This window comes from Streptomyces sp. NPDC001020, from assembly GCF_053599115.1.
Genome location: NZ_JBSFLQ010000016.1, coordinates 1 through 56,501 on the forward strand (window position 1 = coordinate 1; position 56,501 = coordinate 56,501).

The 56,501-nt window shown below is 70.7% G+C and carries 51 protein-coding genes and 1 pseudogene (1 of these 52 running past the window's edge); 28 read left to right on the top strand and 24 right to left on the bottom strand.

Annotation, left to right across the window (positions count from 1 at the left end):
* Positions 1-196 precede the first annotated feature (196 nt).
* Positions 197-694: a hypothetical protein gene (locus tag ACWDEX_RS17050; protein ID WP_450464246.1), complete on the top strand. Its 498-nt coding sequence runs from the start codon at positions 197-199 to the stop codon at positions 692-694.
* Between the two features lie 120 nt (positions 695-814).
* Here ACWDEX_RS17050 and ACWDEX_RS17055 read toward each other — a convergent pair whose 3' ends face one another.
* Both ACWDEX_RS17055 and ACWDEX_RS17060 read right to left on the bottom strand, forming a co-directional pair.
* Positions 815-2,791 (bottom strand): N-acetylmuramoyl-L-alanine amidase, encoded by a 1,977-nt coding sequence (locus tag ACWDEX_RS17055; RefSeq protein WP_450464247.1) that lies wholly within the window; start codon positions 2,789-2,791, stop codon positions 815-817.
* A 325-nt stretch (positions 2,792-3,116) separates the two neighbouring features.
* Positions 3,117-4,256 carry an aminoglycoside phosphotransferase family protein gene (locus tag ACWDEX_RS17060; RefSeq protein ID WP_450464248.1) on the bottom strand — a complete coding sequence of 380 codons (1,140 nt, stop codon included), beginning with the start codon at positions 4,254-4,256 and terminating at the stop codon, positions 3,117-3,119.
* A 233-nt stretch (positions 4,257-4,489) separates the two neighbouring features.
* Here ACWDEX_RS17060 and ACWDEX_RS17065 point away from each other — a divergent pair, with 233 nt between their 5' ends.
* A complete protein-coding gene (locus ACWDEX_RS17065; RefSeq protein WP_450464249.1) occupies positions 4,490-5,989 on the top strand; it encodes a DNA-binding protein NsdB in 1,500 nt (499 codons plus the stop codon).
* A gap of 56 nt (positions 5,990-6,045) precedes the next feature.
* Here the strand turns inward: ACWDEX_RS17065 and ACWDEX_RS17070 are convergent, their stop codons facing one another.
* The 3 genes from ACWDEX_RS17070 to ACWDEX_RS17080 all read right to left on the bottom strand — a co-directional run bounded on the left by ACWDEX_RS17070 (position 6,046) and on the right by ACWDEX_RS17080 (position 9,956).
* Positions 6,046-7,464 carry a PP2C family protein-serine/threonine phosphatase gene (locus tag ACWDEX_RS17070; protein ID WP_450464250.1) on the bottom strand — a complete coding sequence of 473 codons (1,419 nt, stop codon included), beginning with the start codon at positions 7,462-7,464 and terminating at the stop codon, positions 6,046-6,048.
* 251 nt (positions 7,465-7,715) lie between these two features.
* Entirely contained in the window at positions 7,716-8,780 is a 1,065-nt protein-coding gene (locus ACWDEX_RS17075; RefSeq protein WP_450464251.1) for a Gfo/Idh/MocA family protein, read from the bottom strand.
* A 78-nt stretch (positions 8,781-8,858) separates the two neighbouring features.
* Positions 8,859-9,956, bottom strand: a complete 1,098-nt coding sequence (locus ACWDEX_RS17080) for a baeRF3 domain-containing protein (protein WP_450464253.1) — start codon at positions 9,954-9,956, stop codon at positions 8,859-8,861.
* 293 nt (positions 9,957-10,249) lie between these two features.
* Here ACWDEX_RS17080 and ACWDEX_RS17085 point away from each other — a divergent pair, with 293 nt between their 5' ends.
* Complete coding sequence (locus tag ACWDEX_RS17085; RefSeq protein WP_450464254.1) at positions 10,250-11,506, top strand: arginine deiminase; 1,257 nt, start codon at positions 10,250-10,252, stop codon at positions 11,504-11,506.
* A 298-nt stretch (positions 11,507-11,804) separates the two neighbouring features.
* Positions 11,805-13,646 carry an asparagine synthase (glutamine-hydrolyzing) gene (asnB, locus tag ACWDEX_RS17090; protein WP_450464255.1) on the top strand — a complete coding sequence of 614 codons (1,842 nt, stop codon included), beginning with the start codon at positions 11,805-11,807 and terminating at the stop codon, positions 13,644-13,646.
* Between the two features lie 37 nt (positions 13,647-13,683).
* Here asnB and ACWDEX_RS17095 read toward each other — a convergent pair whose 3' ends face one another.
* Complete coding sequence (locus ACWDEX_RS17095) at positions 13,684-15,252, bottom strand: alpha/beta hydrolase (RefSeq protein ID WP_450464256.1); 1,569 nt, start codon at positions 15,250-15,252, stop codon at positions 13,684-13,686.
* Positions 15,253-15,546: 294 nt separating this feature from the next.
* Between ACWDEX_RS17095 and ACWDEX_RS17100 the strand changes: the two genes are divergently transcribed.
* Positions 15,547-16,239, top strand: a complete 693-nt coding sequence (locus tag ACWDEX_RS17100) for a chaplin (protein ID WP_450464257.1) — start codon at positions 15,547-15,549, stop codon at positions 16,237-16,239.
* Positions 16,240-16,300: 61 nt separating this feature from the next.
* Here ACWDEX_RS17100 and ACWDEX_RS17105 read toward each other — a convergent pair whose 3' ends face one another.
* Together ACWDEX_RS17105 and ACWDEX_RS17110 are read right to left on the bottom strand one after the other, a co-directional pair.
* On the bottom strand, positions 16,301-16,834 hold the full coding sequence (locus ACWDEX_RS17105) for a GNAT family N-acetyltransferase (RefSeq protein ID WP_450464258.1): 534 nt from the start codon (positions 16,832-16,834) through the stop codon (positions 16,301-16,303).
* A gap of 158 nt (positions 16,835-16,992) precedes the next feature.
* A pseudogene (locus ACWDEX_RS17110) lies at positions 16,993-17,277 on the bottom strand (nucleoside deaminase); the annotation flags it as partial.
* Between the two features lie 240 nt (positions 17,278-17,517).
* On the opposite strand from ACWDEX_RS17110, the gene ACWDEX_RS17115 reads away from it, so the two are divergent.
* Positions 17,518-18,963, top strand: a complete 1,446-nt coding sequence (locus tag ACWDEX_RS17115) for a hydrolase (RefSeq protein WP_450464259.1) — start codon at positions 17,518-17,520, stop codon at positions 18,961-18,963.
* Between the two features lie 113 nt (positions 18,964-19,076).
* Complete coding sequence (locus ACWDEX_RS17120; RefSeq protein WP_450464260.1) at positions 19,077-19,991, top strand: oxidoreductase; 915 nt, start codon at positions 19,077-19,079, stop codon at positions 19,989-19,991.
* 23 nt (positions 19,992-20,014) lie between these two features.
* On the opposite strand, the gene ACWDEX_RS17125 is transcribed toward ACWDEX_RS17120, so the two are convergent.
* A complete protein-coding gene (locus ACWDEX_RS17125) occupies positions 20,015-20,482 on the bottom strand; it encodes an N-acetyltransferase family protein (RefSeq protein ID WP_450464261.1) in 468 nt (155 codons plus the stop codon).
* A gap of 236 nt (positions 20,483-20,718) precedes the next feature.
* Between ACWDEX_RS17125 and ACWDEX_RS17130 the strand changes: the two genes are divergently transcribed.
* Positions 20,719-21,090 carry a BlaI/MecI/CopY family transcriptional regulator gene (locus ACWDEX_RS17130; RefSeq protein WP_450464262.1) on the top strand — a complete coding sequence of 124 codons (372 nt, stop codon included), beginning with the start codon at positions 20,719-20,721 and terminating at the stop codon, positions 21,088-21,090.
* Complete coding sequence (locus tag ACWDEX_RS17135) at positions 21,087-22,016, top strand: M48 family metalloprotease (protein WP_450464263.1); 930 nt, start codon at positions 21,087-21,089, stop codon at positions 22,014-22,016. The genes ACWDEX_RS17130 and ACWDEX_RS17135 overlap by 4 nt, the downstream gene beginning before the upstream one ends.
* A 90-nt stretch (positions 22,017-22,106) precedes the next feature.
* On the opposite strand, the gene ACWDEX_RS17140 is transcribed toward ACWDEX_RS17135, so the two are convergent.
* Complete coding sequence (locus ACWDEX_RS17140) at positions 22,107-22,613, bottom strand: GNAT family N-acetyltransferase (RefSeq protein ID WP_450464264.1); 507 nt, start codon at positions 22,611-22,613, stop codon at positions 22,107-22,109.
* Positions 22,614-22,706: 93 nt separating this feature from the next.
* Between ACWDEX_RS17140 and ACWDEX_RS17145 the strand changes: the two genes are divergently transcribed.
* Positions 22,707-23,099, top strand: coding sequence for a VOC family protein (locus tag ACWDEX_RS17145; RefSeq protein ID WP_450464265.1), 393 nt, complete (start codon positions 22,707-22,709; stop codon positions 23,097-23,099).
* 34 nt (positions 23,100-23,133) lie between these two features.
* On the top strand, positions 23,134-24,204 hold the full coding sequence (locus ACWDEX_RS17150) for an adenosine deaminase (RefSeq protein ID WP_450464266.1): 1,071 nt from the start codon (positions 23,134-23,136) through the stop codon (positions 24,202-24,204).
* On the opposite strand, the gene ACWDEX_RS17155 is transcribed toward ACWDEX_RS17150, so the two are convergent.
* Complete coding sequence (locus tag ACWDEX_RS17155) at positions 24,186-24,701, bottom strand: mycothiol transferase (protein ID WP_450464267.1); 516 nt, start codon at positions 24,699-24,701, stop codon at positions 24,186-24,188. The genes ACWDEX_RS17150 and ACWDEX_RS17155 overlap by 19 nt on opposite strands.
* A 157-nt stretch (positions 24,702-24,858) precedes the next feature.
* Between ACWDEX_RS17155 and ACWDEX_RS17160 the strand changes: the two genes are divergently transcribed.
* From ACWDEX_RS17160 to ACWDEX_RS17170, 3 genes are all read left to right on the top strand, one after another.
* Complete coding sequence (locus tag ACWDEX_RS17160; RefSeq protein WP_450464268.1) at positions 24,859-25,071, top strand: hypothetical protein; 213 nt, start codon at positions 24,859-24,861, stop codon at positions 25,069-25,071.
* 188 nt (positions 25,072-25,259) lie between these two features.
* Positions 25,260-26,252: an L-glyceraldehyde 3-phosphate reductase gene (gene mgrA / locus ACWDEX_RS17165; protein ID WP_450464269.1), complete on the top strand. Its 993-nt coding sequence runs from the start codon at positions 25,260-25,262 to the stop codon at positions 26,250-26,252.
* Positions 26,253-26,431: 179 nt separating this feature from the next.
* Complete coding sequence (locus tag ACWDEX_RS17170) at positions 26,432-29,035, top strand: ATP-dependent Clp protease ATP-binding subunit (protein WP_450464271.1); 2,604 nt, start codon at positions 26,432-26,434, stop codon at positions 29,033-29,035.
* A 25-nt stretch (positions 29,036-29,060) separates the two neighbouring features.
* Here ACWDEX_RS17170 and ACWDEX_RS17175 read toward each other — a convergent pair whose 3' ends face one another.
* Positions 29,061-29,447, bottom strand: a complete 387-nt coding sequence (locus ACWDEX_RS17175; RefSeq protein ID WP_450464272.1) for a nuclear transport factor 2 family protein — start codon at positions 29,445-29,447, stop codon at positions 29,061-29,063.
* A 352-nt stretch (positions 29,448-29,799) separates the two neighbouring features.
* Between ACWDEX_RS17175 and ACWDEX_RS17180 the strand changes: the two genes are divergently transcribed.
* Positions 29,800-30,210, top strand: a complete 411-nt coding sequence (locus ACWDEX_RS17180; protein ID WP_450464273.1) for a hypothetical protein — start codon at positions 29,800-29,802, stop codon at positions 30,208-30,210.
* Between the two features lie 19 nt (positions 30,211-30,229).
* On the opposite strand, the gene ACWDEX_RS17185 is transcribed toward ACWDEX_RS17180, so the two are convergent.
* Entirely contained in the window at positions 30,230-31,516 is a 1,287-nt protein-coding gene (locus tag ACWDEX_RS17185) for a streptophobe family protein (RefSeq protein WP_450464275.1), read from the bottom strand.
* Positions 31,517-31,744: 228 nt separating this feature from the next.
* Between ACWDEX_RS17185 and ACWDEX_RS17190 the strand changes: the two genes are divergently transcribed.
* Entirely contained in the window at positions 31,745-32,182 is a 438-nt protein-coding gene (locus ACWDEX_RS17190) for a helix-turn-helix domain-containing protein (RefSeq protein WP_450464276.1), read from the top strand.
* 57 nt (positions 32,183-32,239) lie between these two features.
* Here ACWDEX_RS17190 and ACWDEX_RS17195 read toward each other — a convergent pair whose 3' ends face one another.
* The 3 genes from ACWDEX_RS17195 to ACWDEX_RS17205 all read right to left on the bottom strand — a co-directional run bounded on the left by ACWDEX_RS17195 (position 32,240) and on the right by ACWDEX_RS17205 (position 34,789).
* Positions 32,240-32,842, bottom strand: coding sequence for a ClpP family protease (locus tag ACWDEX_RS17195; RefSeq protein ID WP_450464277.1), 603 nt, complete (start codon positions 32,840-32,842; stop codon positions 32,240-32,242).
* A 1-nt stretch (position 32,843) separates the two neighbouring features.
* Positions 32,844-33,482, bottom strand: coding sequence for an ATP-dependent Clp protease proteolytic subunit (locus ACWDEX_RS17200; protein ID WP_450464279.1), 639 nt, complete (start codon positions 33,480-33,482; stop codon positions 32,844-32,846).
* Positions 33,483-33,589: 107 nt separating this feature from the next.
* Complete coding sequence (locus tag ACWDEX_RS17205; RefSeq protein ID WP_450464280.1) at positions 33,590-34,789, bottom strand: epoxide hydrolase family protein; 1,200 nt, start codon at positions 34,787-34,789, stop codon at positions 33,590-33,592.
* 122 nt (positions 34,790-34,911) lie between these two features.
* Here ACWDEX_RS17205 and ACWDEX_RS17210 point away from each other — a divergent pair, with 122 nt between their 5' ends.
* The 3 genes from ACWDEX_RS17210 to ACWDEX_RS17220 all read left to right on the top strand — a co-directional run bounded on the left by ACWDEX_RS17210 (position 34,912) and on the right by ACWDEX_RS17220 (position 38,595).
* Positions 34,912-35,400, top strand: coding sequence for a VOC family protein (locus tag ACWDEX_RS17210; protein ID WP_450464281.1), 489 nt, complete (start codon positions 34,912-34,914; stop codon positions 35,398-35,400).
* Positions 35,401-35,584: 184 nt separating this feature from the next.
* A complete protein-coding gene (locus ACWDEX_RS17215; RefSeq protein WP_450464282.1) occupies positions 35,585-38,038 on the top strand; it encodes a SpoIIE family protein phosphatase in 2,454 nt (817 codons plus the stop codon).
* Between the two features lie 41 nt (positions 38,039-38,079).
* On the top strand, positions 38,080-38,595 hold the full coding sequence (locus ACWDEX_RS17220; RefSeq protein ID WP_450464283.1) for a metallophosphoesterase family protein: 516 nt from the start codon (positions 38,080-38,082) through the stop codon (positions 38,593-38,595).
* 5 nt (positions 38,596-38,600) lie between these two features.
* On the opposite strand, the gene ACWDEX_RS17225 is transcribed toward ACWDEX_RS17220, so the two are convergent.
* From ACWDEX_RS17225 to ACWDEX_RS17255, 7 genes are read right to left on the bottom strand one after another with little or no spacing between them, the layout of a single operon-like run.
* On the bottom strand, positions 38,601-39,227 hold the full coding sequence (locus ACWDEX_RS17225; RefSeq protein ID WP_450464284.1) for an SRPBCC family protein: 627 nt from the start codon (positions 39,225-39,227) through the stop codon (positions 38,601-38,603).
* A 9-nt stretch (positions 39,228-39,236) separates the two neighbouring features.
* Complete coding sequence (locus tag ACWDEX_RS17230; protein ID WP_450464285.1) at positions 39,237-40,349, bottom strand: XdhC family protein; 1,113 nt, start codon at positions 40,347-40,349, stop codon at positions 39,237-39,239.
* A 15-nt stretch (positions 40,350-40,364) separates the two neighbouring features.
* A complete protein-coding gene (locus ACWDEX_RS17235) occupies positions 40,365-41,480 on the bottom strand; it encodes a vWA domain-containing protein (protein ID WP_450464286.1) in 1,116 nt (371 codons plus the stop codon).
* Position 41,481: 1 nt separating this feature from the next.
* Entirely contained in the window at positions 41,482-42,357 is an 876-nt protein-coding gene (locus ACWDEX_RS17240) for an AAA family ATPase (protein ID WP_450464287.1), read from the bottom strand.
* Positions 42,358-42,361: 4 nt separating this feature from the next.
* Positions 42,362-43,219 carry an FAD binding domain-containing protein gene (locus ACWDEX_RS17245; protein WP_450464288.1) on the bottom strand — a complete coding sequence of 286 codons (858 nt, stop codon included), beginning with the start codon at positions 43,217-43,219 and terminating at the stop codon, positions 42,362-42,364.
* A complete protein-coding gene (locus ACWDEX_RS17250) occupies positions 43,216-45,576 on the bottom strand; it encodes a xanthine dehydrogenase family protein molybdopterin-binding subunit (protein WP_450464289.1) in 2,361 nt (786 codons plus the stop codon). The genes ACWDEX_RS17245 and ACWDEX_RS17250 overlap by 4 nt, the downstream gene beginning before the upstream one ends.
* Positions 45,573-46,043 carry a (2Fe-2S)-binding protein gene (locus tag ACWDEX_RS17255; RefSeq protein WP_450464290.1) on the bottom strand — a complete coding sequence of 157 codons (471 nt, stop codon included), beginning with the start codon at positions 46,041-46,043 and terminating at the stop codon, positions 45,573-45,575. The genes ACWDEX_RS17250 and ACWDEX_RS17255 overlap by 4 nt, the downstream gene beginning before the upstream one ends.
* A 243-nt stretch (positions 46,044-46,286) precedes the next feature.
* Between ACWDEX_RS17255 and ACWDEX_RS17260 the strand changes: the two genes are divergently transcribed.
* The 5 genes from ACWDEX_RS17260 (at position 46,287) to ACWDEX_RS17280 (ending at position 51,899) form a co-directional block, all read left to right on the top strand.
* Entirely contained in the window at positions 46,287-48,299 is a 2,013-nt protein-coding gene (locus tag ACWDEX_RS17260; RefSeq protein ID WP_450464291.1) for a GTP-binding protein, read from the top strand.
* 137 nt (positions 48,300-48,436) lie between these two features.
* Complete coding sequence (locus tag ACWDEX_RS17265) at positions 48,437-48,691, top strand: hypothetical protein (RefSeq protein ID WP_450464292.1); 255 nt, start codon at positions 48,437-48,439, stop codon at positions 48,689-48,691.
* Positions 48,692-49,165: 474 nt separating this feature from the next.
* Positions 49,166-50,254: an S-(hydroxymethyl)mycothiol dehydrogenase gene (locus ACWDEX_RS17270; RefSeq protein WP_450464293.1), complete on the top strand. Its 1,089-nt coding sequence runs from the start codon at positions 49,166-49,168 to the stop codon at positions 50,252-50,254.
* Positions 50,254-50,883 (top strand): MBL fold metallo-hydrolase, encoded by a 630-nt coding sequence (locus tag ACWDEX_RS17275; RefSeq protein WP_450464294.1) that lies wholly within the window; start codon positions 50,254-50,256, stop codon positions 50,881-50,883. The genes ACWDEX_RS17270 and ACWDEX_RS17275 overlap by 1 nt, the downstream gene beginning before the upstream one ends.
* Positions 50,884-50,984: 101 nt before the next feature.
* Complete coding sequence (locus ACWDEX_RS17280; protein WP_450464295.1) at positions 50,985-51,899, top strand: SDR family oxidoreductase; 915 nt, start codon at positions 50,985-50,987, stop codon at positions 51,897-51,899.
* A gap of 79 nt (positions 51,900-51,978) precedes the next feature.
* On the opposite strand, the gene ACWDEX_RS17285 is transcribed toward ACWDEX_RS17280, so the two are convergent.
* Entirely contained in the window at positions 51,979-52,578 is a 600-nt protein-coding gene (locus ACWDEX_RS17285; protein ID WP_450464296.1) for an RNA polymerase sigma factor, read from the bottom strand.
* Here ACWDEX_RS17285 and ACWDEX_RS17290 point away from each other — a divergent pair.
* The 4 genes from ACWDEX_RS17290 to ACWDEX_RS17305 form a co-directional block, all read left to right on the top strand.
* Complete coding sequence (locus tag ACWDEX_RS17290; protein WP_450464298.1) at positions 52,577-53,980, top strand: serine/threonine-protein kinase; 1,404 nt, start codon at positions 52,577-52,579, stop codon at positions 53,978-53,980. The genes ACWDEX_RS17285 and ACWDEX_RS17290 overlap by 2 nt on opposite strands.
* A gap of 129 nt (positions 53,981-54,109) precedes the next feature.
* Positions 54,110-54,841, top strand: a complete 732-nt coding sequence (locus tag ACWDEX_RS17295) for a DUF4232 domain-containing protein (protein WP_450464300.1) — start codon at positions 54,110-54,112, stop codon at positions 54,839-54,841.
* Between the two features lie 54 nt (positions 54,842-54,895).
* Entirely contained in the window at positions 54,896-55,705 is an 810-nt protein-coding gene (locus ACWDEX_RS17300; RefSeq protein ID WP_450464302.1) for an SDR family NAD(P)-dependent oxidoreductase, read from the top strand.
* Between the two features lie 500 nt (positions 55,706-56,205).
* Positions 56,206-56,501, top strand: partial view of a bifunctional glycosyltransferase/CDP-glycerol:glycerophosphate glycerophosphotransferase gene (locus ACWDEX_RS17305; protein ID WP_450464303.1) — the start only. The gene runs 2,599 nt beyond the window's last position; the window shows 296 of its 2,895 coding nt (coding positions 1-296); the start codon lies at positions 56,206-56,208; its stop codon lies off the right edge, out of view.

A 56,501-nucleotide genomic window follows, 5' to 3' on the forward strand; every position in this document is an offset into this window, starting at 1 on the left:
GCAATGGCTGCACACCTACAATCACCACCGCGGACACACCGCGCTCAAGGGTCAGCCACCCGCCAGCCGCGTTCCTAACCTCTCAGGGCAATACAACTAGGGCTCGCTCAGGCCCCCCGCTCGGCGGCACGTGAGCGGGCTCTCCCCAAGGTCTACCCCAGGCCTCGCTCTTCGCTCGGGCACGTACCATTGCGGCATGTCCTTCCTCCGCCGCCGCAGCGCCACTCCCGCAGGCCCCGACTTCGACGTTCTGGCCATGGACCCGGGGGACTGGCCGGGCAATCTCGGTGCCGGGCTGCTGCCCGCGCCCGACGGCAGCTGCCAGGGCGTTTTCCTGCGCTACGACCTGTTCGGCGGACGCGGCCCCGCGATGATCATCGGCAATCTGCCGGAGGGCTCCCCGGCGCGTGACGTGGCCGAGGGCGAGATTCCCTTCGAGGTGACGCAGCTTCTCCTCGCGCTGGACAACGACGAGGAGGTCACCGTCGTCGGGACCGAGGACATCCCGGTGATGCAGGGTGACAACCTCCTGATCGTGCGCCGCCTCAAGCTCTCCGAGGGCCGTATCGCCTGCGTCCAGTTCGACCGCAGCGACAACGTCCTGGTGACCATCGCCGCCTGGGACCGCCCCATCACCGACGACCTGTACGCCCTGCTGAAGCCGCTGCCCGCGGAGCTGTTCCAGCAGGGCTGACGACCGGCGTACCGGCCCGGACGGAAGCCCTGACCATCCGGGTTCCCGTCCGGTCATTCCCGGTGGTACGGACACGCCGAGGGCCGGGACCACCGTGTGCCCCCGGCCCTCCGCACTCGCCTACGACGCCGACGGCACCACCTGTACATCCGCCGCCCGGACGAACGCCACCCGGTGGCCGAACTGGATCTCGTAGTAGCGGTCCTTGCCGATCACGACCTTGTGCGAGTCCACGGTGAAGGTGGCCGAGTAGTAGTACTCGCCCGGCATTTCGTCGCCGATGACGTACTTCTGGCCGGCCGGCAGTCGGTAGGACAGCGGCGAGACCGACTGCACGGGCACGCCCGCCGGGTAGGCCTCCTTCTCCGGGTACGCCCGCCCGTACACCGGGATGTCGGCGAGGCCTGCCTTGGGCGTCACCACGAGCCCGGACGCGTTCACCGCCGTCGACTGCTTCTTCGGGTTCTTGAACCAGGCCTTCTGGCCCAGGTACCAGATCGCCGTCCAGTCTCCGTCACGGTCGGCGACCGCGTACTGCTGGCCGGTGGAGGCCCGCGAGCCCACGTCGTTCACGTCGATCGTGGAGTCGCCGCCTTTGGGACGCAGCCCGATGTCCTTGATCAGCGGCGAGGTCTCGTCCGGCCTGCTGTACAGACGCACCTCGCTGGAGCCGTGCGCAGCGCAAGGCTGACCTGACGCGGTGCAGCCCGTGTACTCGGGCTGGTTCTTCGCGTAGTGCGGCAGGATCGTCACCAGGCCGCCGTCGGAGTCGGCCGTGGTGTGGAACGGCTTGCCGAGCAGCTCGAAGTAGTGCCGCCAGTTCCAGTACGGTCCCGGGTCAGTGTGCATGCCCGGGACAGAGGCGGTCGTCGGGCCCGGAACGTTCTCGTGCCCCAGGATGTGCTGCCGGTCCAGTGGGATGCCGTACTTCGCGGAGAGGTACTTCACCAGCCGGGCCGACGAGCGGTACATCGCCTCCGTGTACCAGGCGTCCGGCGAGACGAGGAAACCCTCGTGCTCAAGGCCGATCGACCTGGCGTTGATGTCCCAGTTGCCCGCGTGCCAGGCCACGTCCTTCGCCTTGACGTGCTGGGCGATGTGCCCGTCCGTGGACCGCAGGGTGTAGTTCCATGACACATAGGTCGGGTCCTTGATCAGATTGAGGACGCCGTCCCACCGGCCTTCGGTGTCGTGAACGACGATGTACTTGATGCTCTGTGACGCGGGCCGGCCGCCCAGGTCGTGATTGCCGAAGTCGCCCTCACCGAACTCCTCGTACGGCGCCGGGATCCACTCGCAGGCCACGCTCTTCGGGCACTCGGTCGCGGCCGTGCCGGCCGCGCGCAGTCCGGCGCGCTTGAGTTGCGCCGTGTCGGGCGCCAGGCCCGGCTGCGCGGTCAGCGTGATGTTCTCTCCGGAGTCCGTGGCGCGCCGCTCACCCTCGCGCATCACCCGGAAGACATCGTCGGCATACGCGGCCGCCGTCGCGCTGTCGTCCGCGCCCGAGTACGTCGCCACCGCTCCGTACCACTTGGCCGGATCGGCGGTCAGCGGCTCGCCGAGGTGTTCCTGCGCGGCGGCGAGCAGCGCGGCACCGCCCGCGATGTTGGCCGCGGCGTCGGTGCGCAACCGCTCCGCGGGGATGCCGGTCAGCGCGGCGGCCTTCGTCAGCGTCTTCAGCCGGGCCGGCAGTTCGGAGTTCTCGGGGACCTTCGTCGTGGGGAGCAGGGCGGCGCGGGCCTGGTCGCCGCGGGCGTCCTCCGTGCCCTCGCTGTGGTGGGGGGTCTCGGCGATCGCGGTGCGGGCGTCGGTGAGGTGCATCGGACCGTAGCCGCCGGTCACGCTCGGCGCGCCGTCATGCGCTTCCCAGCGGGACTGAAGGTACGAGACACCGAGCAGCACGCTCTGCGGCACGTGGTACTCGGCGGCCGCGGCGGCGAAGGCACCCTGCAGACCGGACGCGGGGGGCTGTTCGGGGGCCGGGGCGGCGCCCAGCAGCGCCGGCAGCAGCAACGCCGCCGAGGCGACGGCGCCTGCCGCCCTGAGGGCGCGTCTGCGCCCGTCTGGGGCCTGGGGGACGGTGGCGGATCCTCGCAATGCAGCCTCCTGGGGCCGTCGGGCGCTCTGGGACGTGCGGGGCCGAACGTGCGTCAGTGGTACCGGCTCGTCGACGATCCGTCAATCATGCACAGACCAAGGAGATTACCCATGTCAGCAGCGGTCGAGAGGTGGTTTCGTGGCGGCGGTGACGCGGCCTGCGGGGCGTCAGTGGAGTGGACCAATAACCTGTGCGGGCGCGTCCTGCGAGGTTTTCCGCACGACCGGACATACAGGTGCCCCGGCAGGCGCCATACGCCCGCCGGGGCACCGGGTTCGCGGTGCGCTGCTGTGCGCGCACCGCGGACTGCGGACCGACATCAGTTCAGCGAGTGCCGACCGCCGCTCGTACGGCCCGCCGCGCCAACTGACAGTCATCGTGCAGCCGCCTCAGCAGCAGCCGCTGTTCCTCGCCGGTCGGGACGGCACCCGGGTGAGTCGCTCCTGGTGCCGCCGGGGTCGCGTCGTGCATCGAACGCTGCACGGCCGTCTCGTACGTACGGATCTCACGGGTGAGGACGAGCATCAGGTTCACCAGGAAGGCGTCACGCGAGGCAGGTCCCGCCGACTGCGCGACCTGGCTGATCTGACGCCGGGCCGCCGGGGCGTCACCGAGAACCGCCCACAGTGTTGCCAGGTCGTACCCGGGCAGGTACCAACCCGCGTGCTCCCAGTCCACCAGCACCGGACCTGCCGGTGAGAGCAGGATGTTCGACAGGAGAGCGTCACCGTGACAGAACTGGCCCATGCCTTGCCGACCCGCCGAGTAGGCGATGTCGTGCAGCAGTTTCTGCAGGTCGCCCATGTCCCGGTCGGTGAGCAGGCCCAGTTCATGGAAGCGCGCGATCCGCTCCGCGTAGTCCAGCGGTGCCTCGAATGTGCCCGCCGGGGGGCGCCATGCGTTCAACCGGCAGATCGCGCCCAGCGCCGCCCGGATGTCGCCGCGTGGGGGTGCCTCCGCCGGATGCCGCTGGAGCGCGGCCACTCGGCCCGGCGCCCGCTCGATCACCAGGGTGCAGTTGTCCGGGTCCGCCGCGATCAGCCGGGGCACCCGTACCGGTGGTCGGTGCCTGACGAACGAGCGGTATGCCGCTATCTCGTGCCGGAAGCGTTCGGACCAGATGGGGGAGTGGTCGAGTAAGCACTTGGCGACGGCCGTACTGCGCCCGGTTGTGCCGACGATGAGCACGGAACGCCCGCTCCGGCGCAGCACCTGTACCGGAGCGAACTCCGGGCAGATGCGGTGCACCGAAGCGATGGCGGCGCGCAGTTGCGAGCCCTGTGGGCCGGACAAGTCGATTTTCCCGCTGAGTGGTTGGGCACCAACCCCCGGAACGTGTCGCGTCCTGGCGGTACCGAGCACGGGGGCCGCGGGTCGCGCGGGGTCGAGGTAGGGGCCGCCGGCGCCCGGGCGGGAGCGCAGCGACCGGGGCGGGGCGGACACGGAGGACGATGCTGCGTACATGAGGCTAGACAGATCCCTTCGTGTGCCGACGAGTTGACGCCGCCCGCCCCGACCGCCCTGGGTGCACCCTGGGGAATGTCCCTGCGGCGGCCGGGTCGGGGTGGCGCGTTCCTACCTGACACCCGATGCCCCGTGGCACACCATCTGGCGCACCCTGGCGAACCCTGGCGAATAGTCCCGAAGCATCTGACAGAGGGTTACTGTCAACTCAGCCGAGAACCTGGGGGCTTGACGTGAGTGGACAACCCAACACCCGCCTCGCGGACCTGTTCGGCCTGGCCGGCTGGTCCAAGGGCGAACTCGCGAGGCTGGTCAACCGGCAGGCGGCGGCCATGGGCCACCCCCAGTTGGCGACCGACACCTCGCGGGTGCGGCGTTGGATCGACATGGGAGAGATCCCACGCGATCCCGTGCCGCGGGTGCTGGCGGCGCTGTTCACCGAGCGACTCGGCCGTGTCGTGACCATCGAGGACCTCGGTCTGGTCCGGCACGGGCGCCCGGGGAGACGGCGTGACGAAGGGCGTGCCCAGCACCCCGACGGAATCCCATGGGCACCCGAGCGGACTGCTGCGGTCCTCACCGAATTCACGGGAATGGACCTCATGCTCAACCGACGCGGCTTGGTGGGCGCGGGCGCCGCGCTCGCCGCAGGATCAGCACTCAGCAGCGCCATGCACGACTGGCTGCACACCGATCCGGCCCTCGCGGCCGATGCCCCCCGCTTCGCCGACCCCCTGAACGTCGACCCGATCGGGTACGACCGCTACGAGGCTGCCCCCATCGGATCGCAGGAGATCGAGGAGCTGGAGCGCTCGGTCGAGGTGTTCCGGGCCTGGGACGCGGCCCGCGGCGGCGGACTGCAGCGCAAGGCTGTCGTGGGCCAGCTCAACGAAGTGGGAGGCATGCTCTCCTACCATCACCCCGACCATCTGCAGCGGCGGCTGTGGGGCGTCGCTGCCAACCTCGCCGTCCTCGCGGGCTGGATGTCACACGACATCGGCCTGGAACCCACGGCACAGAAGTACTTCGTCATCGCCGCCCACGCGGCGCGTGAGGGCGGCGACCGCCCGCGGGCGGGGGAGGCGCTCTCCCGCGCCGCCCGCCAGATGGTGCACCTCGGCCGGCCCGACGACGCACTCGATCTGATGCAGCTCGCCAGGTCCGGCTCCGGCGACCAGGTGCTGCCCCGCACCCAGGCCATGCTCAGCACCATCGAGGCCTGGGCACAGGCCTCGATGGGCAAGGGGCAGGCCATGCGGCGCACCCTTGGCCAGGCGGAGGACCTGTTCGTCTCGGACAAGGGGGATGTGCCCCCGCCGAGTTGGATGCAGATGTTCGACGAGGCGGATCTGCACGGCATGCAGGCGCTGGCCTACCGCACCCTCGCCGAACACGAGCCGGGTGCGGCCGCCATCGCGCAGCGGCACGCGAAGGAGGCGCTGGAGCTGCGCGGGGCCGGCCGGGACCGGTCGAAGATCTTCGACCGCATCTCCCTCGCGTCCGCGTGCTTCATCGCCGACGACCCGGAGCAGGCGGACCGGTACGCGCGTCTGGCACTGACGTCGATGGGGGCGAACTCCTCCCACCGCACCTGGGACCGGCTGCGTGAGATGTACCGGCTCACCGCGCAGTACTCCAGCTACCCGAAGATCCAGGACCTGCGGGAGGAGATCGAACTGGCGCTGCCCAAGGGCCTGTCCAAGCCCAGAGGCGGAAACAACACGCAGGCGTAGAAGGCCTTCGCCGGTCGCGCGAAAGGGTCGGATCCAAGGGGGCTGTGGCCTTCTCGTCAGGAGACGATCCGGGCGACGAGCACGCAGGCGTCGTCCTTGCGATCGCGCTCGCCGAACTCTTCCACAACAGTCCGTACGCAGTCCTGGGCCGTGTGGTTTCCGCTGAAGTGCGGAGCCAGGTCGAGCAGCCTCTGGACGGCCGCCGTGCCACTGTCCCGCGGGAGCAGCCCCTCGGTGTGCAGAAGCAGCAGGTCGCCTTCCTCCAGGGTCTCTTCGGCCTGCCCGTAGGCGGTTGTCGAGGCCGCCCCGAGCAGTGCGCCGTCCGGTGCCGCGAGCATGCGCCCCGTCCCGTTGCGGAACAGCAGCGGGACGGGGTGTTCTGCCTGTGCCCAGGTCAGGGTGTGCGTCCCGGGGCGGTAGCGGCAGCAGAGGGCGCTGCCCAGCGACGGCTGGATCGAGGCGTCCAGTAACTGGTTGAGCAGGCTCAGCAGATGACCGGGTTCGCTGCCCGCCACGGCCATGCCGCGCAGGGCCCCGATCAGTGTCGCCATGCTCAGGGTCACGGACATGCCGTGCCCGGTGAGGTCACCGACGGCGAGCAGTGTGTCTCCGTCGGGTAGTTCGAGTGTGTCGTGCCAGTCGCCGATCGCTGTGTGCGCGGCGGACGGCAGATGGCAGGCTGCCACGTCGAGCGTTCCGGCTCCCTGCCGCGGGAGCCGCAGGGAGCCGCGCCGCGGTGGCAGCACGGCCTCCTGTAACGCGACCGCGAGCCGGTGCTCGGTCTGCTCCCGGTGCCGGTGACATTGCAGCGAGTTGTGGGACTCACACACGGTCCGCCGGTAGCGGCGTAGTTCGCTGACGTCCCGTAGTACGGCCCACATCGAAACGGTGGTGCCGGTGGCGTCGAGCACGGGCTCGCCCATCATGTGCACGGTGCGCGGCTCGCCGTCGGGGCGCGAGATGCGGAACTCCCCGTCGATGGGTTTGCCGTCGACCAGGCAGTCCGTGACCATCGCCGTGAGTAGTGGCCGGTCGTCGTCGTGCACCAGTGAGGGAAGTTCGTCGAGGGTGAGCGCGGGGGTGGCGGGGTCGCGGCCGAGGATCTGGTACAGCTCCCCGGACCAGCTCGCCTCGTCGGTCAGCAGGTTCCACTCCGCACTGCCGACCCGGCTGAGCAGTGAGCCCGCCGGGGGCGGGGGAGGGGCGGCGGGACTGTCGGAGGGGTTGACGGCCGTGGGTGGCGGGCCGTCCCGCAGTAGAGCCAAGTGTTGGTCGACATCACTGAGTTGATGCAACGTCAGATCGCACAGTGCGCGCTGCCACCGTCCCTTGGGATCCGAGCCGTCCTGCAGCGCCTCCCGCCGTACCGCGTCCACCTCGCCGCGCAGCCGCCGCGTCTGCGAGATGAGCGCATCGACCGTGCCGCGCTCGGGCGGCCGGGCGGATGAGCGATCCGCGAAGAGGTGGGGCGGCATGACGCACTCCGATGCGGGGACGATTCCACGAAGGCTGACGGAAGGGCCGTTACGACTGTTGCACAGCCTGCGACGCCCTGTAAGGGATTTGGCAACACACGATCCGGTGGTGCTTCTGGCATATGCCACAGGCTCTGTGGAGTGCCTGCGCGTGATGTGGGGCTGGTGTGTCCGATGTGGTCAAGTCGTAGTGTTCGCAGGAGACTTGACGAAAATTGGGAACACGGATTCGTTGTTCGGATGTGTGTTCGTCAGGTGCGTGTGCGCGCATCGCTGTGCCGCGGCGGCGGGACGCGGTCGGCGCCTCCGTACAGTTCCGGGCGCGGGGCGAGGTCCACGGGCACGCGACCGCCGCTCCGCTGGGCGCGGACGCCCGCCTCGGCGACCGCAGAGGCCGCGTATCCGTCCCATGCGGTGGGGCCGGTGACCCGTCCCTGCCGCGTGGCGTCGACCCAGGCCTGCACCTCGCGGTCGTAGGCGTCCGCGAACCGTACGAGATAGTCCTGCGCGACCTCCTTGCACGCGCCGCCCGAGGTCGTGACGACCATCGTGTGCCCGTCGCCGATCCGGGCGCTGCCGCCCTCGCAGACCGCCTCACAGCGCACCTGATAGCCGAAGCCGGAGTTGACGAAGACCTCCACGTCCACGAGGGCGCCGTCCGCCGTCTCGAACAGTACGAACTGCGGATCGAGCAGGCCGCCCGGGGCGTTCGAGGACGGCCGCGGGCGCAGCACGGTCACCGCGGTGAGTTCCTGCTCCAGCAGCCACCTGGCCGCGTCGATCTCGTGCGAGACGGAACTGTTGATCAGCATGGCCGTGGTGAAGTCCGATGGCGAGGAAACATTGCGGTGCGTGCAGTGCAGCATCAGCACACGCCCCAACCGGCCGGTGTCCAGCAGGGACTTCAAACGCGCGTACTCGGCGTCGAACCGCCGCATGAAGCCCACCTGCGCAAGCCGACGTCCGAGCCGTGCCTCCGCCTCCACCACGCGCAGCGCCCCCGCCGGATCCGGCACCATAGGCTTCTCGCACAGCACGGGCAGGCCCCGCGCGAAGGCCGCGAGCAGCGCTTCCTCGTGTGCCGGCCCGGGTGAGGCGATCAGCACGGCCTGGACGCCCGGCGCATCGAGAGCGGCCATCGGCTCGGCGTGCACCTGGACGCCGTCGATGCCGACCGTGGCTTCCTCGGCGCGGTCCGTGTCGGGGTCCGCCACGGACACCACTCTGGCCCCGCTCACCAGACGATCCAGACGGCGTATGTGGTCGGCGCCCATGTGGCCCGCGCCCAGTACCGCCACTCCCAGCAGATCGCCCATGGGTCCCACCCTCTCCATCGAGTGTTTCCGGCAGGGTAGTGGGGGAAGCGGTGAAGAGGGCCGACGTCGAAAGGGCACTCAGTAGCGCAGCACCCCGGCGATGCCCTGCGCGTCGCCCAGGGTGCCGTCCGGAACGAAGCGGACCTCGGCGCCCGTGTCCAGGCAGCGCTCGACGATCTCGTCCACGATGTCCTCACGGGCGTCGAGGTCGCCGCTCTCGGCCGGCACCAAGTGGTCTCCGGCGACGTCGCGGACCGTCACGCGGTAGTTCTCCTCGACCGCGAGGAGCCGGATGCGGCCGTCGGACGCGTTCTGCCAGACCTCGTCGACGCCGGCGGCGAAGTTCCTGCGACCGCGTGCCGCCACCAACTCGCGGCTCACCGTGTCGACGTCCTCGCGGTCCTGGGCGGTGACCACGGGGTGGATGGCCTGCCACACGGCGTCGGGGGTGCCGTGGGCCAGACCCCCGTGCGGGACGTGGATGGCGTCCTTGGCGATGGTGCCGACCTCGTCGAGGCAGGACAGCGCCGCAGGCTCACCGGTGACGTACAGCGGGCGGGGGTGCTCGCGCAGCACCGCGCCCATCGCCGTGTCGGCCTCGCGAAGGAAATGGCGGGTCCCCTCGTCACGGAAGGTGCTCGGCATGTCGCCGATCTGCTCCTGGCGCTCGGCGTCGAAGTTCGGGCGGCTCCTGGCCAGCGGGAAGCCGCCGGTGTGGTCCTCGGTGACGCGCTCGATGCCGCCGCTCCACAGGGTGACCCGGTCGGCCGATACCGACAGCACCCAGTAGGGCCGCTCGGCAGCTTGTGCGGAGACGAGGTTGCGGGTCAGGAAGGTGTCCGAGAGCACCACGCGCTCGGGCACCGTACGGGCCAGTGTCCAGACCTGGTGCTCGCCCGGTGCGGCGAAGATGGCGAGGCCGTCCTCCGCGTGCGACAGGTCCACCTCCGCAAGCGCCTGGTCGAGCTGGCGGACGACATCGGTGCGTCGTTCCCGGGTGACCGCGGGATCGGCTTCCAGTTGCTTCTTGGCCTCGGCCACCACATTGCGCAGCCGGACCGGATCCTGGGTGTTGTCGGGCCCACGGCGGTGTGTCGGCGTCAGCACGGACACCGCGGGGTAACTGCGGGGGCGCCGCAGTTCGGCGAGGGTCGCGGGACTCAGATCGTGCTCCATAGCAGCACGATAGGGCCGATTCACGAAGAAGGCATTTGGGGCAAGACGGTCATGAATCCGAGATAATGGGGTGTCGGTGTCGACCGGGTCGTCGGACGAAACTCTTCTCGTCGCCGACGGACGTCGGTGCCCGACCGCCCTGGGGCATCACCGGGACGCAGTTCGACGGGCGTGCGACGACCCCCGGAGCGACACCGTCGAACGCCGTGCCCCGAACGCCCGGTACGGCGCACCGCCCGCCCGGCGCCAGGAGGGATCAGCCTCTGGCGGTCCGCACTCCGGAAAGGCACATCGTGACCTGTCAGGAATCCCGCCCCACGTACGGCGTCCACTCCGAGGTCGGCCGACTGCGCAAGGTGCTGGTCTGCGCTCCCGGTCTCGCCCACCGCAGGCTGACCCCCACCAACGCCGAAGAACTGCTCTTCGACGACGTGATGTGGGTGGAGAACGCCCAGCGTGACCACGCCGACTTCGTCGACAAACTGCGCGGGCGCGGTGTCGAGGTGGTGGAGTTGCACGATCTGCTCGGGCAGACGATGGCCATCCCCGAGGCCCGGGACTGGCTGCTGGACCGGAAGATCACCGCCAACGAGGTCGGGCTCGGACTCGTCGACACCAGCCGCGCCTTCCTGGAATCCATCGAACCCGCGCGGCTCGCCGAATACCTGATCGGCGGCCTCGCCACCACCGACCTGCCCGACGATTACCGCACCGAACACCTCGCCCTGGCCCGTGAGTCGACGGGTGCGCGCGAGTACCTGATGCCGCCGCTGCCCAACACGCTCTACACCCGCGACACGACGTGCTGGCTGTACGGCGGAGTCACCCTCAACCCGCTGTACTGGCCCGTCCGTCATGACGAGACCCTGCTGATGAAGGCGGTCTACGCCTTCCACCCCGACTTCGCGGAATCCACGATCTGGTGGGGCGACCCCGAACTCGACTGGGGGCAGGCCACGTTCGAAGGCGGAGACATCATGCCGGTCGGTGGCGGTGTCGTACTGATGGGCATGAGCGAACGCACCTCCCGGCAGGCGATCACCCAGGTGGCGGCGGCCCTGTTCCAGGGCGGTGCCGCCGAGCACGTCATCGTGGCCGGCATGCCGAAGCTGCGCTCCGCCATGCACCTCGACACCGTGTTCACCTTCGCCGACCGGGACCTGGTGACGCTGTACCCGGCCATCATGGACGGGGTCCACACCTTCTCCCTGCGGCCCGCCGACAAGGCCCCGGGCATCGAACCCGTCGACGAGGGCACACGCCCCTTCGTGGACGTGGTCGCCAAGGCGCTGGGCCTGCCCGGTCTGCGGGTGGTCGAGACGGGCGGTGATGTGTACGCCTCGGAGCGCCAGCAGTGGGACAGCGGCAACAACGCGGTCGCCGTGGAGCCAGGTGTGGTCTTCACCTACGACCGCAACACCCAGACCAACGCGCTGCTGCGCCAGGCGGGTGTGGACGTCGTCACCATCGTCGGCGCGGAGCTGGGACGCGGTCGGGGCGGCGGGCACTGCATGACCTGTCCGATCATCCGGGATCCGGTCGAGTCCTGAGGCCCGTGCGGGAGGCGGCGGGCAGCCGCGAGTTGCTGGGCAACTCTTTGCCCATGGCCGAGAACCGACGGCCCTCTCTCGTCAAGAAGCGGATCGGCGCGTACACGCGACGTAAAGCCCGGCCGAAACGGGGGCGTGGTGGGGGCCGACCAGGCCACGGCCGAGTTGACCTCCTCGCGTGCGTGACCGACGCTCGACACATAGCTGCTTGATACAACTGGTTTGCCGGGAGTGGCCGAGGCTGTGCAAAGCCGAAGGTGAGTGCGCTGCTCTCGGTGGCAGGACCGGGAGGTAACGCATGTGCGGCATCACCGGCTGGGTCTCCTACGACCGTGATCTGAGGGCCGAGACAGCGACAGTGGACGCCATGACGGAGACCATGGCCTGCCGGGGGCCCGACGACAGCGGCACCTGGATCGAAGGAGCCGCCGCCCTCGGACACCGCAGGCTCGCGATCATCGACCTGGTCGGAGGGCGCCAGCCCATGACTGCGCAGACCCCGGACGGCCCCGTCGCCCTCGTCTACTCGGGGGAGACGTACAACTTCACCGAGCTGCGCCGCGAGCTGACCGACCGCGGCCACCGCTTCACCACAGACTCCGACACCGAGGTGGTCCTGCGCGCCTACCTCGAATGGGGCGACGCGCTCGCCGAGCGGCTCAACGGCATGTACGCCTTCGCCCTCTGGGACGGCCGTCACGACGAGCTCGTCATGATCCGCGACCGCATGGGCATCAAGCCCTTCTACTTCTACCCCACCCCCGACGGCGTCCTCTTCGGGTCCGAGCCCAAGGCGATCCTCGCCAACCCGCTGGCCCGTGCCCGGGTGCGCCTCGACGGGCTGCGGGAGCTGTTCGCGATGGTCAAGACGCCCGGACACGCCGTGTGGGACGGCATGCACGAGGTCGAGCCGGGCACCGTGGTCACAGTCGATCGGCAGGGTCTGCACCGGCGGGTCTACTGGCGACTGGAGACCCGGCCGCACTCCGACGACCGCGACACCACCGTCGCCACCGTCCGCTCGCTGCTGGAGGACATCGTGTGTCGCCAGCTTGTCGCCGACGTGCCGCGCTGCACGCTGCTGTCGGGCGGCCTGGACTCCTCCGCGATGACCGCCCTGGCCGCGCGGCAACTGGCCGAACACGGTGAGAAGGTGCGCAGCTTCGCCGTGGACTTCGTCGGGCAGACCGACAACTTCGTCGCCGACGAGCTGCGCGCCACCCCCGACACACCGTTCGTGCACGACGTGGCCCGCGACTGCGGTACCGACCACCAGGACATCGTCCTGGACGCGGAAGCCCTCGCTGATCTCGACGTCCGAGCAAAGGTGATTCGCGCCCGCGACCTCCCGATGGGCTTCGGCGACATGGACACCTCGCTGTACCTGCTGTTCCAGGCGATCCGCGAACGCTCCACGGTCGCGCTGTCCGGGGAGTCCGCGGACGAGGTCTTCGGCGGATACCTCCAGTTCTTCGACGAGGAGGCCCGCCGTGCCGACACCTTCCCCTGGCTCGTCCGCTTCGGCCGGCACTTCGGCGACGACACCGACGTTCTGAGCCCCGCCCTGACCGAGGCCCTGAACCTCGGTGCGTACATCGCCGAGGGCTACCGCAACGCCGTCGAGGGCATCCGGCGACTGGACGGCGAGAGCGACTTCGAGTACCGGATGCGGCAGATCTGCCACCTCCACCTGACCCGCTTCGTACGGATCCTGCTCGACCGCAAGGACCGGGCGAGCATGGCGGTCGGCCTGGAGGTACGGGTGCCGTACTGCGACCACCGGCTCGTCGAGTACGTCTACAACGCCCCCTGGTCACTGAAGTCCTTCGACGGCCGGGAGAAGAGCCTGCTGAGGGAGGCGACGGCGGACCTGATCCCGAAGTCCGTCTACGACCGCGTCAAGAGTCCCTATCCCTCGACCCAGGACCCCAAGTACGCCCTCGCCCTGCAGGAGCACGCCAAGGACCTCCTCGCCCGCCCCTCCCACCCGGTCTTCGACCTGGTCGACCGGGAGCGGGTGCGCCAGGCCGCCCACCGCGACACCCCCCAGATCACCCAGGTCTCCCGCCGTGGCCTCGAACGGACCCTGGACCTGGCGCTGTGGCTGGACGTCTACCAGCCGGAGCTTTCCCTCACCTGACCGTGGGTGGGAAGCGGTATGGGAGCGGCGCCCCGGATCAGCGCGCTTGCTCCGGCCCGCACGTGCTGTCCCCGGTCGGCAGTGCCCCGTCCAGGAGGAAGGCGTCGACCTTCGCGTGAACGCAGTCGGAGGACGCGTATCCGGTGTGTCCCTCGCCCCTGTTGTCGAGGACCACCGCCGACGGGCCCAGGCGTCTGGCGGTCTCCAGCGTCCAGCGATACGGGGTCGCGGGGTCCCCGCGCGTGCCGACGAGCAGCATCTTCGCGGTGTGGACGTCCTTCACCTTCTTCCGGATGAAGTCGGTGCCCCGGGGGCGCCCGTAGCACATCAGCACCTGCGAGAGCCGGTGCGGTCCGAAGACGGGGGAGGCCGCCTCGTACGCGCCGCGCAGCCGGGCGATGTCCCGGACGATCCGGTCGGTACTCGGCCGGTCCGGATCGTCCGCGCAGTTGACGGCCAACAGTGCGGCCGTCAGGTTGTCGTCGGGCACGTCCGCGGGGTCGACCAGTCCACCGTCGGTCCCCAGAGCGGACGGCAGGGCCAGGGCGCTGCCTGAGAAGCGCAGGATCCCGCTGGGGTCGTCCTCCTTCACGAGCTGGAACAATGCCTGCTCCAGCGCCGGCCACAGCCTCTTGCTGAACAGTGCCTGCCCGATCCCGGCGACCAGGTCCTGCCCTGAGAACGGCAGGCCCAGGGCGGTCGGCAAGGGCTTCCGGTCCAGCGAGTCGACGAGCCGGACCACCTGCCGCCGGGCCGAGCGCGCGTCCTGCCCGAACGGACAGGCCACGTCCTTGACACACCAGTCGAGGAAGTCGTCCAGAGCGGCCTGCTGTCCTCGTGCCGCCGCCAGGCCCTGCTCCGCCAGGGGTTCGGTGAGCGTGTCCACACCGTCGAGCGCCATCCGGCCCACCTTCGTGGGGAACTGGGCCGCGTACACCGCGCCCAGGCGCGTGCCGTACGAGAAGCCGAGGTAGTTCAGCTTCTTGTCGCCGAGGGCCTGGCGCATCACGTCCAGATCGCGGGAGGCGTTGACGGTCCCCATGTGCGGCAGCACCGGCCCGGAGTGCCTGGCGCACTGCTCGGCCAGCTTGCGTATCTGCTGGAGGGCGGCTCGGGGGTCGCTCCCGTCGGCGGACAGGCCCGTCACGTTCACGGTCCCGCCCGTGTCCTCTCCGCAGCTGACCGGCGAGGACCGGCCGACCCCGCGCGGGTCGAACGTCACCACGTCGTAGGACGTCGCGAGGTTTGCGAACACCGTTCCGGACGAGGCCAGTTGGGGAACGCCCGCCTGGCCGGGACCGCCGAAGTTCAGCAGTACCGATCCCCGGGACCGCCCGGTCGCCGGCAAGCGGGCCAGCGCCAGGTCGAGCGTCCCGGCGGTGGGTCTCGCGTAGTCGAGGGGGACCGTCACCTGCCCGCACTGCAGGTCCTTCGGCATGCCCTCGCCCTTGCAGGCGGACCAGGAGATCTTCTGGCGGTAGAAGCGGGACAGATCGGGTCCGTCGGTGGCTGTGGCCGCCGACGGAAGCGCCGTGCCCGAGAGGGCCAGCACCGCGGTCGTGGCCGCCGCCGTGGTGATCGCACGACGTCTGCGCATGGACAGCATGGTGCCTCCGGGGACGCCCCGGCTGCGGATCCGGCGGCGACCCTCCGATCACGATAGGCGGGCTCTTGGGGGCGCGCCTGCGGGCGGGCAGGGCAGGCGGATATGCCGTACTCTGCGTGCCATCGTCTGGCGCCTCGCTGCGCCGGGTCACCTGCCGCGACGGCCTTCCCGTGGGTTCGAAAACCACGCCACTCGATGGGGTGAAAGGCCGATAAGCCATAACTCCGATGGTTCGGCTGCGTTTTATCGGGTGCGGGTGAGTGCCCGCGACCAAGTTTGGAAGGCAGGGAACCGATGAAACGGGTTACCCGAAATGGTTTGATCGCCGTGGCCGCCGCCTCCGGGGCGATGACCGTGGCGCTGCCCGCGCACGCGGACTCCGCGGCGCAGGGCACTGCGGCGGGTTCGCCCGGACTGATCTCCGGTAACACCATCCAGCTTCCGGTGAACGTACCGGTCAACGTGTGTGGCAACACCGTGGATGTGGTGGGGCTTCTCAACCCGGCCGTGGGAAACACCTGCGCGAACCGGGGCACGGTGCACCATGCGGTCCCCGGCGGTGGCGTGTCCACGGGTCCGTCGCATCACGCGGCTTCCGACGGTGGTGCGTTCGCGCACGGAAGGGCAACGGATTCACCGGGCCTGCTCTCCGGCAACGAGGTGCAACTGCCCGTCGACCTCCCGGTGAATGTCAGCGGCAATTCGGTGAACGTGGCCGGTGTCGGCAACGCGGCCACCGGCAACACCTCCACGAACGGCTGGGTCGACCGGCCGCACCATCACGCTCCACGACCGGTCGTGGCGCCCCCCGAGGCGCACACCCCCACACCGGGTTCGCGTCCGCGCCCGCGCCCCGTTCCGCAGCCCACGGCCGCGCTCGCCCACACGGGCGCGGACGCGACCGTGCCCGCGCTCGCGGGAAGCGCGGCCCTGGTGCTCGGCGGGGCGATCCTTTACCGGCGTTCCCGTGTGAGCGCGAGGCGCTGAGCCGGTGCGCCGAGGGGACCTTGCGGACGAACAGTCGGCAGGGTCCCCGGCGCCGCCGATGTCAGCGCGAGGCCGCTTCGGCGGCCTCGCGCCGCAGAATGCTGTACCGCACCCCGTCACGCCACTGTCCGTCCCGGAACACGACGCTGCGAACGAGCCCCTCCCGGGTGAAACCGGCTTTCTCCAGGGAGTGTTGCTCCGCGATGTTCTCGACCTCCGTGTCCGCCTCGACGCGCTCGACGACGGTGTGTGCGAACAGGTAGCGAACCAACTGCCGCTGGGCCTCGGTCCCCGCGCCCTTGCCGCGGGCCTCCGGCATCAGAGCGATGCCTATGTTCCAGTAGTAGGAGGTGCGAGACGCCCAGACTTTCCGGAATCCGACGAAGCCCAGCACTTCATCGTCTCGCACCACCATGAGCATGCCCTGGTCGTCGCCGAGCAGCCTGTTCTCCGCCCATTCGCGCCGCCAGCGCCCGGGATCCCACCAGCCGAACCAAAGGAAGGGCGCGGCCGCCTCACGGTCCGTCAGGAACCGTTCCAGGAGTGATAGGTCGTCCTCGGCTGCGGGGCGCAGCGTCACGCGTTCCACGGTCATGCCCAGCCAGACTAGTGCCGCGACAGGGCGAACATTGCCTGTTGCGGCTTCAGGGTGCGTGCGCATGGTCCGGTACCGGTCCGCGGACATCGGAAGGTTCGGTGCGGCCGCCCCATCACATGGGTGGCGCTCGCCGCGTCCCCGATCTCAGCGGGCAACTACGCCTTCTCCGTGCGCTCGGGGCGATGGAAGCGCCGGTGCAGCTCGCGTACTTCCGCCGCCAGTTCCGGTACGGGTCCCTCGACCACCACACCGGGCGCGACCTCGTTCACGGGAAGGGTTCGCACGGGAGGCTCGGAAACCTGCAACTCGCTGTGCCAGGAAGCGAGTTGCGCCGACGAGGCGATGTACACGATGCGGCCAAGCCCCACCCAGGCGTGGGCGGCCGCGCACATGGGGCAGTGTTCGCCGGAGGTGTAGACGGTCGCCGCCGCGCGCTCCTTACGATGCCGAACAATCCGTTCCGCTTCTTCAATCCCGGGTCAACGTCAGGTCAATCCTCGGCCTGGTGCGTGGAGGTTCTCCTGCGCAGCCCCACTTCTGCCATGTACCGTTCAACAGTGCGTCACCCGGGCAGCGTACGAAGAGATGTCTACGCGCGCAGACCGCGGTGGCGGTTCTCCACGCGAAGACTCGGCACCCGCATCGTTCCTTCCCCCCAACGCCTCACGGAGGTCCGCCGGATGCTCGCACTCACCAGGTCCCCCCGCAGACTCACCACGATCCTCGCCGTGTTCGGCCTGCTCACCACGGGCGCCGCCGTCCAGATGACCACGGCGGCCACCCCGGCCCACGCGGCCACCCCACACCGCGTCCTGTTCGACAACGCACACGCGGAGACCGCGGGAAACGCCGACTGGATCATCTCCACCAGTCAGCCCGACCCGCTCGGCGAGAACTCCTCGCCGTCCGTCGAGAAGGACTGGACCGGAGCGCTCTCCTCCTGGGGCGTCGCCCTCCAGAAGACAGGCAACTACAGTCTCAAGACGCTGCCTTCGGGTTCCAGCCTCGCCTACGGTGGCGCGTCCTCGACCGACCTGTCGAAATTCGACACGCTCGTCCTGCCCGAACCCAACACGCTCTTCACCGGGGCCGAGAAGACTGCCATCATGACGTTCGTCAAGAATGGCGGCGGGCTGTTCATGATCTCCGACCACACCGGCGCCGACCGCAACAACGACGGCTATGACGCGGTCAAGATCCTGAACGACCTGATGACCAACAACAGCGTCGACTCCACCGACCCGTTCGGCTTCTCCGTCGACTCGCTGAACATCGGCTCCGACCACCCTGCCGCCATCAGCGACAGCGCCGACCCGGTCCTGCACGGGTCCTTCGGCACCGTCACCAAGAGCCTGATCGCCAACGGCACGACCGCCACGCTCAAGCCCTCGGACAACTCCTCCGTCAAGGGCCTGGTCTATCGCTCCGGCTACTCGGGCAACACCGGCGCGTTCTTCCTGACCAGCACCTTCGGAAGCGGCCGCGTCGCCTTCTGGGGCGACAGTTCACCCATCGACGACGGCACCGGCCAGCCCGGCAACACGCTGTACGACGGCTGGAACGACTCCACCGCCACCAACGCGGCCCTCGCCCTCAACGCCACCGCATGGCTCTCCGGAGCGAGCGGCGGCAGCGGGGGCGGAGGCTCCACCTCCTGCACCCCGGCCCAACTCCTCGGCAACAACGGCTTCGAGTCCGGCAACACCATCTGGAGCGCCAGTAGCGGCGTCATCACCAACTCGACCGGGGAGCCCGCCCGTACCGGCTCGTACTACGCCTGGCTCGACGGTTACGGCTCCGCCACCACCGACACCCTCTCCCAGACGGTGACCATCCCCTCCGGCTGCGCCGCGACCCTGAGCTTCTCCCTCCATATCGACACCGCGGAGACCACGACCACCACGGCGTACGACACGCTCAGTGTGCAGGTCCTCAACCCTTCCGGCACGGTCCTGGGCACCCTGGCGACGTACTCCAATCTCAACGCGGCTTCCGGCTACATCCAGCGCAGCTTCAACCTCGGCAACTACGCCGGGCAGACCGTGACGATCAGGTTCACCGGCACCGAGGGCGCCAAGCTCCAGACGTCGTTCGTCATCGACGACACTGCGCTCAACGTGAGTTGAGTCGTAAAGACGAGCGGTGAGCCGCGGTCGCGCGGCCTTCCATGACGCCGACGAAGCATGTGCTCCCGGCTGCGGGGTCTGTGCATAATCCGCGGTCTGTGCATAATCCGCGGATGACCTCACAAACGATCACCGCGGGCGCCGCGGGCATCTGGAAGCTCGGCGATCTGCCCGTCAACCGTATCGGCTTCGGCGCGATGCGGCTGACGGGCAGTGCCGCGTTCCATCTCGGGACGACGAGCGATCGTGAGCGGGCGGTCGCTGTGCTGCGCAGGGCGGTTGAACTCGGCGTCAACCACATCGACACGGCCGCCTTCTACTTCTCTTCCCTGCGCTCCGCCAACGAACTGATCAACAGCGCGCTCGCGCCGTACCCGGACGACCTGGTCATCGTCACCAAGGTCGGCCCCTACCGCGACTACTCGGGAGAGTGGGGCACCTCGGCCCGGCCCGACGAACTGCGCGGCCATGTCGAGGAGAACCTGCGTCAGCTCGGCCGTGACCACCTGGACGTGGTCAACCTCCGCCGGATGTCCAAGTACGACTCGATCGCCGAACACTTCGGCGCGCTCGCCGACCTGCGCGACGCCGGGCTGATCCGGCACCTCGGCATCTCGAACGTCGAGCCCCGTCACCTCGCCGAGGCGCAGGCCATCGCGCCGGTGGTATGCGTACAGAACCAGTACGGGCTCCACCGGCCCGATCCGGCCAGTGACGAACTCCTGCGGACCTGCGGCGAACAGGGGATCGCGTTCGTGCCGTTCTTCGCGATCGCCGGGGAGGGCGGTGAGCGGGGACCGGCCGACGGCGCAGGCGACGAGGTCGTACACGCCGTCGCTCGGGCGCACGATGCCACGCCCGCCCAGGTCCGGCTGGCCTGGACGCTCCAGCAGGCTCCCCATGTCCTGGCCATTCCGGGCACCGGCAACCCGGACCACCTCGCGGAGAACGTGGGCGCGGGCGCGCTACGGCTGACGGACGACGAGATGGCGCGCCTCGACGCGCTGCACCGGCGCGGAGCCGTGTAGGCGGTGCACCGAGGAGCAACTGGTCACTGCCTGGTCCAGCGCAGGGTCATGTCGGGCAGATTCTCCATGTTCCCGCTCCCGTCGCTGGTGCCGAGCACACGGAAGCCGTGGTGTTCGTAGAACGCGCGGGCATCGGTGTTCTGCTGAAAGACGTGCAGTGACAGCCCGTCCTGGCTGTGCCGCAGGACCTCGTCGAGCAGCAGCGTACCGATGCCCTGGCGGCGGACATCCGGCCGCAGGTAGAGGCTTTCCAGCATGTCGCCTTCAAGGGCGGCATAGCCGAGGACCTCCTCCTCACGCGCTGCCACCCACACGCGGCAGGTCTTGAGGAGGGCATCCTGGACCCATCGGGTCACCTGTTCCCGACCGCGTCTTTGCGGAGGCAGGTACGGCATCGTCGCGGCGCGGGAGGCCATATGGATGTGTGCGATCACCGCCGCGTCTGCCGCAGTCGCGAGTCGGATCTTCGTCGTTCCGCCGTGGTCGGGCATGGCGGGAAACTACAGGTGCCGTGTCCGGGGAGGGAAGGTGTTCCGGGTGAGGTCCAGAGTGTCGGCGTGGAGCGCGACGGCGACCGTGCCAGGCGGTGCGGTGGGGGCCGACCCGCGTCCTGGGCGTGGACCCTTCCATAATGGACGTGCAGGTCGGCCACGGGCCGGACCCATGAAGACTACAATCCTGTAGACCGTCTACAGGGGTGTGGACGACGGCGGGCGAGGAAGGTTCCATGGCCGAAGCGAAGGACGAACGGCGCCCGGCGGGCGAACTCGAAGCCAGCGTCATGGCCGCGCTCTGGGCCGCGGACGCCCCTCAGACCCCCGGCCAGGTGCAGCTGAGCCTCGGGGCCGGTCTCGCCCGTACGACGGTGGCGACGATCCTGTCCCGGCTGCACGAGAAGGGCGCCGTCGACCGCAGGCGCCAGGGCCGCGGATACGGCTACTTCCCGGTTCAGGACGCACACGGGCTCACCGCCCGGCGCATGCACACCGAACTGGACCGGGGCAGTGACCGGCACACTGTGCTGGCGCGCTTCGTCGCCCAGCTGAGCGAGGACGACGAGCGCGTGCTGCGGGACCTGCTGGAATCCGGTGAGCAGTGACCTTCCTGCTGATCGTCCCGCTGGTGCTGCCGTTCGCGATGCCCCCGCTCGCCCGGCGCGTCCTCGAACGGCTCGCGCCCGCGACCGCGCTGTGGGTGGTGACCTGTTCCATGGTCGTGCTCGCGTGCTGTTGCCTGACCGCCCTCGGCGCCTTCGTTCTCACCGGGCTGCTCACATTGCCGGCCTTCGCGGCGCTCGGTGAGCTGGTGCACCCGCTGCGCACTGCGTCGGGGCTGTTCGTCGTGCCCGCGGCCGCGTTCTCGGTCGGCGCCCTCGCGGTGTGCCTGTGGACCGTGGCCCGTACCGTGACGCGCCAGGCCCGGGCCTTCCGTGCCGCCACCACCGAGGCGGCCCGCCGGTCCACCGCGGGCGACCTCTGTGTCATCGACTCCCCGCGCCCCGACGCGTACGCCCTCCCCGGGCGACCGCACCGCATCGTCGTCACCACCGGGATGCTGCGCAGCCTCAGTCCGGACGAGCGCGAGGCGCTCTTCGCCCACGAGCGGGCGCACAACGCGGGCGGGCACCACTACTTCCTCGCGGTCGCCGAACTCGCGGCGCTCTGCCACCCGGGGCTGCGGCCCGTGGGCGGGGTCATCCGGCTCGCGGTCGAGCGCGCGGCCGACGAGGCCGCCGCCGCCGCGGTGGGGGACCGCCGGCTGACCGCCCGGGCGATCGGTCGCGCAGCGCTCGCCGGCCGGGCCGCCCACGGGGAGCGGCCGTCCTTCGCGGCCGCCGCGACCACGGGTCCCGTGCCGCAGCGGGTCGCCGCGCTGCTGGCGGCCCCCCGCCCCCGGCGCCGGGCCGCCCCCTGGATCGCCGTCCTCCTCGTCGCCTGCGCCACCGTCTCCGCCTGCGCCTCGGCGACCGGAGTCATCGGCTTCCACCGCGACGTCGAGATCGCACAGGGCGAAGAGGGCCGCTGAGCCGCGCGGGCCACCGGAGGGCCCGCCGGTGGGATGGCGGCCTGCCCGCCATTGCCCGGCCGTTCCTTGCCTGCCGCCGGGACACCAGCCTCAGGTCAGTTCCTTGTACATGTGGACGTCCTCCGCATCGCCCGGGATGCCCGGCGTCCTGCCCGTCTCTACGTACCCGTAGCGCTGGTAGAACTCCGGCGCCTGGAACGTGAACGAGGACACGCACGCGCGGTCGCAGCCGCGCCGCCGTGCCTCTTCCTCGGCTGCGAGAAGGAGCTTGCTTCCCCATCCTTCTTTCCGGCTCTCCTGACGGACCCAGAGCATCTCGATGCCCAGCAGCCCGCCCCACGTCCAGGCGGACAGGCCCCCGATGAGTTCGCCGGCGTCGTCGACGACCTTCACCGACAGCGTCCCCTCGTCGTCGGCGGTGGTCCCGGTGGCGGGAAAGTTGATCTCGTCCAGCCCCTTGGACAAACGTTCGTTCAGCTCGGGGTCCTTGTGGCCGACGGTCAACGCCGCACCCGCGTAGTCATGTGCCATGCCGCAGAGCATCGCACCGCCGACCGCGCCGAGCAGGCGCCGCGCCGTAGTGGCCGCGGCGGCCACGGCCGCGACCGTGGCGGGCCCCGTTGACGGGATGCCGTACGCTACGTGTTACGTATAACGCGATCATTGCCGTACCTCCCACCGGAAGGCCAGATGAGACGCATTGCCCTGATCGCCCTCGTCGTAGACGACTACGACGAGGCGGTCCGCTTCTACACCGAGGTCCTCGGGTTCCGGCTCGCGGCCGACGAGCCCCGGCGGGACGGATCCCGGTGGGTCGTCGTCGAGCCCGGTGCCGCCGACGAGGGCACCGGTCTGCTGCTCGCGCGGGCCAAGGACAGCGCGCAACGCGGTCGGATCGGCGACCAGACCGGAGGGCGTGTGGGCTTCTTCCTGCACACCGACGACTTCGCCCGCGACCACGCCCGGATGACCGCGGCGGGCGTGACCTTCCTTGAGGAACCGCGGCACGAGCCGTATGGCACGGTCGCCGTCTTCCAGGACCTGTACGGCAACCGCTGGGACCTGCTCCAGCCCGCCGGATGAAACCCCAGAACAACCAGCCGAGGAACCACCGCACATGACCGTCTCGCACATCGACACCGACACCATTCGCCGGCTCCCCAAGGCCGTGCTGCACGACCACCTCGACGGCGGACTGCGCCCCGCCACCCTCGTGGAGCTCGCGGAGACGGTCGGCCACACCCTGCCCACCAACGACCCGCAGGCGCTGGCGCAGTGGTACTGCGATGCCGCGGGCTCCGGGGACCTGGTGCGCTACATAGCCACCTTCGAGCACACCCTGGCCGTGCTGCAGACCCGCGAGGGCCTGCTGCGCGCCGCCGAGGAGTACGTCCTGGACCTCGCGGAGGACGGCGTCGTCTACGGCGAGGTGCGCTACGCCCCCGAGCTGATGGTGACGGGCGGCCTCACCCTGCCCGAGGTGGTCGAGAGCGTGCAGGAGGGCCTCGCCGCGGGGATGGCCAAGGCGGCGGCCGCGGGCACGCCGGTCCGGGTCGGCACCCTGCTGTGCGGCATGCGCATGTTCGACCGCACCCGGGAGATCGCTGACCTCGCTGTGGCCTTCCGCGACGCCGGCGTCGTTGGCTTCGACATCGCAGGCGCCGAGGACGGCTTCCCGCCCGCCGACCACCTCGCCGCATTCGAGTACCTGCGCCGCGAGAGCGTGCCGTTCACCATCCACGCCGGCGAGGCGCACGGCCTGCCCAGCATCCACCAGGCCCTCCAGGTGTGCGGCGCCCAGCGCATCGGCCACGGCGTGCGCCTGACCGAGGACATCGTCGACGGCAAACTGGGTCGGCTCGCGAGTTGGGTGCGCGACCGCCGTATCGCCCTGGAGATGTGCCCGACGTCCAACCTCCAGACGGGCGCGGCCTCCTCGATCGCCGAACACCCGATCACCGCCCTGAAGGACCTGGGCTTCCGGGTCACCCTCAACACCGACAACCGTCTGGTCTCGGGCACGACGATGACCCGTGAGATGTCCCTGCTGGTCGAGGAGGCCGGCTGGACGGTGGACGACCTGCGCACGGTCACGGTGAACGCGGTCAAGAGCGCGTTCATCCCGTTCGACGAGCGGCGCGCCCTCATCCGGGAAGTGATCCTCCCCGGTTACGGAACCGCGTCCTGAAGCAGCCCCCGCACGTAGGCGGCCTGTCCGACGTGCTGCAGATCGTCGGACAGGACACTGACCAGCCGTACGCCCAGGCTGACGGGCGGATCCCAGCGCTCGTCCACGATGCGCTCGAGGTCCTTGGCCGTCAGCACGCGCAGGAAGCCGAGCGTCTGCTCGTGCACGGCGTCGTAGTACCCGGTGAGCAGAACACCCGACTCCACCTGGACCTTGGCGACCCGGCTCGGGCTGTGGCCGTACCCCGTGTCCCGGCGGGGCAGATCGAGCCCGAAGCGTTTGTCCCAGCCCTGGGAGAGCCACACCTGGTCGAGGCCGGCGGCGTCGGCGATGTGATCGTCCTGCACCCGGGTGAGATGCCAGACCAACCATGCGAGGGAGTTGGTGTCCGCGGTGGGCCGGGCATTGAGCTCGTCCGGCCCCAGACCGTCGACGGCGGCATGGACTTCTTCCAGGATGCGGGCGTACGCGTCGATGAGGATGTCCTTGGCATGCATGGACCAACGGTGCAACACCGTGGCGCGTAGCGCGCGCCCAGACATGCGGAAGTCTGCCGTTCGAGCAGCCTGCTGTCATCGGGTTCACCGTCGAAGCGGTCATCGCGGCGGCAGGTCGGGCTCGTCCCGGCTTGACCTCAACCGCGCTTGACTTTCCATGCTGGACACACGGCGGAGCGCGAGCTTCAAGCTGGCCGCCCCTCCTGAGGAGGTGGGGCGGGCCGCCCTGCGCTTGAGCTGGCTTCTGTGCGCCCTTGCGGCGGCGGCGATCGTGAGCGGCGCGATACGTGGAACAGCAGAGGCGTCCCGCTCCCTTCCGGAGGGCCTGTCCTGGAAGGTGGTCGAGGAATCGGACCCGTCGATCGCCTGACACCGTGTCGAGCATGCGCCCGCCTGCCGTACGGTCTTCTCCTGACCGAACTGGTGTTGCGGGGACGCCGAGTCATGCCGTCGAGCCCCGGATGCCGTGCTGGTGTCCTGGGACCCGATTGGACTACTGCCCGGGCAGCAGGCGAGAGTGGACCGCATCGTCCTGAAACATCCCTCCTGGAGCGCACGTTGTACACGGCAGATCCCGCCCGCTACGAGGCCATGCCCTATCGCCGCACCGGACGCAGCGGTCTGCAGCTACCCGCGCTGTCGCTCGGTCTGTGGCACAACTTCGGTCCTGACCGCCCGGTGGAGACGCAGCGGCAGATCCTGCGCCGCGCCTTCGATCTCGGCGTCACGCACTTCGACCTGGCCAACAACTACGGGCCGCCGCCCGGCGCCGCCGAGTCCGCCCTCGGTGACGCCCTGAGCGCGGACCTCGCCCCCTACCGCGACGAACTCGTCATCTCGACCAAGGCCGGCTATCTCATGTGGCCCGGCCCGTACGGCGAATGGGGCTCGCGCAAGTACCTGCTGTCCTCGCTCGACCAGAGCCTGAAGCGGATGGGCCTGGACTACGTCGACATCTTCTACTCGCACCGCCCCGATCCCCGGACACCGCTGGAGGAGACGATGGGGGCCCTGCACTCGGCGGTGCAGCAGGGCAAGGCGCTCTATGTCGGCGTCTCCAACTACTCGCCCGAGCAGACCCGCGAGGCCGCCCGCATCCTGGGGGAGCTGGGTACCCCGCTGCTGATCCACCAGCCGCGCTACTCGATGCTCGACCGTCGCCCGGAGGAAGAGGGACTCCTCGACGCCCTGGAGGAGCTCCAAGTCGGCTCCATCGCCTACTCGCCCCTGGAACAGGGACTGCTGACCGCCCGTTACCTCGACGGGATTCCGGCGGGCTCACGTGCCGCGAGCGAGAGCCCGTTCCTCAGTGCCGACTCGGTCACCGAGGAACTGGTGGGGCAGCTGCGCGCGCTCGACGACATCGCCAAGTCCCGCGGCCAGTCGCTGGCCCAGATGGCCCTGGCCTGGGTGCTGCGCGGTGGACGGGTGACCTCGGCCCTGGTCGGCGCGAGCAGCCCGCGGCAGCTGGAGGACAGCGTCGCGGCGATCCGTAACCTGGATTTCGACGCGGACGAGCTGGCGCGGATCGACGCGGTCATCAAGCCGTAAGGGCGTTCACTGACCACGCAGGGGAGCGGGCGGCCGGCCGCGCACGCGGCCGGCCGTCGACCGCGTCAACCGTGCGGTTGTGCCGCTCCGCGACCTGGCGAAGACTGGTCGGGGTAGGGGCAACCGACTACGGCAGGCGACGCGCGGCCGTGTGTCGTCGGCCGGACGGGTGGTCAACCGTGACGATCTCACCCTTCGGGTCTGGTGACCCGTTCTCCGAACTCTTCAACCGCTTCTTCGGCATGAGTCCGGCGACCTCCCCGCCGGCCGTGCAACGCGTTCCCATCGGTCGTCTCCTCAGCGACTCCTCGCAGGAACTGCTCGCCGCCGCCGGAGGCCGGGCGGCCGAGGACGGGTCCGATCTCGACATCGTGCACCTGTTGTGGGCCGCCACTCAGGTGTCGACGGGCCGCCAGATACTGGAGCAGGCCGGTGCGGATCCGGACCGACTCGCCGCCGACCTGCAGGAATCGCTGCCCACCGGGACCGGTACCGGGGAGCCCGCGCTCACGCCGGCCGCCAAACGTGCTCTGCTCGCCGCCCACGCCCGTTCCCAGGCGGCGGGTGCCTCTTACATCGGCCCGGAGCACATCCTCGCGGCGCTGCTCGACGATCCGCGCTCGCCGCTCGCCCGGACCCTGCGGGCCGAGGGTGCCTCGCCCGGTGCGCTCAGCGGCCCCGCCCGCGAAGGGCGCGCCGAAGGCGGCCACCCCGACACCCCTACGCTCGACCAGTACGGGCGCGACCTCACCGACGAGGCACGCAGCGGCCGCCTCGACCCCGTGGTCGGCCGGGCCGGCGAGATCGAGCAGACCGTCGAGGTCCTCTCCCGCCGGACCAAGAACAACCCGGTGCTCATCGGTGACCCCGGCGTCGGCAAGACCGCGATCGTCGAGGGCCTGGCACAGCGCGTCGTCGCGGGAGAGGTCCCCAAGGCACTGCGGGACCGCCGTGTCGTCGCGCTCGACATGGCCGGCCTGGTCGCCGGGGCGCAGTACCGGGGCCAGTTCGAGGAACGGCTGAAGAAGGTCATCGACGAGGTCACCCAGGCCGAGAAGGGCATCATCCTCTTCCTCGACGAACTGCACACCGTCGTCGGGGCGGGCGCCACCGGCGAGGGCTCCATGGACGCGGGTAACATCCTCAAGCCCGCGCTCGCCCGTGGCGACCTCAGCGTCGTCGGCGCCACGACCATCGACGAGTACCGCAAGCACATAGAGAAGGACGCCGCGCTCGAACGCCGTTTCCAGCCGGTCATGGTGCCCGAGCCCAGCGTCGAGGAGACGATCGAGATCCTGCGCGGACTGCGCGACTCGTACGAGGCCCATCACCAGGTCCGCTACAAGGACGAGGCGCTGGACGCCGCGGCCTCCCTCTCCGACCGCTACATCAGCGACCGGTTCCTGCCCGACAAGGCCATCGACCTCATGGACCACGCCGGCGCCAGGGTCGGACTGCGCAGCGTGGGCGGCTCGACCGAGGCCGCGGAGCTGGAGGACCGCCTCACCCGGCTGCGCCGGGAGAAGGACGAGGCGGTCAGTACCGAGGACTTCGAGCGCGCCGTCGAACTCAAGCGTGAGGTAGGCGAGTTGGAGGAGCGTCTCGGCTCGATGGGGGACGGCGGGGCACCGACGCCCGCCGTCACCGCCGAGGACATCGCCGAGGTGCTCTCCGCGCGTACCGGCATCCCGGTCTCCCAGCTGACCGAGACCGAGAGGGAGCGGCTGCTGAAGCTGGAGGACGTCCTGCACGAGCGGATCATCGGCCAGGACCAGGCGGTCACCGCCGTGTCGCAGGCCGTCCGGCGCGGCCGGGCCGGTATGGGCGACCCTGACCGGCCCACCGGCAGTTTCCTCTTCCTCGGCCCCACCGGTGTCGGCAAGACGGAACTCGCCAAGGCGCTGGCGGAACTCCTCTTCGGTGATCCCGACCGTATGGTCCGCTTCGACATGAGTGAGTTCCAGGAGAAGCACACCGTCTCCCGCCTCATCGGCTCCCCGCCCGGATACGTCGGCTACGAGGAGGCCGGCCAGCTCACCGAGGCGGTGCGCCGCAAGCCGTACAGCGTCGTGCTGTTCGACGAGGTCGAGAAGGCCCACCGGGACGTGTTCAACCTGCTGCTGCAGGTCCTGGACGACGGACGGCTCACCGACGCCAAGGGGCGCACGGTGGACTTCCGCAACACCGTCGTCATCATGACCAGCAACATCGCCTCGAAGCGCATCCTGGACCACCATGGCGATGTCGAGGAGATCAAGGATGATCTGATGGCGGAGCTCCAGGCGCACTTCCGCCCCGAGTTCCTCAACCGGATCGACGAGGTCATCGTCTTCCACGCGCTGGGCCGCGAGGACCTGGTGCGGATCGTCGACCTTCTCCTGGAAGGCAGCCGGCGCCGGCTGCACGCCCAGCGGATCGGTCTGGAAGTCACCGGGGCGGCGGAGGAATGGCTGGCCGAACGCGGGTACCAGCCGGAGTACGGGGCCCGGCCGCTGCGCCGCACCATCCAGTCCGAACTCGACAACCGGCTGTCGAACATGCTGCTCGAAGGCACGCTCAACCCGGGTGACACGGTCGTCGCCGACGTCGCGGACGACAAGCTGGTCCTCAGCCTGAAGGCGAAGCCGACGACGGACGAGAAGGCGGCGGAGGCGAAGGGCGCGATGGGTACGGCGGAAGCCGGGCGGACCGCTGACAAGGGCGGACGCACGGATGCGACGTCCACGTCCGAGGACACCGGTGAGAGCGGTGTGCCGGGCAGCCCGGAAGGCTGTGAAAAATAGCCTTCCAGCCGCCCGGCCCGGTGCCCTACGCCGCGCCCGCCGGGACTCGGTCCAGGAATCCGTGGACGGTGCGGATGCGCCCGTCGCCGTCCAGCTCGATCACGTCGAAGCCTGCGACCGGCGCCGAGCCGTCGGCCGCGTTCACCAGTTCCCAGGTGAAGCGGGCGATGTCGTGGTGCCCTTCGACCGTGCCCGACAACTGGAAGGAGAAGCCGGGGAACTGTGCGTGTGCTGCCGCGATAACGGCCGCGATCTGCTCGTGGCCGCTGACGTCGGCCAGCGGATCGGTGTAGCTGCCGTCCGCGGTCCAGGCGGCGGCGACCGCCTTGGTCAGCGTCTCGGGGTCACTCGCGTTCCACGCCTCGAGATAGCGGGCGACGGCGGACTCGTAGCGATCGTTGACTGCGGACATGGCAGATCAGCCTCCATCGAGGTCGTACGTGCTGGTCAGAAGCCGGATTCCGGGGGGTGTTGCGCCCGCCGGAAGCCGACACCGAAACCATGCCCGGTCGTCGCCGGGGGCGTCGATTACCTCCCGGGTAAGGGGAGCGGACGTCCGGTCGTGAGCCGCGACCCCGTTTCGGCCACCGACAGCCGTGAGCATGCCAGGAGACTGGCTGAAATCACATGGTGACAGAGTGTCAGATGTGGCGATACTCGATACACAGGGTGATTCGGCCACGGCCGAAAAGTGCCACCGCGCACCTTGGTCCGGGTCGCCCCCGTGCACAGCGAGCGAATGAGCACCGCAATGGGGAGCGATCGTGCACGATGAATTCCTGTGTCATGTGACGGCATACGGCGTATGTGGCGGCCGGCGCGTCGGCGTCCCTCTCGGGACCTATCGCGCGCCCACCCTGGCCCTCGCCCTGTGGTGGATGCGTGACCGCGCCTCCTGGATCGCCGAACGGCTCGACCCGGACCCGGGCAACCCACTCTTCCCGCCGAACTCCGTCGCTCCCGTCGCCGAGACCGTTCCCGACGTGCCGAACCTGCTGCGTGCCTGGTGCGGCGACCCGGCCCAACAGCAGCGCGCGGCCGACGAGTTGGCTGCCGGACGGCTGATTCGCGTCGCACTCAGCGACGACACCACCGAGTACGAACTGCTCGCCGAGTCCGTGGACGCGCTACGCATGCAGAGGTTCGTCCCCGTGCTCTCCACCCCGGCGGCATGATCCCGCGCGGCACCGCTCCTCAGGGGACCTCGCGCCATCGGCGTATCCCTCTGGCGAGCAGCCCGCCGGCGAACCCGGTGACCAGACCCCACGCCACGGCCGTCCCGAGCGCGGTCCCCAGGTTCGGTTTCAGGAACAGTACGCCGGACAGACCGCCATCCAGGTCGCCGATGCCGATGAGCGACAGACCGTAGTGGGCCGAGATCCGGCAGAGCAGACAGATCATGAGCACGGTCAGCACCAGCGCGACCGCCATGTGCACCGCGTGCTGCCACAGCCGCGTCCGTGCCGGTGAGCGCGCCGCCATCACGAACGCCGCGGCGAGCAACAGCACGGCGTTGACGACCACGAGCCACCACACCCGGCCGTCGTGGGCGGCCAGTGTGCGCAGGTTCAGCGTCGCGATGCCCGGGGTGCGCAGAACCTCGTCGAGCAGATGCGGCATGGGCAGTGCGAACGGCCCGTCCGCGCGGCCGTTCCAGGTGGCGCCGAGGCCGAGGGTGAGCGCCAGCCACACCACGTTGGGCAACCCCAGCAGGATCACCGCGAACGTCTCGGCCGGGTGCCCGCGCGTCGCCGCCACCACCAGCGCGATGACGCAGCCCACGGCCACGTACGTGAGCAGCAACGCCACCATGGCGTACGCGGCCGGGCGCACCGACTCCCGGAAGCGCAGCAGGCCGGTCGGCAGCGGGGCCCCGCGCTTCACCAGCAGGGCGAGGAGCAGCACACCCGCCAGCCACAGCATTCCGAACAGCGCCGTGAGCGGCGGATCCGTCGTGTAGCCGACCTGAGGGGAGATGTCGAACAGGCTGCCGATGTCACCGATGGTCCCGTGGCCGAGCGGGATCGTGAAGGTCTGATGGGCCGCGAGCGCGAGTCCGACGAGCGCCGGCAGCCACAGCACGGCGATCCGGGCGGCCCAGCCCACCAGTTCGGTCGCGCCGGCGACGGCCCGGTGTCGCAGGGGCCGCAGGAAGCCCGCGGCGATGACCAGTGCCCCGGCGAGCGTCACCGACAGCGGTATCACCGTCAGTCCCGCACGGGTGCCGGCGAGCGTGCCCGCGTGGCCCGCCAGCCGCACGCTGCCGCCCACTGCGGCGACGACGCAGGCCACGACCACCCGGGGGAACCCGTTGTCGGGCAGGTCGGTGCCGCCCGCCGCCCACAGCCCGAGCGCGGCGACCACGCCCATGACGACCAGCCCGGCCAGCACTGTCACGGCGGCCGGGATCCAGCCGTGCGGGGCGAGAGGCGGACCGCCGGTGCGGGCGACGGGCCGGCCGGGCGAGGGGGAAACGCTCACATGGCCACGCTAAGCAGCCCGCGCCCGTGCCGCCTGCCGACGGGCCTGGCATGCCTGGGGGCGGGGGCGACGCCGGGGCCATGGGTGATCGGCGGTGTCCAGGTACCAGTCGCAGCGGGGTCGCTGAGGCGTTCGGTGGGGGTGGGGCAGAGGCCCGGCGCCGGGGGATTCACCGAGGGCAGAACGCCGATCCCTTTCCGTGGCGCCCGGTTTCCCTAGGCTGAGGAGGTGAGTAATCATGCGCCGAACGAAGCCCGCGTCATCCCGTTGCGCCCGCAGACCGTGCCGCCCCACGGCGGCGGGGCGACCCGCACCCCGCCGCAGCCGGGGCGGACGCCTCAGGCGCCCGCGCCCAGGGAGCCCCTGTGGCGTGACCTGGTCGGTGATGTGCTGCGCCGCGAGCGCCTCGCCCAGGAGCGCACGCTCAAGCAAGTCGCGGAGGCGGCCCGGATCTCGATGCCGTACCTGTCCGAGTTGGAGCGCGGCCGCAAGGAGGCCTCCTCCGAGGTTCTCGCGGCCGCCGCCCAAGCCCTCGGCCTGGGCCTGTCCGACCTGCTCTCGCTCGCCCAGGACGAGCTGGTGCGGCACACCCGCAGCAGGGTGGGCCGGGACCGTGGCCGTACCTCTCCGACGGCGCAGTACAACGGCCTCTGCCTGGCCGCCTGACCGGCTCGCGGACATCCGGCGCCCGGCCCACCGGGTCGGGCGCCCGACCCGGCGGGGTCAGACGAACGCCAGCCGCCGACTCAACACCTCGTCGGCGAGCCCGTACGCGACTGCCTCCTCGGCGGTGAAGACCTTGTCCCGGTCCATGTCGGCGCGCAGCGTCGCCACGTCGTGGTGCGTGTGCCGGGCGAGGACCTCCTCCACCTGGGCACGGACACGGACCATCTCCTTGGCCTGAAGGCTGAGATCCGAGACCGTGCCCTGCCGTCCACCGGCGGCCGGCTGACCGAGCAGCACCCGGGCGTGCTGGAGCACGAACCGCCGCCCGGGGTCTCCGCCGGCCAGCAGCACCGCCGCCGTCGACGCGGCCTGCCCGACGCAGAACGTGGAGATCGGGGCCTGGACGAACGTCATCGTGTCGTAGATCGCCATCAGCGAAGTGAAAGACCCACCGGGCGAGTTGATGTAGATCGAGATCTCGTGTTCCGGGTTCGCCGACTCCAGATGCAGGAGTTGCGCGATGACGACGTTCGCCACACCGTCGTCGATCTCGGTACCGAGGAAGATGATCCGCTCGGAGAGCAGCCGACTGAAGACGTCGTACGACCGCTCGCCCTGCGCGGTCCGCTCGACGACGTACGGAACCGTGTACGAACCCATGTCACAACCCCATCCGTCGGCGTGAGGCGGCCGGGCGGACATCGGCGAGCGACTCCACGACCCGGTCGACCATTCCGTACTCCCTGGCCTGTTCGGCCGTGAACCAGCGGTCCCGGTCGCCGTCGCGCGAGATCGTCTCCTCGGTCTGCCCGGTGTGCTCCGCGGTGATCCGCTCGATGGCCTTCTTGGTGAACTCCAGGTTCTCCGCCTGGATCTCGATGTCGGCGGTGGTGCCGCCGATGCCCGCCGACGGCTGGTGCATCATGATCCGCGCGTTCGGCAGGGCGAGTCGCTTGCCGCGCGTCCCCACCGTGAGCAGGAACTGGCCCATGCTCGCGGCGAAGCCCATCGCCAGCGTCGACACGTCGTTGGGGATGAGCCGCATGGTGTCGTAGATGGCGAGCCCCGCGGTGACGGACCCTCCGGGGCTGTTGATGTACAGGCTGATGTCGGTACGCGGGTCCTCGGCCGACAGCAGAAGCAACTGGGCGCAGACGCGGTTGGCCGACACCTCGTCGACCTGCGTGCCCAGGAACACGATCCGCTGGGCGAGCAGTTGCGCGGCGAGATGGTCGTCGAAGCGGCTGGGTGGTGTGTCGCCCTCTTCCGCGCGGGGCGAGAGAGTGGTGAGCGGAGTCATCGGTTCTCCTGTCGTGGCTCTGTGCCGTCGACTCCACTCTTGACCCCGCACGACCCGCGGAAGCGGTTTCTCTGCCCCCGGCAGATTCGCCAGGAGCAGAGCTCGGCTCAACCCTTCTCGCGCAACTGCCGGAAGAATGCCCGGATATCACCGACCAGATGATCGGGCTCCTCCATCGCCGCGAAGTGCCCGCCGCGGTCGAACTCGGTCCAGCGCACGATGTTCTCGGTCCGCTCCGCCCTGTGCCGCAGCGGGACCTGGATCTCGGCGGGGAAGACGGCGAGCGCGGTCGGGGCGGTAGACGGCTGTGTAGGCGCGGCGGCCCGGCCCCGGGCATGCGCCCGCTCGTAGTAGATCCGGGCGGAGGAACCGGCGGTGCCGGTCAGCCAGTACAGCATCACATTGGTGAGCAGCCGGTCCCGGTCGACGGCCTCCTCGGGCAACTCGTCCGAGTCCGTCCACTCCATGAACTTCTCGACGATCCAGGCAAGTTGACCGACCGGTGAATCCGTGAGCGCGTAACCGAGCGTCTGTGGGCGGGTGGAGTGCAGGGCGGCGTATCCCGCACCCTCTCGCTGCCACTCGGCCCAGCGGTGCCACGAGGTGAGCGTGCGCTCTCGCTCCGACGGGCTCAGCGCGGCCAGTTCCTCGGTCGTCGGTTCGGTGGTCTGCTGGGCGCCCGGCAGCAGGTTGAGATGGACGCCGATCACCCGGTCCGGGTGGGCACGGCCCAGTTCACGGGAGATCGCCGCGCCCCAGTCACCACCCTGCGCGCCGAAGCGCCGGTAGCCGAGTCGGTCCATCAGGCGGGCCCACGCGTCGGCGACCCGGCCCGCCTCCCAGCCGGTGTTCGCGGTGGGCCCGGACAGCCCGAACCCCGGAATGCTCGGCACCACCACATGGAACGCGTCGGCGGGATCGCCCCCGTGGGCGGCCGGGTCGGCGAGCGGTCCGACGACCTCGAGGAACTCGACGATCGATCCCGGCCAGCCATGGGTGATGATCAGCGGGGTGGCACCCGGCTCCGGGGAGCGGACATGGGCGAAGTGGACATGCGCCCCGTCGATCTCCGTCGTGAACTGCGGCCATGCGTTCAACCGCGTCTCGGCGGCCCGCCAGTCGTAGTCCTGGCGCCAGTACCGTACGAGCTCCCGCAGATAGTCGCGGGGAACCCCGTACGCCCACCCCACTCCCGGCAGCTCGTCGGGCCAGCGGGTGCGGTCGAGACGGTCGTACAGGTCGTCGAGGTCGCTCTGCGGGATGTCGATGCGGAACGGCCGGATGCTCTCAGCAGGCGTTGACGTCATGGTCGGGATGCTATTTCGGGGGAGTGGACCCGCCATGTGGATTATTCCGTGCCCCGACCGATGAGTTCCGTCACGAGGATCGGTCGATACGGATGACAACGCTCATGCTCCAGGAGGCACGCATGGCCAGCAAAGGACTCACCACCTGTCTCTGGTTCGACGGCCAGGCCGAGGAAGCCGCGCACCACTACGTCTCGATCTTCAAGAACTCCAGCGTCGGGCGGATCAGCCGCCACACCGAGGCCGGACCGGGCCCCGCCGGCTCCGTGATCACTGTCGAATTCGTGGCCAACGGCAGCAAGTTCGTCGCGCTGAACGGCTCGCACGGCCCTGAGTTCACGTTCAACCAGGCCGTCTCCTTCCAGATCCACTGCGACAACCAGGAGGAGGTCGACTCCTACTGGAACAAGCTCACCGAGGGCGGCGGCGAGCCCGGCCCGTGCGGCTGGCTCAAGGACAAGTACGGCGTGTCCTGGCAGGTCGTCCCGAAGGTGCTCATGGACATGGTCGGCGACCCGGACCCCGACAAGGCCGCTCGCACCATGCGGGCGATGTTCTCGATGGGCAAGCTGGACATCGCCGCCCTGGAGAAGGCGTACGCGGGCGAATGACACGCTTCGCGGGCTGAAGCCCGCGGATCCTGGCTTCCGGCCCGGTGCTCCGCTGCTTCGCGGCACGAACTCCGGGCCGGATCCCATGGCTTGCCGACTCCGGGCAGGGCGGAGGAACAGAACCGGACGAGTCGGAATGGGCAAGAGAGCTGCGCGAGCGACGCGGAAGCGCTGTAATGGCAACGTGGTCAGTAAGGGCGCCACGGGGCGCGGGACGAGTACGCCGCGTGCCGAACTTGCCCTCAAGACGCTCAGCGCGGACCTCGACCCCCGCGAGCGCCTGCGCCGTGTACTCGAACAGGCGCTTGTCTTCACCACGGCGACCCTGGCTGCCGTCTACACCCCTGACGAGGACGGCCACCACCTGTGCCTGGCCGAGTCGGTCGGCGTGCCGAGGGCACTGTACGGGCTGCGCGACACCTACCCTCTCTCCGGCGCGGCGCCCGCCGTGAAGGTGCACCACTCCCGGCGGGCCCTGTGGCTCACACCCGAGGACCTGACCCGCCGCGCGGACGCCCGACGGCTGTCGGACGGGGGCTTCTCCGTGGGGGTGCTGCCGCTGCGCGACGGCGGATGCCTGACCGCGGTCAGCGACAGTCCGGACGGCTTCGACGCCGACGACCGCGCCTGGCTGCGGCGCCTGGCCGAAGCCGTCACCAGTCCGGCGCCGATCACGGCGGACACGGGGGAGCTGCCCGGCAACGCCTTCAGCCTCGCCATGGACTCCGGCCGTGTCGAGGTCGACGACGGGATGCTGGAGCTGTTCGGAATCGACCCGGACCAGTTCGACGGCACGATCGAGTCCCTGCTCGCCCAGACCGTGCCGGAGGACCTGCCCTCGCTGATGTCCGTGGTCGAGGCCGACCACATGTCCATCGGCGACCGGGAGCTGGAGTTCCGCATCCTCCAGCCCTCCGGCGAGCCGAGGTGGCTGCGGCTGCGCGGGCACCTGCTGCCCGCGGCGGAGGGCCGCCCCGCGCGGCTCACCGGCACGGTCGCCGACGCCTCGAAGGAACGCCCCTCCGTCAGCGATGTCACCCGCGTTCAGCGGCTCGCCGCGGCCCTCGCCACCGCGGGCACCGTCCGCGACGTCAGCCGGGCCGTGGTCGCCGCCCTGCGCGCACCGTTGCGGGCCGACCGCATCGCCCTCGCCGAGCTGGAGTCCGACCGGCTCGTCGTCACCGTCCTCGACCCGCCCGAACCGGAGGCCTGGCCCGAGCTGTGGCGCGCCGAGTGGCGCTCGGAGTGGCCCGACGCCCCCGTGCGCGCCATGCCGACCCTCGCCGCGGCGCTGCGCGAGGGCCGTGCCGCCGTCTGGTCCGGAGGCACGGCCCTGGAGCCCCCGCTCGCAGAGGTCGGCCCCGGCGGTCTCGCCGTGCTGCCGCTGCCCGCGGGCGGGCGCACGGCAGGGGCCTGCCTGATCGGCTGGGACAGCCCGCACGACTTCGGCCCCGACGAACGTGCTCTGCTGACCGCCGTGGCGGGCCTGGCCGGGCAGGCGCTGGCGCGCGCCCGCGCCTTCGACGCCGAGCACGAACTGGTCGGCATGCTCCAGCGTGCCCTCCTCCCGCGCCGTCTGCCCCGGCTGCCGGGTGCCGTCGCCGTGGCCCGCTATCTGCCCACCACCGCGGACCTGGAACTCGGCGGCGACTGGTATGACGTGATCCCGCTGCCCGACAACCACGTCGCCCTCCTCATCGGCGACGTCCAGGGCCACAGCGCCGGCGCCGCCACCCTGATGGGCCAGATGCGCACCGCCCTGCGCGCCTACGCCGTCGAGGGCCATCCCCCGGACGTCGTCGTCTCGCACGCCAACCGGCTCCTCGTGGACATGGAGTCGGACCTCTTCGCCACCTGCTGCTATGTCGACGTCGACATGGAGCAGGGCATCGCCTGGTACGTCCGCGCCGGACACCCCCCGCCCGTACTGAGGTACCCGGACGGCAGTACGGAGATCGCCGAGTCGGACGGCGGACCGCCCCTCGGAGTAGTCACCGAGGCCGACTTCCCGATGAGCCAGCTGCGGCTGCAACCCGGCACACTCGTCGCCCTGACCACGGACGGCCTGGTCGAGTCCGCCCAGCTAGACATCGAGGTCGGTCTCGCACGCCTGGCCGACGACCTGTCCGCCGCCGACCCGGCGCGCCCCGGGCTCGTCGCGGACGCCCTGCTCGCCGGGGCCAACCGCAGCGACGACGTGGCCCTCCTGCTCATGCGCTACGACGGCATGGCGGTGCGCCCGCTGCGGGAGAGCTGGACGGTGTGGCGCGTCCCCGAGGCGGTTCGGCACGCCCGCCGCTTCACCCGGCGCACCCTGCGTGCCTGGGGTGTGACGGAGGAACCCGACACCGCGCTGCTCGTCGTCTCCGAACTCGTCACCAACGCCCTCGTCCACACCGACGGCCGGGTCCGCCTCGACCTCACCCTCGTCGACCACCGGCTGCGCGTCGCGGTCGCCGACTCCTCACCGCGGACGCCGGTCAAGCCGACGAACATCGGCTGGGAGGCGACCGGGGGCCGCGGCATTCTGCTCGTCGAGGCCGTGTCCGCCGCGTGGGGAGCACTCCCGGTCAGCGGTGGCAAGCAGGTGTGGGCGGACGTCGTGCTGGACCAGTCGCCGGCCGCGGCGGACGCCTGACGCCGGGTGCCGCGCGCCGACCGTCATGGCACCCTGGCGTCGTGCGCCTGCTCCTGATGTCCGACACCCACCTGCCCAGGCGGGCCAGGGAACTACCCGAGCAACTCCTGGCCGAACTTCCCCGCGCCGACGTCGTGGTGCACGCCGGCGACTGGGTGGACCTCGCCACGCTCGACCTGCTGGAGCGCCTGTCCGCCCGACTGATAGGCGTGTACGGCAACAACGACGGTCCCGCCCTGCGCGCCCGGCTCCCCGAGGTGGCTCGCGCCGACCTCGCCGGACTGCGCCTGGGCGTCGTCCATGAGACGGGCCCCGCCCAGGGCCGGGAACGCCGCTGTGCCGAGCGCTTCCCGGACCTCGACGTACTGGTTTTCGGCCACAGCCACATCCCTTGGGACAGCACAACGGACACCGGCCTGCGCCTGCTCAACCCGGGCTCCCCGACCGACCGACGCCGCCAGCCCCACTGCACCTACCTGACCGCGACCGTGACGGAGGGCGAGCTGACGGAGGTGGAACTGCACCGGCTGCCCGCCCGCACGGCCCAGCCGGACTGAACGGCTCAGGCACGCCGGTACCGGCGAACGACGAAGTACACCAGTGCGGCCGCCACGAGGGCCACCGGGCCCGCGAGCCGCCTGGCCACCGGAACGCCGGCGGTGCGCAGCAGATCGATGGACTCGGCGGGCGCGGCCGGGCCGGCGGCGGCCTGCGGCGCGGGCTCGGCCTGTGCCGCCGCACCCTGCTCGTCCAGACGCTGCGCCAGACAGTCCGCGAACTGGCCGACCAGCTTGTCGCCGACCTCCGCCAGCACACCGCGACCGAACTGTGCCGGGCGGCCCGTCACGGTCAGGTCGGTGCGCACCGAGACGGTCGTACCACCGCCGTCCAGGGGCGCGAGCGTGCCCGTCACCGTGGCCCGCGCGGTGCCCTGCCCCCGGGTCTCCTTGCCGTTGGCGGTCAGCACCATCCGGTGTGCCACCTCGTCCTGCTCCTCGAAGACAGCCGAGCCCCGGTAGGTCACGGTGACCGGGCCGACCTTCACCTTCACCGACCCGGTCACGGTCTTGCCGTCGTACTCCTCGACCGTCGCGCCCGGCATGCACGGCGCGATCCGCTCGATGTCGAGCAGCGTCCGCCAGGCGTCCTCGATGGGGACCGGGACCGTGAACTCGTGGTGCAGCTCCACTGTTCCTCCTCAGAGCGATTCGGGACCGGACCGGTGGATCGCCCCTGCCGTCGCCGTCAGGGCTGTTCCGCTGCCGCCCCACCGCAGCGACACGATCTCGGCGGCGACGGACACCGCGACTTCCTCGGGTGTCCGTGCCCCGAGATCCAGGCCGATCGGCGAGCGCAGCCGGGCGAGTTCCGGTTGCGACAGCCCGGCCTCGGTCAGCCGCTTCATGCGGTCGTCATGGGTGCGGCGGCTGCCCATCGCCCCGATGTACGCGGCCGGTCGGCGCAGCGCCTCCTCCAGCAAGGGAACGTCGAACTTCGGGTCGTGGGTCAGCACGCAGATCACCGTGCGGTCGTCGGTGGCCGTGCCCCGCAGAAAGCGGTGCGGCCAGTCCACGACCACCTCCACGCCCTCAGGGAAGCGTTTCGGGGTGGCGAAGACCGGGCGGGCGTCGCACACGGTGACCCGGTAGCCGAGGAAGTCGCCGATACGGGCGACCGCGGCCGCGTAGTCGATGGCGCCGAAGACCAGCATCCGCGGAGGCGGCGCGAAGGAGTGCAGGAACACGGTGACGGCGTCCTCGCGCCGCTCTCCGCGGGGGCCGTAGTGCCGCTGCCCGGTGGAGCCCTGGGCGAGTTCACCGCGCGCGTCGGCGGTGACCGCCACGTCCAGACCCGTGGAGCCTAGCGATCCCGACACCTGGTGAGGCCACACGGCGAGCGAGGCTCCGCGGGGCGCGGGACCGTCGACCACCGTCGCCACGGTCACCGGACGCCCCGCGGCCACCGACTCGGCCAGCGCTCCGAAGGACACGTCCTCGTCGGGTGTCACCCGGCGTACCAGCAGCGTGATCTCGCCCCCGCAGGTCAGCCCCACGGCGAACGCGTCCTCGTCGCTGTAGCCGAAGCTCGCGAGCCGGGCCGCGCCCGACTGAACGACCTCCTGGGCCAGCTCGAACACCGCGCCCTCCACACAGCCGCCGGAGACGCTGCCCACCACCTCGTCGCCGGGACCGACGGCCATCGCCGCCCCCGGGCCGCGCGGCGCGCTGCGGCTGACCGCGACGACGGTGGCCAGCCCGAACGGGGCTCCCGCCGCGTACCACCGGTGCAGCTCCGGGAGGATCTCACGCATCACGTGCTCCCTCGGTCACGGCCTTGCTCCTCTCGTCACTCCTCGTACCACCGCCGCAAGACGCTCCAGCGCGGCCAGGCTGTGTCCCTCGACGAACGCGTCCACGCTCGGCAGCGCCGCCGCCATGCCGGCGGCCAGCGGCGCGTAGCCGGGGCGCGCCTTGCGCGGATTGGCCCAGATCACCCGGTGCGCGAGCCGGTGCAGTCGGCGCATCTGACCCGCGAGCAGGGCCGGATCGCCGCGCTCCCAGCCGTCCGACAGCACCACCACGACCGCGCTGCGCGCCATGCCCCGCTGCCCCCACCGGTCGAGGAAGGCGCGCAGCAGTTCGCCGAGCCGGGTGCCCCCGCGCCAGTCCGGTACGGCCGCCGCGACGGCCGCCAGTGCCGCCTCGGGATCCCGGTCGGCCAGTTCGTGGGTCACCCTGGTCAGCCGGGTGCCGACGGTGAACACCTCGGTCCGGCGGCCGCGCACGGCCGCGTGCGCGAAACGCAGCAGCGCGTCCGCGTACGGGGACATGGAACCGCTGACGTCCACCAGCAAAACGACACGCCGGGGCCGGTCGGTGCGGGCGTGCAGCCGCGGGCGCGCCGGCTCGCCGCCGTGCCGCAGCATCTCCCGTACGGTGCGCCGGGGGTCGACGCCTCCGCGTCGCGCCGGATGGCGCCGCGCCGTGTGCCGGGCCTCGCCGCGCAGCGTGAACGCCGCCAGCAGGCGCCGCAGTTGCTCCCGCTCGGCCACGGTCAGCCCGGCGAAGTCGCGGTGGCGCAGGACCTCGGTGCGACTGGCCAGCGCGGGCGCCGCCAGGGCGTCCTCGGCCCGGGTGGCCCTACCCGCAGGCAGGTCCGTGCCTCGGACGGCAGCACGCAGGCGCGGCGGCGTCACTCTGCCGTTGCCGTGGACCGGAGCGCCCTCGAAGTAGGCGCCGAAGACCCGCTCGTAGCGCTCCAGGTCCTCCCGGCTCGCGCACAGCGTGAGCCGTCCCGCCCAGTACACGTCGGAGCGGGCACCGGGCCGCAGCACGTCGAGCGCGCGCAGGAAGACCTGGACGCGGTCCGGTCCGGCGTCGACGCCCGCCGCGCGCAGGGCGCGGGCGAACCCGACGAGTACGGCAGGCGGGTCGACGTCCATGTCACACCCCGCGCGCCGCGAGGATCGCCGACAGGTCGAGCCCCCGGGCCCGCTCCATGTCCTCCCGGTACTTCAGCACCGACCCCAGCGTGGCCACCGCCAGCTCCGCGTCCACCTCCGTGGCGCCCAGCGCCTCCAGCGCCCGGGCCCAGTCGATCGTCTCCGCGACACCCGGTGGCTTCACGAGGTCCTCGGCGCGCAGCGCCTGCACCAGGGCGGTGACCTGCTCGGCCAGCCGGTCCGCCACGCCCGGCAGCCTCCGCCGGACGATGGCGAGTTCCCGAGCGAAGCCGGGGTGGTCGAACCAGTGGTAGAGACAGCGGCGTTTGAGCGCGTCGTGCACCTCCCGTGTGCGGTTCGACGTCAGCACCACCACCGGAGGAACCTCGGCGCGCAGCGTGCCCAGTTCGGGGATCGTGACCGAGAACTCCGACAGCAGCTCCAGCAGGAACGCCTCGAACTCGTCGTCGGCGCGGTCGATCTCGTCCACCAGCAGCACACAGGGATGTGTCTCCAGGGCCTGCAGCAGCGGGCGGGCGATGAGGAACCGCCGGTCGTACAGCTCGCCCTCCAGTCTGTCCGGATCCCTGACCCCGGCCGCCTCCGCGGCCCGCAGATGCAGCAGTTGGCGCGGGAAGTCCCAGTCGTACAGGGCTTGGGAGGCGTCGATGCCCTCGTAACACTGCAGCCGGATCAGCGGCGCGCCGAGCGCCTCGGCGAGGGCCGACGCGAGCGCGGTCTTGCCCACGCCCGCGTCGCCCTCGCAGAAGACGGGCCGGTGCAGCCTGAGGGCGAGGAAGCAGGCGACGGCCAGCCCTTCGTCGACGAGGTACCCCGTCTTCTCCAGGCGTTCCCGCACCTCCTCGGGACCTCTCAAGCCGTCACTCCCCTCCCGCCGCGGCCAGCACCGCCCGCCGGGTGAGAACCCGGGCGAGATGCGCGCGGTACTCGGGTGTGGCCGACGGGTCCGAGGAGGGGTGGGTGCCCTCGGCCGCCGACGCGGCGGCCCGGGCGACGGCGTCCGGCGCCGCCGGGGCCCCGACGAGCTCCGCCTCACAGGCCGCGGCACGCAGCGGTGTCGCACCCATGTTCGTCAGCCCGACCCGTGCCTCGGCGATGTGCCCGTTCTCGCGCCGCACGAGCGCCGCCACACCGACCACCGCCCAGGCCTGTGCGACTCGGTTGAACTTCTCGTAGTGGAAGCCCCAGCCGTCCGTCTTCGGTACCCGTACCTCCACGAGCAGCTCGTCGGGCCGTAGCGCGGTCTGCAGGTAGTCGACGAAGAACTCCCGGGCCGCGATGGTCCGCCGCCCCCGCGGCCCCACCGCGACCAGCTCGGCGTCCAGGGCGAGCGTCACCGTCGGCAGATCACCGGCCGGATCGGCGTGCGCGAGCGAGCCCCCGAGGGTGCCGCGATGCCGTACCGCCGGGTCGGCGACCGTCCGCGTGGCCGCCGCGAGCAGCCCCGCGTACCGGCCCACCAGCGGATCCCGGATGACGTGGTGGTGTGTGGTCAGCGCGCCGATCACCAGCGTGTCGCCGTCCTCGCGCACCCCGCTCAGCCCGGGGATCCGGCCGACGTCCACGACGAGTTCGGGGAAGGCGAGCCTGAGGCGCAGCAGCGGCAACAGGCTCTGCCCGCCGGCCAGTACCTTAGCCTCCTCGCCTGCCTCGGCGAGCGTCTGTACCGCCTCGTCGACGCTCGTCGGCCGGGCGTAGTCGAATGCCGGGGGAATCATGCCGACGCCTCCTGAATGGCCTGCCAGACCCGCTCGGGTGTACAGGGCATCGCCACCTCGGTGACGCCCAGCGGCCGCAGCGCGTCGACGATCGCATTCACGACCGCCGGTGTGGCCGCGATGGTCCCGGCCTCCCCGACGCCCTTGGCGCCCAGCGGGTTGGATGTGGCGGGTGTCTCGGTCCGGTCCGTCACGAAGCCGGGCAGGTCCACGGCCGACGGTACGAGGTAGTCGGCCATGGTGCCCGACACCAGGTTGCCCTCGTCGTCGTACACCGCCTCCTCGTACAGGGCCTGCGCGATGCCCTGGGCGACCCCGCCGTGCACCTGTCCCTCGACGATCAGCGGGTTGACGACCCGGCCGACGTCGTCGACGCACACATACGACCGGATCGTCGACCGCCCGGTCTCCGTGTCCACCTCGACCGCGCACAGATGCGTGCCGTGCGGATAGGAGAAGTTCTCCGGGTCCATGATGTGCTCGGCGTTGATGGTGGGCTCCATGCCGTCGGGCAGGTCGTGCGACGAGAACGCCGCGAAGGCGATCTCCTGGATCGTGGTGCGCGCCTCGGGCGACCCCTTGACCGAGAACGCCCCGCCCACGAAATCCAGGTCGTCCTCGCTGGCCTCCAGCAGATGCGCGGCGACCCTCCGGGCCTTGCCCACCACCTTCAGCGCGGCCTGGTGCACGGCCGCCCCACCGACGACCAGCGACCGCGACCCGTAGGTGTCCATGCCCTGCGGGGCCGCCTGCGTGTCGCCGTGCACGACCTCCACGTCCTCGAACGGCACGCCCAGCACGTCGGCGGCGATCTGGCTCCAGGACGTCACATGCCCCTGCCCATGCGGACTGGTACCGGTGACCACCTCGACCTTGCCGGTGGGCAGCATGCGGATGCTCGCCGCCTCCCAGCCCCCGGCCCCGTACCGCAGGTCACCCAGGACCCGGCTCGGGGCGAGCCCGCACATCTCCGTGTACGTCGACACACCGATGCCGAGCCGCACCGTCTCGCCGCGTTCGTTGCGCTTCTGCTGCTCGGCGCGCAGGTCGTCGTAGCCGAACAGCGCGAGGGCCTTGTCCGTCGCGGCCTCGTAGTTGCCGCTGTCGTAGGTCAGGCCCGCCACCGACGGATAGGGGAACTCCTCGTGCCGGATCCAGTTGCGACGCCTCAACTCCACGGGATCCAGATCGAGTTCGGTGGCCAGCTCGTCCATGATCCGTTCGATGGCGTAGGTCGCCTCCGGGCGTCCCGCGCCCCGGTAGGCGTCGGTCGGCGTCCGGGTCGTGAACACACCGGTGCAGGTGAAGTCGTAAGCGTCCATCTTGTAGATCCCCGGGTACATGAACGCGCCGAGGATCGGGACACCGGGCGTGACGAGCATCAGGTACGCGCCCATGTCGGCCAGCAGGTCCACCTTCAGCCCGAGCAGTCTGCCTTCGCGGGTCGCCGCGATCTCGACGTCCTGGATCATGCCGCGGCCGTGGTGGGTGGCCAGATAGCCCTCGGAGCGGGACTCGGTCCACTTGACGGGGCGTCCGAGGCGGCGCGCGACGGTGAGGGCGATGGCCTCCTCGCCGTACACCTGGAGCTTGGAGCCGAAGCCGCCGCCCACGTCGGGGGCGATCACGCGCAGCTTGTGCTCGGGAACGCCGGTGACCATGGCGAGCATGATCCGCAGGATGTGCGGGATCTGGGTGGCCGAGTGGACGGTGTACTCACCGGAGGCGGCGAGCGGGGCGACCACGACGGCACGCGGCTCCATCGCGTTGGGGATCAGCCGCTGTTGCACATAGCGCCGCTTGAGGACGACGTCGGCGCGCTCCTTCACGCTCGTGTAGTCGTCTCCGGTGGCCAGCGGCCAGACGTAGCAGCGGTTCGTGCCCTTGTCGGCGTGGACCAGCGGGGCGTCCTCGGCGAGCGCCGCCTCCAGGTCCAGCACGGGCGGAAGGGGTGTGTAGTCGACCTCGACCGCCTCCAGCGCGTCGGCGGCCGCGTACCGGTCGCGGGCCACGACGACCGCCACGGGATCGCCCGCGTGGCGCACCTCGTCCACGGCGATCGGCGGATGGTCGGGCAGCACGATGTCCTCGGTCACCGGCCAGGCGCACGGGAGCGACCCCAGTCCCTCGGCGAGATCGCGCCCGCTGAATGCCGCGACGACACCTGGACGTTCGAGCGCCGGGGAGACGTCGACCCGGTCGACGCGGGCGTGGGCCATGGGGCTGCGCAGGATCGCGAGGTGCAGCAGCCCGGCCACCTGGATGTTGTCGGTCCAGGTGGTCTGCCCGGTGACGAGCCGGGCGTCCTCCTTGCGCAGCCGGGCCCGGCCGACCTCCCGCTCGGTCGTCCCGGTCACGACGCGACCTCCTGCTCGGAGGCGTCCAGGACGGCACGCACGATGTTCTGGTAACCGGTGCACCGGCAGAGGTTGCCCTCCAGAGCGTGACGCACCTCGTCCGCGGTCGGGGCCGGGTTCTCGCGGAGCAGATCCCGGGCCGCCATGATCATGCCGGGGGTGCAGTAGCCGCACTGCAGCGCGTGCCTTTCGTGGAACGCCTTCTGCAGCGGATGCCACTCGCCACCTCCCGCGAGCCCCTGGACGGTGGTCACTTCGCCGCCGTCGGCCTGGACGGCGAGTACCGAGCAGCTCTTGACGGTCTCGCCGTCGAGATCGACCGTGCAGGCGCCGCAGTTCGAGGTGTCGCAGCCGACGGGGGTCCCGGTGAGCCCCAGACGGTCCCGCAGGTAGTGGACCAGGAGGAGGCGCGGTTCGACCTCGTCCTCGTATGTGGTGCCGTCCACCTTCACCGAAATACGGGTCATGTGCCCTCCCGGAGAGCCAGGTGAGGGGTGCAGTCAGTTTACGTGACCTGCGTCACTGTAGGGCCGGGTGTCGGGGCGCGGCGAGTGGCGCGACAGAAACGGTTGGGGGTTAATCCGTTGCCGCCGCCCGCGGTTCCTGCTGCACTGCACCGGACACGTCGTCGAACCGAGGAGAGGCAATGCGCGCAGCGTCCATGTCCACCCAGCAAGGAACCACTCCCGTGACAAAGGACATGACGCTCTGTGCCCACGCTGAACCTGGGAATCCTCGCGCACGTAGACGCGGGTAAGACAAGCCTCACCGAGCGGCTGCTGCACTCGGCCGGAGCAATCGACGAGATCGGCAGCGTCGACGACGGAAGCACCCGGACCGACACCCTCGCGCTGGAACGGCGGCGCGGCATCACGATCAGGTCCGCCGTCGTCTCCTTCACGATCGACGACGTCACCGTCAATCTGATCGACACCCCCGGCCACCCGGACTTCATCGCCGAGGTGGAGCGGGTGCTCAGTGTGCTCGACGGCGCGGTGCTCGTCGTCTCGGCGGTGGAGGGCGTCCAGGCGCAGACGCGCATCCTGATGCGGACGCTGCGGCGGTTGCGGATTCCGACGCTCATCTTCGTGAACAAGATCGACCGTGGTGGCGCGCTTGCCGACCGGACGTTCGACGCCCTGGCCGAGCGCCTCACCCCCTCGGTCGTCCCCATGGGGCGGGCGGTCGGACTCGGCACGCGCGACGCGCACGTCCTGCCCCGCGACGTCCATGACGGGGCGTTCACGGATCGGCTGCTGGACGTCCTCACCGAGTACGACGAGGACCTGCTGGCTGCCTATGTCGAGGACACGGTCTCCTACGACCGACTGCGCACTGCCCTCGTGGAACAGACCCGGCGGGCCCTGGTGCACCCCGTGTTCTTCGGGTCGGCGATCACGGGCGCGGGCGTCGACGAGTTGATCGACGGAGTCAAGGAGCTGCTGCCGCCCGCCGGCGGCGACCCGGAGGGGCCGGTCTCCGGGACGGTCTTCAAGGTCGAGCGGGGACCGGCGGGGGAGAAGATCGCGTACGCGCGGTTGTTCTCCGGCACCCTGCGGACCCGCGACCTGCTGCGGTTCCGCGACGGCCAGGAGGGCAAGGTCACCGCGATCAGCGTCTTCGACCGCGGCTCGGCCGTTCGTGAGGAATCGGTGACGGCGGGGCGGATCGGGAGACTGTGGGGTCTGGCGGGTGTCCGTATCGGTGACACCTTCGGTGACGTTCCCCGCGCGGACGGCCCCCGGCACCACTTCTCCCCGCCGACCCTGGAGACGGTCGTGCACCCCGCCCGTCCGGGCGACAGGGGCGCACTGCACCTCGCGCTCGCCCAGCTTGCCGAACAGGACCCGCTCATCGCCCTGCGACAGGACGAGATCCGCCAGGAGATCTCCGTCTCCCTCTACGGAGAGGTCCAGAAGGAGGTCATCCAGGCGACGCTCGCCGAGGAGTACGGCGTCGAGGTCACGTTCCGGCCGACAACGCCCCTGTGCATCGAACGGCCCGTCGGCACGGGCGCGGCGGTGGAGTTCAACCAGAAGGATCCCAACCCGTTCCTCGCCACGGTCGGACTGCGTGTCGATCCGGCCCCGGTCGGCTCCGGTGTGGGCTTCCGCCTGGAGGTCGAACTCGGATCGATGCCGTACGCCTTCTTCAAGGCCGTCGAGGACACGGTGACCGAGACACTGACGCAGGGCCTGCACGGCTGGCAGGTCACCGACTGCACGGTCACCATGACGCACTCGGGCTACTCCCCGCGGCAGAGCCATGCCCACCAGGGCTTCGACAAGAGCATGTCGAGCACGGGGGCGGACTTCCGGGGGCTGACCCCACTGGTCGTGATGGCCGCGTTGCAGCGGGCGGGGACGCGGGTGTACGAGCCGATGCACCGTTTCCGTATCCAGGCACCGGCCGACACGCTCGGCGCGCTGCTGCCCCTCCTCACCCGGCAGGGCGCGGTACCGCAGAACACCGAACTGCGGGGTACGGAATGCGTGTTGACCGGGCAGGTGACCGCGGCCCAGGTCCACGGACTGGAGCAGTCGCTGCCGGGGCCGACGCGTGGCGAGGGCGAACTGGAGTCCGTGTTCGACCACTACGCGCCGGTGACGGTCGGCGAGGTCCCGTGCCGCCCGCGCACCGACCACAACCCGCTCGACCGTGAGGAGTATCTGCTCCGAGTGTTGCGAAAAGTGCCGGGGAGTGGGGCGCTTGCGTCCTCTTGAGCCAGTGGTTTCAACGCAGGTGCTTTCGGGGCGGGTTGCGGTGGCGGGCTCGACAACACGTTTGGCGCTGTGCGCCTCTCGGGTGAGTGCGGACCGGACCCCGTGACCGTCGGCGGCCCGGTGGCGTTGCTGAAGACATGATCTCAACACGACGCATCGTCGCCGCTGTCGGTCTCGCCGTGGGTGTCACGGGCCTTGCCGCGCCGCTGGCCGCCGCCGCCCCCGCCGGGGCCCACGACGCGGGGAACCCGGTCACCCTGCTCGACTCGCTGGCCCGCACCGGCATCCCCGCGGAGCACCAGAACGAGATTCCGCGGCCGTCCGACCAGCTCAACCACGCCGCCGGTCTCGTCGCGCCTGTCACGGGGCGGATTCCGGTCGTCCAGCACTGAGCCCAGCACTGAGGCGAGTACGTACAGCGCCCGCGTGGCGCCCCTGCGCCCCCGGCCGACAAGGCCGGGGGCTGTGACTTTTCGGAGGGCGGCCAGTGCGTCCCGATGCGAACGGGCCGTTTTGGCAGGGCAGTTCGCGGGAGGTGGACCGACGGTACCGCCCATCCAGTGGGGGCCGTCGACGCCCGGCCGTACCCACCCGCCCGGATGCTGCCGAATCACCAGGCGTTGTCCCGCGCCGAGCGAAGACCTGTCCGCGTCTCTCAGTGGTTGTTAAAGGTTAAAATGCCTTCGGAAGCGGCGAATTGATTCCCCACCGGCGCCCGAAGAGCGACGCATCCGGTCGATCTCGCTTCCGCGGCGCGGGCGACGTGCACAAGGCGTCCTGGCCGCGCATGGATCATGGATGTGGGCCGCCGTGGCCCGCACCGGGCGCGCGATGCGCCCGCACCACCGACGGAAGGCAGCAGCACCATGGCGCAGGAAGTGCGCGGCGTGATCGCCCCTGGCAAGAACGAGCCGGTACGGGTCGAGACGATCGTCGTACCGGATCCGGGTCCTGGCGAGGCGGTGGTGCAGATCCAGGCCTGCGGGGTGTGCCACACCGACCTGCACTACAAGCAGGGCGGCATCAGCGACGACTTCCCGTTCCTGCTCGGCCATGAGGCGGCCGGGATCGTCGAGTCGGTTGGCGAGGGCGTCACGGACGTCGCCCCCGGTGACTTCGTGATCCTCAACTGGCGTGCGGTGTGCGGCCGGTGCCGCGCGTGCCTGCGCGGGCGCCCCTGGTACTGCTTCGACACGCACAACGCCAAGCAGAAGATGACCCTCGCCGCCACCGGACAGGAACTCTCCCCGGCCCTGGGCATCGGCGCCTTCGCGGAGAAGACCCTGGTCGCGTCCGGACAGTGCACCAAGGTCGACCCGTCCGTCTCCCCGGCGGTGGCGGGCCTCCTCGGCTGCGGGGTGATGGCGGGCATCGGCGCCGCCATCAACACCGGGAACGTCGGCCGTGGGGACTCGGTCGCGGTCATCGGCTGCGGCGGTGTCGGCGACGCGGCGATCGCCGGGTCGCACCTGGCGGGCGCCGCGAAGGTCATCGCGGTGGACATCGACGACCGCAAGCTTCGGACTGCCCGGGAGATGGGCGCGACGCACACCGTCAACTCCAAGGAGACCGACCCCGTCGAGGCGATCCGTGAGCTGACCGGCGGCTTCGGCGCCGACGTCGTGATCGAGGCGGTCGGCCGCCCCGAGACGTACAAGCAGGCCTTCTACGCCCGCGACCTGGCCGGCACCGTCGTCCTGGTGGGCGTGCCCACCCCGGAGATGAAGCTGGAGCTGCCGCTCCTCGACGTCTTCGGGCGCGGCGGCGCGCTGAAGTCGTCCTGGTACGGGGACTGCCTGCCCTCCCGCGACTTCCCGATGCTGATCGACCTGCACCTCCAGGGCCGTCTGGACCTGCAGAAGTTCGTTTCGGAGACCATCGCCCTCGACGAGGTCGAGAAGGCCTTCGAGCGGATGCACCAGGGTGACGTCCTGCGTTCCGTGGTGGTGCTGTGATGACCGCGCGCATCGACCACCTGGTCACCTCCGGCACCTTCTCCCTCGACGGCGGCACCTGGGACGTCGACAACAACGTGTGGATCGTCGGCGACGACCACGAGGCCATCGTCATCGACGCCGCCCACGACGCCGACGCGATCGCCGAGGCCGTGGGCGACCGGCGGCTGCGCGCCATCGTGTGCACGCACGCCCACAACGACCACATCGATGCCGCGCCGGCCCTGGCCGAGCGGACCGGTGCGGCGATCTGGCTCCACCCTGACGACCTGCCGCTGTGGAAGCTGACGCACCCCGGCCGTCTCCCCGACCACTGGCTCGCCGACGGCCAGGTCATCGAGACGGCCGGCACCGACCTGACCGTCCTGCACACCCCGGGCCATGCCCTCGGAGCGGTCTGCCTCTACGACCCGGGCCTCGGCACGGTCTTCACCGGCGACACGCTCTTCCAGGGCGGCCCGGGGGCCACCGGACGCTCGTACTCCCACTTCCCGACCATCATCGAGTCGATCCGCGACCGGCTGCTGACCCTCCCGCCCGAGACGGTGGTCCGCACCGGCCACGGCGATTCGACCACCATCGGCGCCGAGGCACCCCACCTCGACGAATGGATCGCACGCGGCCACTGATCCGGCAGATCTGATCGCCATCTCGAAAAGGCGACAGAAGATGTCCGACTTCCGCGGCAGCATCGTCGACGTCGAGGAAGCAACGAACGCGGAGGTCGGACATGTCGGGACCGTTGGAAGGCAAGGTCGCACTGGTCGCCGGGGCGACGAGGGGCGCCGGACGGGGGATCGCCGTCGAACTGGGCGCTGCCGGCGCCACCGTCTACGTCACCGGGCGCAGCACACGCGAACGGCGCTCGGAATACGACCGGCCCGAGACCATCGAGGAAACCGCGGAACTGGTGACCGCGGCGGGCGGCCACGGCATCCCCGTACCCACCGACCATCTGGTCCCGGCCCAGGTACGCGCCCTTGTGGACCGCATCGACGACGAACAGGGGCGCCTCGACATCCTCGTGAACGACATCTGGGGCGGGGAGAAGCTCTTCGAGTGGGACAGCCCGATGTGGGAGCACGACCTCGACAAGGGGCTGCGCCTGCTGCGGCTCGCCGTCGACACGCACGCGATCACCAACCACCATGCGCTGCCCTTGCTGCTGCGCCGTCCCGGCGGCCTGGTCGTCGAGATGACCGACGGAACGGCCGAGTACAACCGCGACACCTACCGGGTGTCGTTCTTCTACGACCTTGCCAAGACGTCCGTGCTGCGCATGGCGTTCGCCCTCGGCCACGAGCTGGGGTCGCGCGGCGCCACCGCGCTCGCCCTCACTCCCGGCTGGATGCGCTCCGAGCTGATGCTCGACCTGTTCGGCGTGGCGGAGGAGAACTGGCGCGACGCGCTGGAGCGCGAACCGCACTTCTGCATCTCCGAGAGCCCGTACTACGTCGGCCGGGCCGTCGCCGCGTTGGCCGCCGACCCCGAAGTGTCCCGCTGGAACGGCGCGTCCCTCTCCAGCGGGCGGCTCGCCCAGGTGTACGGGTTCACGGACCGCGACGGCAGCCGCCCCGACGCCTGGCGCTATCTCGTGGAGGTCCAGGACGCGGGCAAGCCCGCGGACGCGACCGGATACCGCTGACCGACCCGTGAGGCCGCCGGGACGCGGCAGGGGCGGTACGCGGTACGTACCGCCCCCACGCGGTTGACGCCCGGTGCCCTCACCCGCTGCCGGTCAGCCAGGGCCTGACCTGCTTGCGCGCCTCGTGCAGACGGGACTTCAACGTGCCCAGCGGCACCCCGACACGTTCGGCGGCCTCCGCGTACTCCAACTGGCAGATGTCCCGGTAGACCAGGGGCGCCACCAGGTGCGGATACTCGCGCTCCAATCGCTCCAGGGCCTCCAGCAGGTCGACCCGGGACCCGGCGATCACACTGGTCGTCCGCGGGTCCACGTGCCGGCCCGGGTCTATGGCCCCGGGCTGCTCGGCGGCGCGCCGCTTCAGCTCCCGGTACTTCTGCCGCGCACAGTTGGCGACCACCGTGTACAGCCAGGTGCTGAAGCGGCTGCGGCCCTCGAACGTGGTGATCCTCCGCGCCACCTGCAGCAGCACGTCCTGCGCCGCCTCCTCGGCGTCCTCCCGGCACGGCAGGAACCGCCCGCAGCGCCGTACGACCTCCGGCCGGATGTCCTGGAGCAGCGCTTCCAGGGCAGCTCCGTCACCCGCCGCCGCGCGCCGAGCGAACTCCTCGGTGTCCGCGGCATTCCCCACTGGGTGTTCCCCTCGCTGTCGATCCGAGACCAGGCATGATAGTCGCATGCAGTCCCTGGAACGGATCGACCGCTACCGCCTCGAACGGCGCCTGGGTGGCGGCGCGTTCGGTGTGGTGTGGCTCGCCCACGACGACGCCCTGGAAGCGCCCGTCGCGGTGAAGGTGCTTGCCGAGAACTGGGCCGACCGGCTGGATGTCAGGGAGCGCTTCCTCTCCGAGGCCCGGCTGCTGCGCCGGGCCGGTTCGAGCCGGGTCGTCCAGGTCTACGACATCGGCGAACTCCCCGACGGCAGACCCTACTTCGTCATGGAGTACGCGGACGGCGGCACCCTCGCCGACCAGCTCCACGACGGCCCTCTCCCCGTGGCCGAGGCCCTGCGCCTGACCGCTCTCGCCGCCCGTGCCGCGGGCGCGCTGCACGACGCCGGCATCGTGCACCGGGACATCAAGCCGTCCAACGTCCTGCTCGGAACCGCGCCCGATGGATCCCCCCGGCTGCTGCTCGCGGATCTGGGCCTCGCCAAGAGCCTGGCACAGGCGTCCGGACTGACCATGGCCGCCGGTTCCGCCGGATACGCGCCACCTGAACAGAGCGAACCCGGCACGGGCATCGACGCGCGAGCCGACGTCTACAGCCTGGGCGCCCTCGGATACCACCTCCTCACCGGCACGGTCCCCGCCCTGCCCGGCAAGGTGGTACCCCCCGACCGGCTCCGCCCCGAACTGCTGCCCGATGTCCGGCGAGCGCTGATGCGGGCCATGGAATGCGACCGTGAGCAGCGCTGGCCCACCGCGGAGGCCTTCGCCGACGAACTCGACCGGCTCGCAGGGCCGCGCTCCACGACGCCCGCCGGCAGGCCACGCCGACGCCGGCGTCCCCTGGTCCTCGCCCTGGTCGCCGTGGCCGTGGCCGGTGCCGCCGGGGTCACCGCCGCACTGGTCGTACGGCAGCCGCCCGCGCGAGAACTCACCGTCCGGGACTCCACAGGGCGGATCGAGGCGGCCGTGCCCGCCGCCTGGGGCGGTCAACTACGCGACTCAGGCTGGGATCCGAAGACACTGGGCCTGCCGACGGCACACGCGCCCGCCCTCGCCGTCGCGGACGACCTGACACGTTGGCAGGACCTGGGCTCCGATGTGAACGGCGTGTTCGTCGGTCTGAGCGAGCACGGTGACCTGACCGCCGAGGTGCGCGCGCTCGACCACACCGGCTGCCACTACCAGGGCAGCCGCGACTACCGTGGCACGGCCTGGCGCGGACCGGTACGCATCTGGAATCACTGTGCGGGGGGCAAGGGCTCCATCACGGAGGCCGCGCTTGACCCGGCCGACGGCATCGGCTCGCCGCAGGTGTACGTCCAGATACGTCAGGACGGCGGCGGTTCCATGGCCCGCCGGGTCCTTGACTCGGTACGGGTCACAGACGACTCGGTACGGGGCACCGACTGACGCCGCTCGGCAGCGCAGACGAAATACTCCCGAACCTTTTCGTGTGAACACGCATCGGACAGGGATGACGGGGCACACGGCGCCGTTCGCAGACGCCAGCGGCGGCGGTGACTTTCAAGGAGGATGGACATGGTGACCTTGTGGCGCGGTACAGCGGGCCCGGACCTCGACGGCACGGCCCCCTCCCTCTCGACACGACGCATGGCGGCGGCCCTCGGCGCAGTCGTAGCACTGAGCCTGCTCACCGCCTGCGGCCATGGCAACGACACGAGCGGTGCACCCCAGAAGCTGCCCGGGACGGCACAGCCCGCCTCGGGCGAGAAGTCGACCGACGACAGCAAGGCGACGGTCACGGCAGGCACCCCCTCCGCTCTCGCCACACCGAGCGGCTCCCACGCCGTGCCCTCCACGGCCCCTTCCGGGAGCCGTACCCGTACCACCAGCACCCGCTGCCACACCTCCGAACTGCGCGCCTCCGTAGGCGCCAACAACCCGGGGGCCGGGCAGGAGAACTTCCCGCTGGTCCTGACCAACCGATCCGGGCGCACCTGCACGATCAACGGCTACCCGGGCGCCGCCTTCGTGGACGCCTCCGGCAGGCAGCTGGGACCGGACCCCAAGCGCGTCTCCACCGGCCACACGAAGATCACGCTGGTCCCCGGCGGGAGCGCCTGGGCCGGGCTGACGTTCTCCAACCCCGAGGTCAGCGGTGCCGAGACCGCCACGCCCGCGGCGATCCTGATCACCCCACCGGATGAGAAGGCCACCCTGAAGGTGGCGTGGACGGGCGGCAAGGTGCCCGTGTCGGGCAACTCCTCTTCCGTGTCCCTCACGGTCTTCAGGCCGGGCACCGGCGCCTGAGCCTCTTTCCCGACACCCTGCCGTCGCGAGCGTCGGCGCATTAGCGTCGGTGCCATGGATCACATGAGGCGTTTCGAGGGATACGGAGTCCTGATCACGGGTGCGGCGCGCGGGATCGGCGCCGCCACCGCCCGGCGGTTCGCGCAGGAAGGCGCCCGCGTGCTCGTGACCGACATCGACATGGCGCAGGCCCGCAAGACCGTGGACGCGATATGCGAAGGGGGTGCGTGGGCCGAGGCGTTCGGGTGCGACGTCGCGGACCGGGCGTCCGTGGAGGCGGCCGTCGCCCACGCGGTGGACGCCTTCGGCGCGCTGGACGTGCTCGTCAACAACGCGTACGGCTGCACCCCCGACGTGCCGCTCTTCGAGGACGAACCGGACGAGGCGTGGGTGCGTGACATCGACCTGACCCTGACCGGTGCGTATCGCTGCAGCCGCGCGGCACTCCCGTACCTGGTGGCCTCCGGACGCGGCGCCATTGTCAACATCGGTTCCGTGAACGGCATCCAGGACTTCGGCAACCACGCCTACAGCGCGGCGAAGGCGGGCCTGGAGTCTCTCACCCGCACCCTTGCCGGGCACGCGGGAGCCCGCGGGGTCCGGGTCAACCTCGTGGCGCCCGGCACGGTCCGTACCACCGCGTGGGAGGGCCGCGACGCGGACCTCGCCGCGGTGAGCGGACTCTACCCGCTGGGCCGGGTCGGCAAGCCGGAGGACATCGCGGCGGCCGTCACCTTCCTCGCCTCCCCGGACGCCTCATGGGTCACGGGCACGACGCTTCGCGTCGACGGCGGCCTGCTCGCCGTGAACACGGGGTTCCGGCAGACGATGCGGCACCAGGGCTACGGCCGTCAGGAGCCGTAGGACCGTTCAGCCGGACCGTCTGCCGGAGCTGACGGGCCGGTCCTCGTGAGCCGGGTCCTGAGCCGACCGTGCGGGTCAGGACCCGGTGGCGTGGAGGACGGCGAACACGGTGCGGGGCTCACCGCCGTCGGGGGACCGCCAGCCCGCGGTGACATGGCCCGAGGCGTTCGCCGGGGTGGCGCAAGGGCTCACCGGCCTGTCGACGCCCGGGTCTGCCTCCCATCGCGGTCGGTACCGGCGTTCGCACGCCGGCGTCAATACCCGACCGGCGCGTGTCGGAGGTGGCCTCGGCCAGGGCGTCGTCGCGTAGCGTGGAAGCGCGGAGGGTCACTGGTCTCGCCGCCCGGAGGCGCACGGACGCGACCCTGCAAACGAGAGGGCCGACGCCCGTGGAAACCGGGCGTGCGCCCCTGTCGGCGGGAAGCGTTCGCTGGCGCCGGGAAGTCGCGACGGCGACGAGGCCGCCGCCCGGAGCGTCAGCACCCGAGACGGAGGTGGCCGTGCCGATCGTTACCCCTGAGTCAGGCGGGACGGAACCGGACATCAGCGTGGTCGTCATTGTCTACAACGACGCCCAGCGCCTGCCGGTAGCCGTGCGCTCCGTGCTCGACCAGACGCTGCGCAACGTGGAAGTGATCATCGCGGACGATTGTTCGACCGACGGCTCCCACGACATCGCGCTGTCCCTGGCCGCCGCCCACCCCGAACGCGTAAGGGCGATCCGGCTGCCGGAGAACAGCGGCGGCTGCGGAGAACCCCGCAACCAGGGCATGGCCGCGGCTCGCGGACGCTACGT

What these genes read in the sequence shown, in the direction of transcription:
- ACWDEX_RS17050 (WP_450464246.1), top strand. Translation starts at nt 197, where the DNA reads ATGTCCTTCCTCCGCCGCCGCAGCGCCACTCCCGCAGGCCCCGACTTC.
- ACWDEX_RS17060 (WP_450464248.1), bottom strand. Translation starts at nt 4,256, where the DNA reads ATGTACGCAGCATCGTCCTCCGTGTCCGCCCCGCCCCGGTCGCTGCGC.
- ACWDEX_RS17070 (WP_450464250.1), bottom strand. Translation starts at nt 7,464, where the DNA reads ATGCCGCCCCACCTCTTCGCGGATCGCTCATCCGCCCGGCCGCCCGAG.
- ACWDEX_RS17075 (WP_450464251.1), bottom strand. Translation starts at nt 8,780, where the DNA reads ATGGGCGATCTGCTGGGAGTGGCGGTACTGGGCGCGGGCCACATGGGC.
- ACWDEX_RS17080 (WP_450464253.1), bottom strand. Translation starts at nt 9,956, where the DNA reads ATGGAGCACGATCTGAGTCCCGCGACCCTCGCCGAACTGCGGCGCCCC.
- asnB (WP_450464255.1), top strand. Translation starts at nt 11,805, where the DNA reads ATGTGCGGCATCACCGGCTGGGTCTCCTACGACCGTGATCTGAGGGCC.
- ACWDEX_RS17095 (WP_450464256.1), bottom strand. Translation starts at nt 15,252, where the DNA reads ATGCTGTCCATGCGCAGACGTCGTGCGATCACCACGGCGGCGGCCACG.
- ACWDEX_RS17100 (WP_450464257.1), top strand. Translation starts at nt 15,547, where the DNA reads ATGAAACGGGTTACCCGAAATGGTTTGATCGCCGTGGCCGCCGCCTCC.
- ACWDEX_RS17105 (WP_450464258.1), bottom strand. Translation starts at nt 16,834, where the DNA reads ATGACCGTGGAACGCGTGACGCTGCGCCCCGCAGCCGAGGACGACCTA.
- ACWDEX_RS17115 (WP_450464259.1), top strand. Translation starts at nt 17,518, where the DNA reads ATGCTCGCACTCACCAGGTCCCCCCGCAGACTCACCACGATCCTCGCC.
- ACWDEX_RS17120 (WP_450464260.1), top strand. Translation starts at nt 19,077, where the DNA reads ATGACCTCACAAACGATCACCGCGGGCGCCGCGGGCATCTGGAAGCTC.
- ACWDEX_RS17125 (WP_450464261.1), bottom strand. Translation starts at nt 20,482, where the DNA reads ATGCCCGACCACGGCGGAACGACGAAGATCCGACTCGCGACTGCGGCA.
- ACWDEX_RS17130 (WP_450464262.1), top strand. Translation starts at nt 20,719, where the DNA reads ATGGCCGAAGCGAAGGACGAACGGCGCCCGGCGGGCGAACTCGAAGCC.
- ACWDEX_RS17145 (WP_450464265.1), top strand. Translation starts at nt 22,707, where the DNA reads ATGAGACGCATTGCCCTGATCGCCCTCGTCGTAGACGACTACGACGAG.
- ACWDEX_RS17150 (WP_450464266.1), top strand. Translation starts at nt 23,134, where the DNA reads ATGACCGTCTCGCACATCGACACCGACACCATTCGCCGGCTCCCCAAG.
- ACWDEX_RS17155 (WP_450464267.1), bottom strand. Translation starts at nt 24,701, where the DNA reads ATGCATGCCAAGGACATCCTCATCGACGCGTACGCCCGCATCCTGGAA.
- ACWDEX_RS17160 (WP_450464268.1), top strand. Translation starts at nt 24,859, where the DNA reads ATGCTGGACACACGGCGGAGCGCGAGCTTCAAGCTGGCCGCCCCTCCT.
- ACWDEX_RS17175 (WP_450464272.1), bottom strand. Translation starts at nt 29,447, where the DNA reads ATGTCCGCAGTCAACGATCGCTACGAGTCCGCCGTCGCCCGCTATCTC.
- ACWDEX_RS17195 (WP_450464277.1), bottom strand. Translation starts at nt 32,842, where the DNA reads ATGGGTTCGTACACGGTTCCGTACGTCGTCGAGCGGACCGCGCAGGGC.
- ACWDEX_RS17200 (WP_450464279.1), bottom strand. Translation starts at nt 33,482, where the DNA reads ATGACTCCGCTCACCACTCTCTCGCCCCGCGCGGAAGAGGGCGACACA.
- ACWDEX_RS17205 (WP_450464280.1), bottom strand. Translation starts at nt 34,789, where the DNA reads ATGACGTCAACGCCTGCTGAGAGCATCCGGCCGTTCCGCATCGACATC.
- ACWDEX_RS17210 (WP_450464281.1), top strand. Translation starts at nt 34,912, where the DNA reads ATGGCCAGCAAAGGACTCACCACCTGTCTCTGGTTCGACGGCCAGGCC.
- ACWDEX_RS17230 (WP_450464285.1), bottom strand. Translation starts at nt 40,349, where the DNA reads ATGCGTGAGATCCTCCCGGAGCTGCACCGGTGGTACGCGGCGGGAGCC.
- ACWDEX_RS17235 (WP_450464286.1), bottom strand. Translation starts at nt 41,480, where the DNA reads ATGGACGTCGACCCGCCTGCCGTACTCGTCGGGTTCGCCCGCGCCCTG.
- ACWDEX_RS17245 (WP_450464288.1), bottom strand. Translation starts at nt 43,219, where the DNA reads ATGATTCCCCCGGCATTCGACTACGCCCGGCCGACGAGCGTCGACGAG.
- ACWDEX_RS17255 (WP_450464290.1), bottom strand. Translation starts at nt 46,043, where the DNA reads ATGACCCGTATTTCGGTGAAGGTGGACGGCACCACATACGAGGACGAG.
- ACWDEX_RS17265 (WP_450464292.1), top strand. Translation starts at nt 48,437, where the DNA reads ATGATCTCAACACGACGCATCGTCGCCGCTGTCGGTCTCGCCGTGGGT.
- ACWDEX_RS17270 (WP_450464293.1), top strand. Translation starts at nt 49,166, where the DNA reads ATGGCGCAGGAAGTGCGCGGCGTGATCGCCCCTGGCAAGAACGAGCCG.
- ACWDEX_RS17275 (WP_450464294.1), top strand. Translation starts at nt 50,254, where the DNA reads ATGACCGCGCGCATCGACCACCTGGTCACCTCCGGCACCTTCTCCCTC.
- ACWDEX_RS17280 (WP_450464295.1), top strand. Translation starts at nt 50,985, where the DNA reads ATGTCGGGACCGTTGGAAGGCAAGGTCGCACTGGTCGCCGGGGCGACG.
- ACWDEX_RS17290 (WP_450464298.1), top strand. Translation starts at nt 52,577, where the DNA reads ATGCAGTCCCTGGAACGGATCGACCGCTACCGCCTCGAACGGCGCCTG.
- ACWDEX_RS17285 (WP_450464296.1), bottom strand. Translation starts at nt 52,578, where the DNA reads ATGCGACTATCATGCCTGGTCTCGGATCGACAGCGAGGGGAACACCCA.
- ACWDEX_RS17295 (WP_450464300.1), top strand. Translation starts at nt 54,110, where the DNA reads ATGGTGACCTTGTGGCGCGGTACAGCGGGCCCGGACCTCGACGGCACG.
- ACWDEX_RS17300 (WP_450464302.1), top strand. Translation starts at nt 54,896, where the DNA reads ATGGATCACATGAGGCGTTTCGAGGGATACGGAGTCCTGATCACGGGT.